The following is a 57,671-nucleotide window of genomic DNA, read 5'->3' on the forward strand; positions in this document are numbered from 1 at the left end:
CACCGAGCCCAACCTGGTAGTCGATCAAAGCTCAACCCGTGTGCCTGAAAAGGTACTGACCTGCGAAAACAAAGAGATACATTGGCAGGAGGATTGATGGCCAACCGGAAAGAACTGGAGCAGGAAAAGGAAACGAACCGGAAGTTAGTCACCGAGATCAATGTTCAGTTGGAAAAATCTAAATTTCAATCCCTTGATGAAGTCAAACAAATTCTGGCGCAGCCAATGGACTTGGAACAAGCGAAGCAAAAGCTGGCCAGATTCAGGGAACAGCTCACATTGATTAAAAGGCAACAGGAACAATTGCTGGAAGAAATTGGCGACCGGAAGTATGACATGGAATTGCACAAAAAATTGCTTGCTGAAATTGCCGCGCTGGCTGAGCTGTCGCAGCAAAAACACCAGGAGTTCGGGAAGCTGACTGAGCTGCTGAAAAAACTTCAGCAAGATTTGGAGAATCAGGCGGCCCTTCGAAAGGAGTTGGAAGCACTGAACCTCCGGGCTGAGAATATTCGCACCATGAAATCCTTGTTTAAGGGAAGCGGTTTTGTTAATTACATTTCGTCGGTCTACCTGCAAAACTTGTGCAACGCAGCCAACGACCGTTTTTTTCAACTGACGCGCCAGAAATTGAGCCTGGAGATTACCCCGGAAAACAACTTCCAAGTGCGCGACTTTATGAATGGCGGCAAGGTTCGCAGTGTGAAAACCCTTTCGGGCGGACAAACGTTTCAGGCAGCGCTGTCGCTGGCTTTAGCTTTGGCTGATAATATTCAGAAGATTACGGAATCGAACCAGAACTTTTTCTTCCTCGACGAAGGTTTTGGCTCCCTGGATAAAGAGTCTTTGTCCATCGTTTTTGATACCTTGAAGTCACTACGAAAAGAAAACCGCATTGTTGGTGTCATTTCTCACGTCGAAGAGATGCAACAGGAAATAGATGTTCACCTTCGGATAGAGAATCAGGACGAAACAGGAAGTTTGATTCACGCCAGTTGGAAGGAGTAATAGTTCGAATGAAGTGAATTCAATGACCATATTTAATTACAAGAACGATTGGGGAATAGACTTTTCTGGTTAAATTCGAAGATCAAAATAAATTACAGAATTTATACTCGACGTACTTATTATTAGCGGACTAACCCTGTTGAATGGCCAAATTTGATAAAATAGAAACCCTGTTTGCAGAACTTTACAAGTACCGAAACTTGTTCTCGGCTTTGTTTGATAAGCGCATGTTCTCCATACAGGAGGAAATGGTCTTGCCTTTGGTGGATCACGATACCGAGAAGCTGGAACGCTTGGCGGCTTTTGATCTTCTCTTCCGCAACCAGGGCCAGATCAGCCTTGATTCGCGATTGCAGGAATTTTTCGAAGAATTTCTCGAAGTGGATGAGACCGTACATGTCCTGTATATCCAGGAGAACCTGAATCAGATTAAGAAAAATCAGTCTTATTATTTAAAAGAGAATCAAGCCAATAAGCGGGATCAATATCTGGTAAAAATCAAAAAGCATTTAAGAGGAATTAATCAGATCACGCTACAAAATGTAAAGACGCTTCGCAGTAATACGGATGAAACCTACAAGACGGAAACAAATTTCGAAATCAAAAAGGAGAAATTAACAGATGTCAGGAACCAACGTGATGCGCTGGAAGGGGTGATTAAAGCGGTGGAGCGGGTACTGCAAGATGATTTGTTTTTTAAAACTGCTGCCGATGCTGAATTACAGCTCATCATTCATCGGCTACGACGCACGCTGAATGACAGTATCCATAACCTTATAGAGATACAACAACAGATTATAGAATATCTCAACCTCATCGAAAAGCGGGTTCAGGTTGTCGAGAAAGTATTGCGGTTGAAAATGCTTCGAGATAAACATTACCTGAAAGAACAGACCAACTTCTATCGAATGGTGGAAACCAACCGGGACCTTCCGTTGAAAAAATCAGAAGGGTTCCGTACCCGGCTTTCGATCCAGGATTTGTTAAATGAGGAAGAAAAGCAGAAACTGATCCTTAAGGTGCGGAACAAACTAAAGAACCAGAAACTTTTAGAGCAAAATATTGCCGGAGAGATTTCTGATGAAGCTTTTAGTAGCCAGGAAAAAATTGAAGATACGATCAACCTACATGCTTTGAAGCGGATTTTTATGGGCAAAAACCAAGATCTTTTTTCTTTTGTTATGAACCATCAATTTCCCAAGGAGATTTCGACCAGCCAACGCATTCGATTGTATTGCCGCCTGGCTTCACTTTTTGAAGCAGAATTTGTTTTTACTGACGAAACCGACAAGTTTGGAAACTTGGAGTACGCACTCATTTATCCTGTATTAACTTCAAAACAAGCCGCCACTCAAAGTAGTCAAAACCTTTAACAGCTCATTCCATGATAGATTCCAGTTATCGAACGGCAGAAATATTCGACATCCTTAGCAAAGGACAATTTATTTGCTCCAATGCTATTGATTCGCAGCGCCGTCACTTGTATGAATACGTCGAAGAGAATTTTGAGGATCTTGAGCCGAAGTTCAGGGAAATCGGCTATCAACTCGAAGACGGGAACAATTATTACTATTTCTCCCGCCCGAATGAAAGCAATCAAAATGTGGAAAATAAAATAGAAAAGGCACTGCGCTGGCTGGATATCCTGGCATTTTTTACAAGCTATCGGAAAGATTTATGCAGGGGTGCGCGTTTCAAGCTTTTTGATATCCTAAATCAGATTGACATCAACCTCGCTTTAAAAGAACAGTTGACGGATTTGCAGAAACGTTCGACTTCCGGGAAAAATTACCAGGAAATGCTCAACGACCTGATCAAAGAAATGCAAAAAGAAGGCTTTGTTGATTTGGAAAACGAAATGGAACAAACATGGAAAATCCTGGATTCGTGGGACTACATGGAAAAGATGGTCATGGCTGTGAATATTCAGGATGGGGAAAATCAATCCAACGAATTAGATTAAAATGAATCATTTAAACCGAATAATACTGATCAACAGTGCAACAGTTGATTTTTACGAACTTCAACTGGATGGCAATATCAACTTTATTGGAACACAAGGAACGGGCAAAAGTACGCTACTCCGGGCAATCCTATTTTTCTATAATGCCGATGCCCGAAAGCTGGGCATTTCGAAGGAAAAAGTCTCGTTCAGCGACTACTATTTTCCCTATGCCGATTCTTATGTAGTTTATGAAGTGAGCCAAGGAAAACGAAACTTTTGCATTTGGCTGTACAAAAAGCAAAACCGCTTATGTTTCCGGTTTATTGATGGGGCTTATCACCGCGAACTGTTCATCGATCACCAGCGGGCTTTACCCGAAAGCGAAGTGATTGAAAAATCGAACCAGCGGGGATACAAGGTTCACCGCCCCATTTACAATTTTACAGAATACCGCGACATTATTTATGGTGCGAATAAAGCCATGAGCCGCTTCCATGTTTTGCAAAATCCCGCATATCAGAACATTCCGCGAACGATATCCAATATCTTCCTTAACTCGTCGCTTGATGGCGGCTTCATTAAAACAACCATCATCAACTCACTGAGTGACGACCCTTTCGAACTGAACCTCGATGCCAACCGACACCATATTGAAACAGCCCGGAATGATTACCGTGATGTTTCAGAATACCTGATCCATGAGAAAAAGGCGGAGAACATCGTTTCCCAGTACAGCAAGCTTCTTCAAATGGAAGAAGGAAAGAAGGAATTGGCCTGGCTAATTGGTGCTTCGCACAATTTGGCCAATGAAAAGGAACGCGAGTTGCAAGATAAGCTCGCGGGCCTGACCACTGAGTCTTCAAATCAACAGGAAAAAATAGATCGGATTGGTGCAGAATTCTCAGTGAATCGGCGCCGAATACAGGATAAGTTATCTATAGTAAGAAGCAATATTAAGAAAGCGAACCAGTTAGCCAAAGATTACGCTGCGAAAAACATCCAGCACGTTCTGGCAGAAAATGAAAAGAAGCCGGAGTATGAAGCCGGGCGATCCCAATTTGAAGCTCAACTAAAGTTGCTTACTTCCAGTATGAAAGATGTGGAAAATCAATATCAGACCGACAAACAGCAGCTAGGAATGCAATGTCAGCAACAGCTACTTGATTTTGAACGCTCCCTATCGAAAGACAAGGAAAAAAGGCAACAAGACTTAGCGAATACAACCGCTTCATTCTATCAGAAAAAGGAACAGATTACGGCAGATCACAACCAGAAGCTAGACGAACAAAAGCAGGAGAGGGTAATTGCTGATACAAAACTCCGGGATATTGGTCACCAAATTGAAGCCATACAAAAGAGCCTGTTTTTAAAGGACGAACAGGAAAAACAGGGTCAGAAGCAGCATGAACTTCTTCAAGCAAGACAAGACCTGCTTGCACAGAAATCGGTTGCTGAGATTAAAAAAGAAAATACGGTGAAAGAGGGTGAACGGGAGCTGGAACTGTTAAATCTCACGAACAGCCAGGAACAGGCTTCGTTGGCCCTGACAAAGGAAACGCTGGAAGGAGAAATTAGTATGTTGAATTCGGAACTGCAAAGCTTATCTGGTTCGTTTTTGGAATTTCTGGAACAAAACAAACCGGATTGGAACCAATCAATCGGGAAAGTTGTCTCCAGAGAAGTGTTATTACAGAACAATTTACAACCCTTCGTTTCCTCGGGCGATAGCCTATATGGTGTGAACCTAAACCTGGAACAACTTCAGTCCATACAAATTTCCAAGTCGGAATTGGAGCTCAAACTCGAGAAGTTTACCACCAAGCTGAAAGAACAAAACAAACTGCTGGAGCAACACCAACAGAAAATTCAGGATCAAAAAGATAAGCATCAAAAGAAATACAACAAAAAAATAGCTGAGTTGAACGCTGAGGTTACAAACTGTACTTATCAGATTGAAAAAACAGCTATCGATCTTGAAAAATGCCAGATCACGCTGAATGAACTGAAAGGAAGAGCCGAACTGCAGAAGCGTCAGGAATTGGAGAAAAAGGAAGATGAAAAGCATCAGCTGAAAGCTGAAAGACAGGAAATTATGGATTTCATCGAAAAGACACAGGAACATTATAAAAACGACATCCGTGAACTGGAATCAAGGAGACGGGCACAAGAGAGTAAGATCAATAGCGAGTTGAAAGAATTGGGCGATAAAGTAACATCAGGTAAAAAATCTATCACTGAAAAATTTGGCATTCAGGTCAAAAAACTGGAAGAACAACGCAATGTCGTTTTGAAGGACAAAGGCGTGGATACAGCGGAAATACGCCGATTGGAAACCGAAATTGAAAGCATCAGAAAAAAATTGAAGGAGATTGAGCGAAATTATCCTATGGTTATTCGGTACCACAAAGATTGTGAGGAATACATCGACCAGCTGGATGAATTCCGTCAAAACCGAAAAGCTTTGGAAAATGAGCTGGAACACCTGCAACAGCTTCATAACAATCGGGTCAGCAAAGAAAAAGCCGAACTGAAGTCATTGAAGGAACAAATAGCTCAAACTTCAAAAATAATTCAGGAGATTCGACATGAGTTAAATGCCTTTGATTTTTTCAAGAAAAGCCAGTTATTTGCCGAACTGCAGAACTTTATCGAACATCACGACAGCGCTGAGCAATCGAACTGTGAGGAAAACATCCGCAAATTGCAGAACCTGGCACTGGAATATGAAAAGGATGACAAATCCTTCTCTGGAAAAATCACAGAATTTTCAGGCTATTTCAATCCGGACAACTGTTTGGGATTTGAAACCAGTTTGTCCGGTAACCTGCAATATCGAGCTTTTGCAGAGAACCTAAAAGAGTTTGTGAGAGAACAAAAGATTGTAGATTTTAAAACTGAAGTGACCCGAAAATATGCCATGGTACTGGCAAATATTGTGAACGAAACGAACGAATTGCTTCAAAAAGAAGAAGATGTTTCGAAGGTCATTCAGCGAATCAATGGTGATTTTAAGAAATCAAACTTCGTTGGTGTTGTCAAAAGTATTGAAATGCGCATACAAGAAAGTTCCAATAAAATCATCCAGCTTTTGCGGAAAATAAGGAAGTTTCAATCTGAGAATAACCTCAATTATGGCGAAATTAATTTATTCAGCCAAGGGAGTCCTGGCGGTAACAACGACGAAGCAGTGAAGTTACTGGAAAGCCTGCTTTCACAGATTGGGCAGGCAAAAACAAAGGTGCTGAAGCTGGAGGATGTCTTTGAGTTGGAATTCCGGATCCGCGAAAACGAAAATGATACCAATTGGGTTAGCCGTTTGGCCAATGTGGGATCAAACGGAACGGACGTTTTGGTCAAGTCGATGATCTACATCAACCTGCTGCATATCTTCAAAAGCAATGGAACCAAACAAAAAACCAACACCATTTTGCATTGCCTGATCGATGAAGTCGGGATTCTGCACGACAGTAATGTTACCGGGTTAATCACTTTTGCAGGTGAACGGAATATCCGCCTGATTAACGGGTCGCCAAATTCGCACAACGAGCAGGATTACAGGCATATCTATATATTCCGGAAAAACCGTGACTCAAATAAAACCGGAATTACCAAACTGATCAGCCATGAGCTCTAAGCCGCTGCCTTTGTCATTTGCCCGCTGCCTGCTTCGCTTACAAAATGGCGAGCAACTGAATCCGAGTGAGATTAAAGCAAAAAGTTTGCTGAAGCAGTTTTGTGAAGACGGCGTTCTACAAAAGCAGCCAGTAGGAAATCGACGATCCGTTTATTTTTGTGCAAACGCCGAGGTTTTGCAGAACTACCTGCGGATACAAAATGACGTTCTTTCGTTGGAAGGTTATATCAACGAGTTTGAAAACATCACCTCCGATGGGGAAAGCTCTCTGATCGCTTCCAAATCGACCAAAACTTTTCGCAGTGGAAGTTTACAAGGATTTTTTATAAAGGAAGTGAATTCAGAAATTAGAATTTCAGGCAAAATAGTTCAACCGCAGCCTCAGGGTATCCAGTTGTTTATTCATCAGCCGGAGGACCTGCAGATTTCGAAAACGGCTTTGGTTGTCGGGGTTGAAAATCCAGAGTGTTTTTTAAAATTTGAAAAGTTAGCCCACCTTTTTCCTCAAAAAGAACTGGTCGTCATCATGCGGTATATGAGTACCAGCCCGAACAGGTGGCTTCAGACTATTTCAAACAATTACCTGCATTTTGGCGATTTTGATCCGGCAGGTTTGAGCATCTATATTCATGAATACCGGAAACAGTTGCCGGGTCACCGCTGTAATTATTTTTTTCCGCCCAATATTGAGCGGCTCATTCATCAATATGGTTTAACCCAACTCTACGACCAGCAAAATTACCTGCTCAAAAATATTGATCCTTGCCAATACCCGGAAACAGAACAGCTGGTTGACGTACTCAACAAATATCGAAAAGGGTTAGAGCAGGAGCGCTTGCTGACATTAGAACGCCAAAAATATTAGTCATAATCCAATTCCTTTAATATTTTGTCAATCTCAGGTTTTGAGTTGATTTGTTGAAGCAACTCATCAAAAACATCCATGGCAAAATCCAGATTTTCATCCAGTGAATCATATTTTCGGATTGAATTATAGGACAACATTAGTAACTTAATCGGATCCTCGACATCATGCCTTCTTTGGGCAATTCTTTTAAAATCAATATCATGTAAAAACTCGATACATTCATTTGGATAATCTTTTGAGCAGTCAAACAAAAAACTATAAAGACTATATAGTCGCTCTTCATTACTGGAAGCAATGAATTGTTTTATAATGTTTTTCACAGACAAAAGGTTATGAGGGGTTAAATGATGGAAGCCGGAAGAATAACTATCCTTAATATCACTTCTTTGATCATTCACATAGTGATTAAGGACATATAAACATTTTTCTTTGTATTTTTCATCATGCAGATATCTAAAAGCTTGATTTATAGATTCTCCTATGGAAGCAGGATGAGTTTCATGCAATTCAAACAAAAGCTCTTTACTTTTTTCATTTCCATAAAACCACCCATATAGCAGATATATTCCCAAAGATTTTGCAGATGAGGGCAAGAAGATTGTTTGTTGTATAAAAGGTAAAATGTCATTGAAACAACAGAAAAACAAATGATTTAACAGGGCAGAGGACACTGTATATACTTCTGAGCTCACTTCTTTTGTGTATCGAATAAATATGTTTTTAAGTTGATCGCTATTAAAACCGCAACCATTGTCAACACTGTGAAGTACGACAAGTCTTAATTGTATTGGAAGGGAATCACAAATGCTCAACAGATAGTTAAGAACATATTCTGTATAAGATTTTAACCCAGATAATCGGACAAGTAACTTAATCGCACGGGCGTTTATTGTACGCCATCCTTCACTAAACAATTTATCGTTACTTTCATTCTTATCCCTGCTGTCCAAAATATACCCACTGTCTTTATTCTCAAATGGTGATTCGATATATTTTTCCCAAAACTCGATAAGCTCCTGATCAATGACAGAGTTCTTTAAAAAGTATTTGGATAAGTCTAGGAATGTATAGCGATAAATTTCGTTAATATCCCGATTCATAAGTAAAGAATAAAGAGCCCGAATTTCTTTCACGTCAAATTCACCTTCAACTAGTCCCTCAAGTCCACTTATTTGGTACCTGATATTTGCATCGTTTTTGAATATCAGTTCGGATATAAAAGTGAAATACTTTTTAGGATCTTTTTTAACTATATCTCTAAATGCATTGGCATGTTCATCAACACTAAAAAATCTTCTATTATAATAGTGGTGTTCTTCAATATCGTATTTTGAAAATGACCGAGTCCATTGATTTAACGTAAATAATTCATACCTGTCTTTCGAAACAAGTCCACCAGATGTACCTGCCATGGTTACGCTGTGGTTCGGTTTAATATTCTTATAACTCCATCCTTTAAACCTTCTGCTCCACATAAGCATGCTGACTTTTAATGAACTATTTATGTCAATTTCTTCGGCTGGAATTGAATTGAGTAAAAGCCATTGATCATATCCCCAGAATGGTAGCGGATAAAACTTATTTTTATATGCCCCGTATTTTGTTCTTTGATTTTTGTATTCCCGATCAGGATCAAAATCCTTTTTTGTAAAATAAGTCAGGATGAATTGATTTAGCTTTTTTCTTTTTGTGTCTGAGAACAACAAATATGAATTTTTGATTAGGGCTCTATACCAGTACTTTAAGTCTTCTATGAGAAGTATGTCTTCAACAAGTTTTATATTCACCAACAATGAAAATATGTCACTTAAGAAAGCTTGTGGATTATGGTTTAAGACCTGAAGCGCGATAAAGATTTGGGTTGACTGTTTGGAACTTAGGTACTCAGCCAATTCATTTCTTACAAAAACATTATTTTCATTTTTATGCAAATAATCGATAATCCAGTTCAGGTATTTGTGGTATTCGTACATGTCAGGATTGTATTCCTGAAAAGCAGAATCTTCGCGTAATACATTGTATTCCAAATATGGATGATCAAAAATGGTTTTGTCAATCAAACAAAGAACAATTTCTTTTAAAAATGAATATGCTTTGATAGGAGCTTCTTTGTAGAGGTTTTCACAAAAATCTACAAATTCCGATTCCTCAGAATGAAATCCCAGTTCTCTCTTTCTTTTCTTTACCCAATCAGGTAGATTGCTTAAAAAGATCTTTTTTGCTTCATCAATGGCAAAGTCCGGATTTGATTTTATAGCGTTACATAGTATATGCAGCCTTTCTCTGTCATTTCTTATGAAATCCTTTTCGATAGAAAAATAAGCATTCGTCACAATTGGCAGTGAGAATTCTTTTGTCCTGTATAGTATCCAACAGATAAGATTCCCTCTGCTATTCTCATCTTTTATTTTATTCAAAAGATGAATCGCATTTTCAATATCATTATCTCCCGAAAATACAATAAACCGGGTAACAGTATCTCTGATTTGATCATCACCATTATTTATAAGATCAAGCAATATTTCTTCTCTTCGGATAAAAAAGGTAAACCATGTTATCCCCGGTATAGAATGAAAAAATGATTGTGCTAAAAAATGATTGTATGGAATTATTGAAGTAATTAGCTGAAACTCTCCAGTTTTTGGATTTTCTTCAAATGATAAAAGTTCAATTATCAAGAGCTTAATATGATACCTTATTTTATCCGAGAAAATAATAGATTTCAATTGCTCAATATATTCTTTGTAATTATAAAGCTTTAAATAAGCAAGAACCTGTTTGGTTACTGACCGGATAAATAATCCTTGGTGTGCTTGATTGATCAGAAATTCAAAAATGTTTCCACTTTCTTTTTCAACAAAATTTCTCGCATAAGTGTAATCATAGAAAGACTGATGAAAAAATTGAAGGCCAGAGTTATTCTCAATAATAAGATTTTCGGATTTTAGATATTTTAATGGTTCGTAAAAGTTATTAAACAGCAAAACAGGGACACTTAAATTTTCCTGGCGCTCATTTATTTCGTTAGCAATATTATACAACACTGATTCAAGAATTTCAGGGGCGATATCTACTTTTTGCCTTACTTCCTTGATCTTCAGATTCCAAAGAGCATTGTACAAGTCTTGCAGGTTTCTAATTTCATTTATTGAGAGTGAATCGCTAAAGATTCTACAGAACACGTCCAGATGTAGTGGAGTTTTTAATAAATCAATAAAATCCTTCGGATACTTTGCACTTTTTTTAGTTAGTTGAAAAAGAACATCCTCTACTTCTTTTTCTGAAAGTAGTGATACTTTGATTATTTTTTTATTTAAATACTGCCTTAGTTCCATATCATGATTCAGGTCGAAAATGCGACATGAAATAATGACACGAATTTTTTCGTTCGATGAAATTTTGTCGATTAAGGAAGTATATGCTCTGATTTGTTCCCTGTTTGCTGAAAGGGATTGAGATAAAGCATCTATCTGGTCAACAAGAAGAACAACATTTTCATGCTTTGAAAGTAGTTGTTCAAACATTGAAAGAATATCTGCATCTGAGTTCAAAACAGATTTTTCGGGATTAATTGCGTTTAATATTTTCTTATCTGCCTTTAGCCCGAGTACGGGAATGTCATCTTTTCCTAATATATCGATTAAGTCTTTTAATATAACCGTTTTACCAGTTCCTGCACTACCTGCAAGTACGGCGATATTGGATTCTTCTTCGATTAGTTCTTTTAAAATCCAATTATAGAGTTCTTCAGTTTCTTTTCTTACAATATGAGAGCCAGGTAGATTTGGGAAATTATTATCGATATTATACAGCTCTCCGGAAGCTGTTCTGAATTGACTATTTATTTCTGAATCAGAGATGTAAAAAGTAGTGGATAATGCTTCTAATCCATTAAAAGCTTTTACAAACTCAGAGCCAAAAATATCCAGGACAATTTTTGGATGTTCTTTCAATATCCTTGATAATTGGATTTTATCCCATTTAATAAGGTCAATACCATCATTTTTAAGTAAGGCCTTTTGTTCTTCAAATGCATCTTGTATTTGGTTACTGTTAAGGGGACAAGCTGTACATATAAAGAATCTCTCGCTTTTAAGGAAGTATTTTCCTTCTCTAAATTTTGAGATTGCACTAGTTAAATCTTTTTTAGTAAAATAATTATACTTTTTGCACTGATATACTGAATATCTTCCATCCTTATGTCGAGCAAAAATATCAATTCCCTGTTGGTTCTGCCCAGTCTTCCCTAGTCTTTCACTATCCCATATTGAGAATTCCGTTTGTACAAGATTCAAACAGAGTTGTTCAAAATCTTCCCATGGCAATTCTTCTGTTGGCAAATATTGAAGATTGGTTCTGATTGGAGGCTTAATATTAGAACCAATCGGACTTATGGCTTCATTCATAAGATTATGTCTATATCATTTATCATTTGCTTGTTAACGATAGAATATTGTCTCATAAAAATAACAAATATCCTTACTCCCATGATCAATTATAAAATTAACTATAAATAGATGCTACACTCTTCACTCAAATTTTAGTCAAAGTTATTGATCGCTTCCCGGAACGGTAAAGGGGCGGTTGCTTTTCGTGGCAACCGTCCTTCGGATGCGTTCAGCTTTTCCCTTTCTAAATCATACATGCTCTCCGCTCGAAAAACCTGACATGCACCTCGTTGACTTCATCCGGGACAGCTCAATGTGGTACGCCAAAAATTTAAGTTTAACGGCGTGCCAGATGCCATAAAAAGTCTGTAAGGCAGCAGCGATCTATTATGAATGATTTCAGAAGTTTAAAACCCATTTCAGTTTACTCTACAAAACAAGCCGTTGATGATGGTTTTTTGATCCAAGTTGATCAGAAGATTTCTCAGGAGGCTGCCATCCGCCATCCGGTTTACCTGACCCGTGCAGTTTGGCACAAATATGTTGAAGTTCCCAAAGGAATGGAAGGCCATCAGGACCAGGAAGGCCGGTTATGGGATGTTTTGTTCATGTTCGCCTTATTCGCCCGGAAGGAATCTTCTTCCCACTTGCTTTTTGAGTTATTGGTCCAACTGCCGGATATCGGTAATTGGGAACCCAACGAAAAAGTAGCGGAAAGATCGAACCGACTGTTGCGGGAAGTTACGCTTAAAGCCTTGATAACAGCCCGTGATTTTGATGATCCATCACCTGCGATTTTCATTATGATACCATTTGAAGATTAATCAATTCTGAGGTTTGTTGTCAGAATAAAACAAATAGGAGGTATTGATGATGAGATACAAAGATGATCCAAGACAAATTGCGGTACGTTATCCAAGTTACTGCGAAAAGTGCCAGGTTCGTTTGCCTCGTGGTACTGTAGCGTATTACTGGCCACGAACCCGCACACTACTGTGTTCTGATTGCGGAGAACCGGAATTCCGAAGTTTTCTTTCGGCTGCGGCCGATGAAGATGTTTATGCCGGAAGGGGAAATCCGTTTTAGGTTGAGACACAGGAGCCGAGTGCTCCTTTTTTGTTCGTTCTATGTTTTTCAATAGCATGTCGAATTTTAGCCTTCAGAATATAATGAGTGAGACTTCATACAGTATTCCAGTTGTCCTTGATTGAAACGTCGGGTAGTCTGGTGAAATATGATCATTCTTGTTGGGAAAAAAAACCGATTTTGGACGTTTGAACAAAGCAAATTCAGACGTTTGAACAAAATGCCGAAGCATGAACCCATCTAAATTTGTTCCAACGAAACATTTAAAATTAATAGACATGGAACAAAGTAATTACCAAGGTGCGTTGCAGAAACCGATAGGTTCTGGATTTAACGCTGTATCAACAACAAACGATGTCATCCAAGGCATCGATCTAACGGGAAAAATAGCGATAGTAACAGGTGGCAACACAGGCATTGGGCTGGAAACTGTAAAGACTCTTGCTGCAGCGGGGGCAACAGTGATTGTCCCGGCCAGGGATACTGAAAAGGCCAAAGTGAATCTACAATCTGTTGAGAAAGTGGAGTTGGAAACGATGGATCTGATGAACCCTGATTCCATTGACGTATTTGCCCAAAGGTTCTTGGCGTCGGGAAGACCCTTACATTTGCTGATCAATAACGCAGGCATTATGTGGGTGCCGCTGCGCCGGGACAGCCGCGGTATCGAATCTCAATTGGCCACGAATTACCTGGCACAGTTTCAACTCACGGCACGGCTGTGGCCCGCCCTGAAAAAAGCACGTGGAGCCCGGATAGTCAATGTATCTTCCCAAGGTCATCAATTCGGAGAATTTAACTTTTATGATCCCAATTTCCTTCACCGGGAATACGAAACTTTGAAGGCCTACGGACAATCAAAAACAGCCAGCAATCTGTTTGCCCTCGAACTGGACAGCCGGGCTAAGGCATTTCAGGTAAGGGCCTATTCACTTCACCCAGGTTCTATCAATGGCACCGAACTGGCAAGGGAGGCCTCGTTGGAATTGTTTCAGCAAATGGGCTTTTGCGATGCCGAAGGGAATCTTTTTCCTGAAGTTGCTGCATCGTTAAAAACAGTTCCTCAAGGGGCGGCAACAACGGTTTGGTGTGCAACCAGCCCGATGCTGAGCGATCTGGGCGGTGTGTATTGCGAAGATGCAGATGTTGCCGAACTGGCTTTGGATGCATCTTCTACAGGCCGTGTAAAACCTTATTCGCTGGATGAAGCCAATGCCAAGCGGCTGTGGAATTTGAGCGAAGAAATGACAGGTTTTCCATTTCATGTTGATTAATGGAAGCTGACAGTAAAAATAAATACGGCGCGATCCATTTTTGTAACTTATTGTTTTTCTTTAAGGGAAGACGTTAAAAAAAGCAAAGCCATGGAGTATAAAGCAAAATATATTACCCCTGATATTAAACTTTCCTGTTATGAGGACAATTTTTTTAAGTCGGACATCATGTTTGACTGCCACATGTTGGTTTGGTTCATTTCGGGTGAAACAAAGATCGTTCAGGCTGATGCCACCTACTTCTTTAGAAAAGGTGATATTTTCTTAATTCCCCGGAACCAGTTGGCTACCATCATTAATTATCCCAAAGATGGACAACCGCATAAAACAGTTGTCATGCATCTTTCGAAAGAAAAGTTGATTGACTATTTAAAGCCAAAAGCGTTGGTGTCGTCGGAAATTCTTCGCTACAGCAATCATCCATTGTTGGAAAGTTGCCTTTCGTCGCTGATTCCTTATTTCGAAATGAAAGACCTCCCTGAGACTATTGCGTCGCTGAAGATTGCTGAAGCGATCAGTATTCTCAGGGCTATTGACCACGGCATTGACAATGTTTTGGCAAACTTTGAAGAGCCGGGAAAAATAGACCTGGCGAGCTATATGGAGAGGAACTTTCGGTTTAATCTGCCTTTGGAAAAGTTCAGTTATCTGACAGGGCGCAGCCTGACGACTTTTAAAAGGGATTTTGGCAAAGTATTCAACACGACACCACAACGATGGCTTACCCGGAAACGGCTGGAACTGGCCCATTACCAGTTTGTCGAAAAAAAAAGTAAGCCTATTGATGTTTGCTACGAAGTAGGCTTTGAAAATCTGTCACATTTTTCATACGCCTTTAAAAAACAGTTTGGCTATTCGCCTACTGAGTTGATCGGAAGACAGTGAATTGACTGCCAGTAAGGGTGGGCCATTGTTGTTGGTTTCGTTAAGCAGCAGGCCTTTTTGTGCCGGAGAAATTATTATCGACGTTTTCTATTTCTGCAAAGAAAAGTTTCTAAAGAATGATGTCATTTTCAGTTTTTCACCCTTATTAAAAAATGGGTATGCTGCGTGAATTTTCAGGAACACTATTCAATTGAAAATGATTGTGGCATGCTGACTTTGGCATTGACTTTGGGAAAAAATGTGGTGTGAAAATCGAAAAAAGAAAAATAGGAGAGCTAAACCGCCAGGAGGTGGAGCTGTATCGGTTGATGAACGATGCCGGGAGTTACGTTGAGCTGACGAATTATGGGGCAACCCTGGTTTCAGTGGTAATACCTGATTTGAACGGACTGCTGGGCAATGTTGTGCTTGGATTTTCTGGCCTTGATGGGTATTTAAAGGACGATTGTTATATGGGGGCAACTATTGGCCGTTTTGCAAACCGAATTTCCAATGCTCGTTTTCGCATTGGAAATGAGGTGTTCAGGCTTGATGAGAATGACGGGACACATTCTAATCACGGGGGTTTCTCAGGATTCAACACTCAAGTGTTTGAGGCAGAAGTGCTGTCTGATGAAATCCGTTTTAACTTGAATAGTCCGGATGGTCAAGGCGGATTTCCCGGGGCATTGAATTTGTCGGTTTATTACCGTTGGAGTGATCGTCAGGAGTTGACTATCCGGTTTCAAGGCATTTCGACAAGGGAAACGATTTTGAACTTAACCAACCATGCCTACTTTAATCTGTCTGCAATGGCGAGAAGCGGACTTCAGCAAAAATTAACAATGGAAGCTTCGCGGATCATCGAATGCACGAATGACTTTATACCTACGGGACGAATTGTTCCTGCCGGTGAGTTGGCTTTCAGCGGTCAACGAATCGCAGAGAAAATGAATTTGGATTCTGCTGGCTTTAAAGGTATAAATAGCTACTATGTGTTCGAAGAAAAAGGGGTTGGTCAGCCTGCATGTTTGCTGGAGGATGAGAAGTCGGGACGCCAGATGAAGGTCTACACAAGTTATCCCGGAATTCAATTCTATACAGGCGATTTTCTTGAAAGCCGTGTTCCGGGTAGCCACGGAGTTAAATACCAACCTTATGATGGAGTATGCATCGAGTGCCAGCTTTATCCCGATAGCCCGAACCATCCGAACTTTCCAAGTACGTTGTTGAAGGTAGGATCAGAGTACAATGAAGAAATCAGTTACCACTTTGACTTAAAATCCAATCATGAATAGAATTGAAATGAAATTAGGTAGTTTTAGCATTGCCATACTTTTGCTTTGTACTTTTGCAATAAGTCGGGCAGAACAATTTTCAGTGAAGTCACCCAATCAGATGTTAACCTTGAGTTTGGAAGTTGGCGAGGGTTTGACGTATAGCGTAGCGTACAATGGACGCGAGATTATCAAGGCGTCATCCATTGCATTGCATCTTGCCAGTGGAACCATTCTGGGGAATGAACCAGTTGTGAAGACTACAGATGTTGTGAATATTGACGAAACACTCTATCCTGTTCTGGGAAAAAACAAGGAGTTAGCAAATTCTTATCAAGAACTAAGCATTGTCTTTGAAGGCAATTATGCTTTGATCCTTAGGGCATACAATGAGGGGGTGGCTTACCGCTTTAAGACTTATTTTGACCATGAAATTTTTATTGAATCAGAAGAAGCGAATTTTGTGTTTGGAGATCCGGTCGGTAGTGTTTTCCCAACAGCAGATCCTACGATGCGCTCATGGGAAAGGGCGTATGATACTTATAGTTCTCTAGCTGAAATAAATCAGGAACAGTTTTGTGTCACGCCAGCTTTATTTCGAAATGAAGAAGTCAATATCGTCATTGCTGAGTCTGATTTGTATAGTTATCCCGGATTGTATTTGCAGCCGATTGGAGAAGGCGCAGTCAAGGGTAAATGGGCGCATTATCCCAAAACCGTATCCGATCCCGATGACGTTTACGCATATCACCGGGTTTTGGAGCGCGAGAATTACCTAGCGAAGACTGAGGGAACGCGTAGTTTCCCCTGGCGAGTGATCATTGTTAATGAAGATGATAAGGATTTGTTGAATAATGAACTGGTTTATAAGCTGGCTACTGCTTCGAAACTGGAGGATACTTCCTGGATAAGACCGGGAAAATCGGTTTGGGAATGGTGGCACGATGCCATTTTGGAAACTGATCAAGTTGAGTCAGGTCTAAATAATTTGAGCTTTGACTTGTACAAATACTATATTGACTTTGCCGCAGAATTTGACATGGAGTACATTACAATGGATGCAGGTTGGAGCACGAATTACGCCGCCCAGGTTTGTAGTTATGCAGCTTCAAAAGACGTTGGAGTTATTGTTTGGGATTTTATCAACCTACCGATCGAAAATCCGGATCGATTGACACAAATTAAAAATTTTGGCGCAGCGGGAGTGAAAATTGATTTGATTGAACGGGACGATCAGGAAGCGATTGATTGGCTGGAGCAACTCGCTGATGAATGTGCGAAACGCGAATTATTACTAATTCTGCATGGGTGTCCAAAACCTACAGGCTTACACCGGACCTATCCGAATATTGTCAACTTCGAAGCGGTGAGGGGAGCCGAATGTGCCAAATGGGACCGGACTCCAAATCCGACTTATCATACAGAATTCCCTTTTATCCGGATGCTGGCCGGACCATTGGACTACACTCCGGGCTCGATGCGGAATGTGCATGATGATGAGTTTGAGCCAGTCCCACACGGCATTCCAATGACGATGGGGACAAAGGCTCATGAGTTAGCGATGTACGTCTTATTTGATCAACCCTTGGGGTACTTATGCGATTCACCGGTTGAATACCGGAAAAACATGGTAGCCATGAACTTTCTCAAGAAAGTACCAACGACATGGGATCAAACAGTGCCGCTGGAAGGGAAGATTGGTGAGTTTGCGGTCGTAGCCCGTAAGAAGGACAACGATTGGTATGTCGGTGCCATGACAAATAATGAGTCGCGCAGCATAACCATAGATTTTTCCTTCTTGCCAACCGATGAAACGTTTGCAGTAGAAGTATACCGGGATAACGTGCAAACAGAACAAGACGCGAAGGCGATTGGTTATGAGACAATTGAAGTTACGAGTCAGGCGGTTTTGGATTTCAATCTGGCGCGCGGTGGAGGACTTGCGATGTATTTAAAGAAGGCTGTACCTACCTCTACCAGTGACTTGGAACAAGAAAGAGAACTCAATTTGTTCTTTAATTTCGACAGAGAGGTTTTGAATATCGAATCGCCGGAGGATATCAGAAAGATTAAGATCTTTGATCTCTTGGGGCGACTTCATTTTTCCAGAGAAATTCCAGCATATCAGAAGTCGTTGCAGGTGAATATAGGCCATTTAAACCACGGAACATATGTTGCTGATGTAGAAATCACCGATGCAAGAATGAGGCAAAAGTTTGTTAAGTAGCTGCACTTTTGAGAAGTATTGTTTCAGATGAAAGTGCTGGTCGATCACCTATCAGTCAGTCTTCCGACTTATATATAATATATAATGCACGCTAAAATGATCTGTTATGAGTAATTTTGGAAAAGGTCAATATTTATCTATATTCGGGAACTTAACCAACCTATATGTCCAAGTTTGGAGGGAACCATAGTTTGAACGCTCTTGGTAAGTCGAAGAGGTTTGGTAATAATAAATCAGAAGTGGTGAATGATAACTTCGACGAACTTTTAAATCAGTCTGACCAAGAGGTCTGGCTGGCCTTTAAAGAAGGTAACGAAGCGGCTTACGTTTTTATGTATCAGAAATATTTTGCCGACTTAATTAATTATGGGCGCCAGTTTGCCAGAAATGAACAGCTGATCGAAGACTGTGTGCAGGATCTTTTTATCGATCTAAAAAAAAGCAAAGAAAATCTCACCAATAAAAACACTTCGATAAAGTTTTACCTGTTTAAATCGCTCAAAAGGAGAATTATAGAATACCGAAAAAAGCTGGATAAAGTTACCCTTGGGCCAGCCGAAGGACAGAGGGACTTTGAGATTGTATTACCAGAGGAAGCGTTGTTGATTGAGAAACAATTCAAAGAAGAGCAGCTTTTAAAACTATCGAGAGCAGTGGAACAACTTACCACTCGGCAGCGAGAAGTCTTATACTATCTTTTTTACGCAGAACTCTCTTATGAAGAAATAAGGGAAATCATGGGGTTTGATCATGTTCGTTCTGTTCGCAATATTTTTTACAAGGCACTGGATCGTTTGAAAACAAACTTTAGGGGCATCTTTTTCTTCAACGTGTTCGCTTAAAGTGATGTTTTAACGCTGTTTGTCCTTCAAAATCAGCTGTGAGATTAATTTCCATTAAAAATCTTGCTTTTTTTGATGTCATTTTAGGGGTTTGCTCCTTATAAAATAAAAGCAGTCAAGAAAAGTATGAAGAAACGAGAATACAGTTTTGAACAGGTTGAAGATTTTTTTGAAGACGATCGGTTTATAAGCTGGGTTAAGAACCCTACACCTGAATTGGATCAATTTTGGAGCAATTGGCGTGCCCAGTTTCCTGAAAAGATAAAATTACTTGAACAAGCCTGTTTGTTAGCAAATTCCATTCATTTTCATTCCATTCCTCCTTCGGCAGAGCGATTTGCTCGTGTTTTTGATAAAATTGAAAAAGGAGACTATTCTCCACGATACAAGCAACCAAAATTCAGAGTGATACCTTCGCCTCGGTACTGGACTAGGATTGCTGCCATCCTGTTACTATTTTTTTCGGTGGGTAGTTTGGTGTGGTACTTTAGTTTAAAGGTGAATGATTCACTCATTCAGCCGCAAGCGGAAATGCTTACTGTTTCAACAAAATATGGAGAAAAACAGACGGTTATTCTACCCGATGGTAGCGAGGTAATAATGAATTCGGGTAGTACGTTGTCTTATCTCTCCCACTTTCATGCCGAACGAGAAGTTTTGCTTGTTGGAGAGGCCTTTTTTGATGTGACGAGGATTCCCGAAAAGCCTTTTGTCGTTAGAAGCGGAGGAATTGCGACCAGAGTGTTGGGAACGTCTTTCAACGTGAAGGCATACGAGGATGAGGATATTGTAGCTGTCGCGTTAAAATCAGGAAAAGTTGAGATTAGAAACGAAGCTTCGGGAGCCTGGTCAGCCGTTACTTTGATTCCCGGTGAGAAATTGATGGCCAAAAGCGATAATGCTATCAAAATGAAAGCCAGCGATAACGATCTGTCCTGGCAAGAAGGTGAGTTAACCTTTGATGGGAGTGATTTTAACGATTTTGTCAAAAAAATTGAGCGTTGGTACGGAGTGAAAATTGAGGTTGAAGGAGATCCGGGAGATGAATGGAGAGTCAACGGGAAATTTAAAAATAAGCCTCTGGCGGTCGTGTTGGAAAGTATCAGTTTTGCTGAGAACATTGACTACAGCCTTCAGGGCACCCAAGTTAAGTTGCGCTTTAAGGAACGTTAACCACAAAAACGGATATGAATACATCCTAACAAAAAACCGGAGTTTAGGACCTCCGGCTTAGAAAAAGGCATGAATAGGTGAAAGCATCATGCCTCAATTTATTAATCAGATTAAAAACCAATTAATTATTCCAAACGTATGAAAAATTATTTAGTAAGACAATTGGTAAATAGACCTCGCTATATTTTTGCGATTCTATTGCTGCAAGTATTCTCATTTTCTGCTTTGTATGCGCAGGCGGAGTCTGCAAAAAAGGTGGATACGATCAGTGAAGTCCGAATAAGTTTGAGTATCAATGGAGCGAAAATCCGGGAAATATTCAATTTAATTGAATCAAAAACGGATTACGTCTTTGTGTACGATGAACGGGCGATCGATAAAAACCAGCGTATTACCATTGATAAAAACAATGCGAGTATTTACGACATCCTCTCAGTGATTTCAACTGAGACGGATCTGAAATTTAAGCAGATTAACGAGATTATCAATGTGGCGAAGAAAAGCTGGCATGAAAAATCAAAGGTTGAAATACAGAATGAACAAAGTGAACAGATTCCGGTAACCGGACAAGTGGTTTCCAGTGATGACAATCAACCTATTCCAGGTGTAAATGTCGTGATTAAAGGAACAACAGTAGGAACTATAACTGATCTTCAAGGAAACTATTCTCTGGAAGCTCCCAGGGACGCGATTTTGGTTTTTAGTTTTATTGGCTTTGAAAGGCAGGAAGTTTCGATTTCTAACCGTCAGAATATTGACGTGCTGCTGTTATCAGATATCACTTCAATTAATGAAGTGATTGTGGTGGGTGCGGCTATTAAGGAGCGTGATCTAACAGGAGCAACAGTCAATGTAAATGAAGAAACGCTGAAGGAACGTCCCGTAACAAGTGTGAATGAGGCACTGCAAGGTCGGGCCGCGGGGGTATATATCAGATCTAATCCTCAGCCGGGAAGTGATGCGTCCATTAAAATCAGGGGAAATAATTCCATGAACTACGGGGCAAGCCCAATCTATGTTGTGGATGGGATTGTTATGGATCGCGACTTCAACATGATCAACTTGAATGATGTGGCATCAATTAATGTATTGAAAGATGCATCGTCAACAGCTCTTTATGGATCAAGAGGGGCCAATGGTGTCGTGATTATCACAACAAAGAAGGGGAAAAGCGGAGAAGGTAAACTAACTTACGACGGATGGTTCGGAGTTCAGCAATTCACCAATGAATCACTCACGTTAGGTGCCAAAGATATGTTTGAACTGAGGATCGATGCCCTTGAAAATGCAGCTTCAGTTGGAGGTGCATATTATACGCTAAATCCCAATGCGAGCCGACAAGATTTTATCGATGACGAATTGTTGGCTGACGGAAAATTGTGGTTTGCTGATTATGAGATTGAAAGCTATAACAATGGTGAAAGTTACAATTGGCTTGATGAAGTTACCAGGGCTGCATTTCAGCAAAATCATAACCTGAGTATGTCCGGCGGGTCTGACAAGGGAAATTACTATTTGAGTTTTGGTTATACCGATCAGGAAGGAATTGTTAAAAGTTCAAACTATAAGAAATATTCTGGTCGGGTGAACCTCGAACAAAATGTAAAAAGTTGGTTGAAAGTTGGGACAAATACGTCATATACACGATCAGTAAATGACTTGGTTGATGGAAAAGTCTTTGGTGTAGCGAGAGGGGCAAACCCGCTGTTGCCCATCAGCGACGAGCACTTGTATTTGGCATGGGGTAATAACTGGGATATCAATAGCGAGAATCCAATCAAGACATTGACGTTGGATAAGGATACTTATAAGAGTCGGATTTTTTCGTCAAATTATCTGAATTTTAATCCAATAGAAGGACTAAATGTCCGGACTTCATTTTCCGTTGACCTGATTGATCAGGAATACTATGAATATACACCGAGTGATATTCAGCAGGCATTGAGAAATTCCTATCGCGGAATTGCCATTCATAACCTGGATCATGCGTTTAACTACCAATGGGATAATTCGGCAACTTATGATATGAAGTTTAATAAGCATTTCTTGACCGCATTGGTTAGTACCAGCCTTAGCAAGAATATGTTTAAGTACACCAATGTTACAGCACAGGATTATCCGGTTGATGACTTTGGTTATTTCAATTTGGGAGCTGCTTTTGGAAAAGAAAACTTCAACTTAGGTTCCAATCAAGTTACGTCAACTCTAATGTCATACTTGGGGCGCTTAAACTATAGTTATGATGGTAGATATTATGCTACCGTAACCGCACGATATGACGGGTCGTCCAAGTTTAACGAAGGTCACAAATGGGGATTATTTCCCTCGGTAGCACTAGCCTGGAATATGGCTAATGAAAATTTCATGAGTGGACAAAGTCTTTTTGACTTGGCAAAGCTACGCTTTGGCTATGGTTCTGTGGGTAATCAAAGTATTCCGGACTACGCATTTTTAAGCCTCTACAACCCATCCTATTCAGATGGTAAGGTATCATTCAATTCTACAGGATTACGAGGAACTTCTGCTCTTACCTGGGAAAAGCAATCGCAAATGAATATCGGGTTGGATCTTGGCGTGCTTGACAACCGGATACAAATGACGGCAGAGTATTTCAATATCGTTAACTCGAACTTGCTAATGCGTCGTACGCTTTCAACCTTGACAGGTTATGGTTCAGCAATTGAAAATATTGGTGAAATGACCAACAAAGGGTTTGAGTTCTCTTTAAATGCAGCCGTAATTGATCAAGATGACTTTAAGTGGGATGTCGCAGCGAATATTTCATTTGACAAAAATGAGGTGACCCAATTGTATGGCGATATTGATGCCATTTATAATTTCGGAGGCTTTACCGGAACTGAAATACAACGAACAGGGAACTTCTTCCTGGGCGAGTCTCTCAACACGATTTATATGTGGGAGTTTGATAGGATTATTCAGGAGGAGGATATGGACTACGTTAATTCTCTAACCCTGCCTGGAAAAACGCTGGAGCCGGGTGACATTCTGCCTAAGGATCAACAACAGGCAGGAGAAGAGGGGCACGGAGTGATTGACGAGGATGACCGTGTGATCGTTGGTAAGAGTGATCCAAAGTTTTATGGGGGATTTTCAACTCGATTAGCTTATAAAAGCTTATCACTTAATGCCGTGTTTAATTACTCTTCGGGTGCTAAAGCGATTGGTAGCTTGTATGAGGGATTGATGAATGGAACCGGTTATAGTTCAGCTCATAAAGACATGTTGGATCGCTGGACTCCCGAGAATACAAATACAAATATTCCTAGAGCAACTTACGACAATTCGATTCGCTTCTCTACAGGAGAAACCTCTTGGGCATTACAAGATGCATCATTCTTAAGGTTATCGACATTGACCTTGGCTTATGACCTGCCCGGAAGCGTTGCTCAAAAGGTTGGAATGAAGGATTTCAGAGTATACACAACCGGAAGTAATTTGTTTTGCCTGACAAAGTATAAAGGATATGATCCAGAAAATGGAGATTGGTATCCAACCGCAAGAATGTTTGTTTTAGGCTTGAATTTTAGCTTCTAGGCTAGTTCTGATTAGTAACATCTAAATACTACAAAATGAAAAAAATATATTATCTAAGCATATTATTGGGAGCTTTATTATTTAGCTCTTGCGAAGACTTTCTGACAGAGGAGCCAAAGACACAACTAACCGAAGAAGAAGTGTATGGCGACGAGGAGAATATCGAACTCTTGATTTCTGGCTTGTACACCCAATGGAGGACAACAAGAAGCGATCGACGAGCACTGTATATGTACACCATGGGTACTGATGAGGGGAAGCAGGGTGGTCAACAGATTCGAGAAAATAACTTCCAGGCGGCCTTAGACAAGTATAACGGAGCCCTCAATGCTTCTAATTCTGTTTTAGCTGAGCAGTGGAATTTGAGATGGCCAATTGTAAGTGCGGCAGCAAAGGCTGCTAAATATGCCACATCCGAAAGGCTAAAAGCCGAGGCATCGTTCATTCGAGGAGTTGTAAACTACGAATTGGCAATGTACTGGGGACCTATTCCAATTATCGACTTGGATGACATGAGAGAATCCAGGCAGCCCCTTACAGATGTCTTTGAGTTTATTATCAGAGATATTGAATATGCGGCTAATAATTTACCAACTACACAGGAGGATAAGAAGCTTCCCACAAAAGCTGCTGCTCAAGCGCTGCTCGGTAAAATTTATATGAGTGCTCCTGAAAGTACTGGATTACGTGATTTTGAAAAAGCGAAGGATTATTTTGACATGCTGATTCCAAATTATTCTCTGTTGAGCAATTATGGGGAGTTATTTAACACGACAACAAACCAAAATAGCTCTGAAATTATTTACGCTTTTCAGTTTACAAACGTATGGCCTGATAACAATATGGTCCAACATCATGCCGGTTCGAGAGCCGTAGCAGACCTTGATGCTAACACCTATTTTGGGGGATATGATCTTTGCATGCCGACCGACTATTATGCAGAAAATGTGTCCGATGGCGGTATATGGGAGCCAGGCGATACTAGGAAGAATGCCTCAATTCGTTATGATTTCACCTTGCCTGATGGGAGAGAACCACAAATTACGTGGACGGGGCAAGCAGACGAATTGGGTCCTCATACCAGGAAATTTGAAGACATTCGTACCCAAGGAGTGCAAAACTTCTGGTATTCAGGGGGGCTGATTTACTTTCTTCGTCTTTCGGATATCTTACTGTCTAAAGCGGAGTGTCTAAATGAACTTGGACAAACATCAGCCGCTGTTGAGCTGGTGAACACTACTGTGAGAGCCAGAGCTTTTGGAGGAACCTTGCCGCCGGAGCATGCATGGTCCACGGGGATGTCTCAAGACCAGTTCCGAACTCAAATTATGGACGAGAGAATGCGGGAGCTTGGATTCGAAGGATGGAGACGCATTGACTTGATTCGTACTGGAAAATTGGTGTCGTTGGTGAAAGAACGTAATCCATGGGCGAAAGAAGAAGGCATGATTTCGGAGTTCCACAACCTATATCCAATCCCTGAATCGGAAATTAAACAGAACGAATTAATAAACGAGGAAGACCAGAATCCTGGATATTAATTATCTTGAAGGGTGTCTTGGTCAAACCAAGGCACCCTTATGTTTTCTTGCTACCGACTAGCAGAGGTAGTTAATTATGAGAAAGACTATCCTGATAGGTTAATCACCTGCTACAGTAAAAACAAACAAATTATTCAATGGTGGATGATTTAGAAAGGTATTATATCACATAAAAATAAACTTCATGTACAGCATTTATCGTTTTATTCCATGGCTTTTTAGAAGCCTGTCAGTTTTCATTTTGCTTCTTTTTATGGTTTCCGGAATTCAGGCTCAGATTATTCCTGTCGAGACAAGCCAGAATGCAATGGTTTTTCAGGTTGACAAAAGCAACGATCTGAAGATGATATATTTCGGAGAAAGGCTTTCTATAGATTCTGAATACACATACATTTCAGAACAGTATAAGCAAGCGACAGACTATACTAACGTTTATAATTCTGCATATACCTCGGCCGGAAGCAGGAATTTGCTTGAGCCAGCTATTCGGTTAACCCATTCCGATGGAAATCAATCGCTTGATTTAGAGTATGTGAATCATCAGACCGAAACGATTGATGCCAACGTTTCTTTGTTAAAGGTGACCATGAAAGATCGGGTTTATCCGGTTCAGGTCGAGTTATATTATCAATCCTATTTTAATGAGGATGTGATTGAACAATGGGCTGTGATCAGCCATCAGGAAAAGAAGCCTGTCGTATTGCATAAGTTTGCATCAGCAAACTTAAGCCTCAAAGGGAAAGAATTTTACTTGACACAATACTATGGGGATTGGGCCAAGGAAATGCAGCCTGAAGAATCAAAGTTAACCCATGGAATAAAAACAATTGATTCAAAACTGGGGACACGGGCTAATTTGTTTCAGCCTTCGGTGTTTATGGTATCATTCGATCAACCGGCGAATGAGGATGAAGGAACAGTTTTGTATGGAGCTTTGGAATGGAGCGGAAATTTCAAGATTGAAATGGAGTTGGATCCACAAGACAACCTGCGGATCATTGCAGGGATGAACGATTATGCTTCGGAGTACAAACTTCCAGCAAAGCAAAAATTTAAAACTCCCGCATTTTTACATGTCCTTTCCCAAAAAGGTAAAGGTGAAGCAAGTCGTAAATTACACACTTGGGCACGTAATTATAAAGTATTGGATGGCAAAGGCGATCGTTTAACCCTGCTTAACAACTGGGAAGCAACTTATTTTGACTTTAATGAGCAGAAGTTATTTTCGTTGTTAAAAGATACCAAGAAGTTGGGGGTTGACTTGTTCCTGCTGGATGACGGCTGGTTTGGAAATGAGTATCCCCGAAACAACGATGATGCTGGACTTGGTGATTGGCAAGCAAATCGTAAGAAATTACCTAATGGCGTTTCCTCTTTGGTTGAAGAGGCGACAAAAAATGGTGTCAAATTTGGGATCTGGGTCGAACCTGAGATGGTAAATCCGGAAAGTAGTTTGTATCATGAACATCCTGATTGGGTCATTAAGCAGCCAAGACGCGATGAACACTATTTTCGAAATCAATTGGTATTGGACTTGAGTAATCCCGAAGTACAGGATTTTGTTTTCAAAGTGGTAGATGATCTTTTTGTAGAGAATCCTGATTTAGCCTACATCAAGTGGGATTGTAACGCTGTAATTTATAACGCCTATTCGAATCACCTGAAGGAACAAACGCACTTGTACATTGATTATGTGAGAGGCCTCTATAATGTATTGGAGCGAATTCGTGATAAATATCCAACCGTACCAATGATGCTGTGCTCGGGGGGTGGCGGACGCGTGGATTACGCAGCTTTGCAATATTTTACTGAGTTTTGGCCGAGCGATAACACCGATCCTTTGGAACGCGTATTTATGCAATGGGAGTACTCCTATTTCTATCCAGCAATCAGTACTTCCAATCACGTCACTGACTGGGGCAAGCAATCTTTAAAATACAAAGTTGACGTAGCCATGATGGGGAAACTTGGATTTGATATCGTCATTGGTGAGCTGCCCGATGAAGAATTGCGCTTCTGTCAGCAGGCAGTTGAAGCTTATGATAAATTAAAAGAAACGGTTTGGCACGGAGATTTATATCGCTTAGCAGATCCAAAAGAGAACGATTTTGCGTCATTGATGTTTGTGAATCTGGAAAAGAGCGAGGGTGTTGTTTTTAATTATTTGGTCAACAACAGATATGACAAAAAAAGTGAGGACCCGATTAGGTTTAAAGGACTTGATACCGCAAAGAACTACCAGATTCAAGAGGTTAATATTTATCCGGGAACCTCATCGCCTTTAAATTCCGATCAGGTCTTCAGTGGAGAATTTTTGATGAAAATTGGATACAATCCACAAGTTCATGCTGGCCGGAAAAGTGTTGTCCTGCTCATTCGCGAAGTAAAATAAAAAGGAGATGAATATTAATCGAATAAAGGTCTTAGCAATCAGTCTGATACTATTAGGTATAGTGTCGTGCGGACAGAAGGTGGAAACTGAATGGCCGATGGTGTCTCCTGAGGGAAAAATCGTTGCCCAGCTACAGATACAAGAAGATGGACGGTTGAGTTATCAGGTGTGGGCTGCGAACGGCTCAAATAGAACTGTTGTGATTGAGAATTCACCGTTGGGAATTGTTCGTAAAGATCAGCAATTTGATACACTGAAGTTTATTGGGAGAGAGAAGGAAAAAACCGTTGGGGAATCCTATACGCTGTCTACCGGGAAAAGACTCGTGAATCGGAATCATTATAACGAATATACATTCAAATTTGCCAATCTGGAGGGTGGCCTTTTAGATTTGGTTTGTCGAGTTTATGAGGAAGGGTTTGCTTTCAAATACGTTTTTCCTGAGAAGGACCAGCAAACTTATATTGTAGAGCATGAGCTAACTGGTTTCAATCTTCCGGAGGGAAATGCATGGATGCAACCTTACGACAAACCGACAGCATATGCTCCGGCATACGAGCGCAATTATGAGGGAGAAATGCCCGTTGGGACACCATCGCCCGGCAGGGAAGGCTGGTGCTTCCCAGCATTGTTCGAAGTGAATGAGCACTGGGTCTTGCTCTCTGAGGCCAATCTGAAAGCTAATTTCTATGGATCTCATTTGGATTCAGTAGCAGATAATGGGTTGTACCATGTTGTGCCACCGTTGGAAGAGGAAGCTTTTGGTTATGGTAATACTTATGCCGAATCAACTTTACCGTGGGATATGCCTTGGCGAATGATTCTGATTGGATCGGAGTTGGGCGATATTCTGGAGTCGAACCTGGTCACCCACTTGAGTGATCCGTCGAGAATAGAGGATCCTTCCTGGATTCAATCTGGTCGGGCCTCGTGGGCTTGGTGGTCCGGGTATCTGGACGGATCAAATGATACACCAGAGAAACTAAAGAAGTATATAGACTTTGCAAAGGAGATGGAATGGGAGTACTCGCTTATCGATGCAGGTTGGGACACCCGAAAAGGATTTAATCTTGCAGAAATGGCTGACTATGCAAAAGCGAAGGGTGTAGACTTGTTGCTTTGGTACAACTCAGGAGGACCGATCAATCGAGTGAACGCTGGGCCAAGAGATAAAATGTTTGATCGAGATATCCGTAAACAGGAGATGGAGCGGATTTCAGAACTGGGAGTCAAGGGAATTAAGGTCGATTTTTTCTCAAGCGACAAACAGGACTTTATGGAGCTTTATCATGGGATAATGGAAGATGCAGCTTCCAATAAGCTGCTTGTAAATTTTCATGGCTGCACCGTTCCCAGGGGATGGTCGCGTACTTATCCCAATTTGATTTCAATGGAAAGTGTCATTGGTGAAGAGGGATACATTTATCATTCGCACTATGAACAGGGCGCGCCGCTTCATTGTACGATTCTGCCCTTCACCCGAAATGTAGTGGGGCCGATGGATTATACACCGGTTGCATTTTCGATTCAACAGGTTCCGCACCGAACTTCTTATGGCTTTGAGCTGGCTCTTGCCGTTGTCTTTGAATCGGGGATTCAGCATTTTGCGGACAAGGTTGAAATGTATCAAGCTCAGCCAAAGGAGGTCATTGATTTTCTAAAGTCTGTCCCTGCAGCATGGGATGACACCAAATTCCTGTCCGGTTATCCGGGAGATGATGTTGTGATTGCGAGACAAAGAGGTGAAGATTGGTTTGTTGGAGGGATTAATGGAGAAGATGTCGGTAAAGTTATTGAGCTTAATTTTGGCTTTTTGGAAGCCGGAGAGAGCTACGAAGCTACTTTCATTACTGATGGCGAAAATAACCAGTCTTTTTCTACAGTATCTAAAAGCATTTCAAACCAATCTAAAGAGCACCTGGAAGTCTTCCCAGTTGGTGGTTTTGTGATTCATTTGGAAAAAATAAATTAGGAAAGCATGAAATTCTTTGGTTGGATCAGAAATAAGATAACGTTATTAAAAAATTGGATTTTTAGAAGAATGGAAAGGAAACTTCAGTTTAATGGAAATTGGACTGCAGTCCTTCTTTTTGTGGTATTGGGTTTTCCCGTTAATCTCGTTGCCCAGGAGTTTGAATTTGAAGCTGAGACTTCTGTTTTGTCAAATGGCGCAGCTGTGCAAAATGCCAGTGAATGCTCGGGAGGTCAGCAGGTTGGAAATTTGGGTGGAACACAGAATGGGTCGGTAACGAAAGTGTTTGAAGTTCCATCGGAAGGAGATTATGACCTTTCCATAAGCTACTGTACCGCTGATCAACGATCATTTTCTGTATGGGTGAACTATGGAATGAGGTTGGAGGTTGTTTGCTCGCCTTCCGGTGGCTGGTCGACACCTTCTACCGTACAAATTCAAATTGCATTGATCGAAGGTCAAAATACGCTGGTTTTTGATAATCCGAACGGGTGGGCTCCTAACCTTGATCAATTCTCGCTGACTCCAAGCCCCACATTCAATATCTCTGGCAACGTGCAACAGGATGAAACGGGTGTACTAGGAGTTACATTATCTCTTTCCGGTGCTAAAAACGGCAATATTGAAACGGATGAAAACGGAACGTACTCATTTACTGGTCTGACGGGAGGTAAAAGCTACACCATTACCCCAATAAAAGAGGGAAGTGTGTTTGATCCTCCGTATCTATCATTTGATCCCCTCCTAAAAGAAGAGAGTCTGCAAGACTTTGAAGTTGTGCCAGTTTGCGTTGAGTGTATTGAATCATTTAAGTTTGGTACGAACGGGGAGTTAAAATACAGTACTCAAACTGGAACCTATTCGATGTACTTCGGAGATCATCAGGTCATCTCCTCGGCCTACAGCATGGTGAAAAATAGTGATGCGTCAATCAGTAGTCTGGACTACGAAGATCGTCAGGTTTCCATTGAAGACATTTCTGATGATTTTGGGGATGGACAGAAAATGATAGTGACGTTAACAGCCCAAGATCTTCCTGATATGCAACAAGTGTTTTACGCTTACGATGGAAGCGATTATTTTCTTGCAGAAGTTTTTTTGAAAGGCGAGTCTGTTGTGTCAAATTATATGGCACCATTAGTTAGCAGTCAGGTTGATATTGCAGAAGCCGGTGATAATCGTTTCCTTTTTGTTCCATTCGATAACGATGGTTTTACTCGCTATCGATCGCACAAATTGGAAAATTACACGACAGCAACTAGTTCGGAGGTAACTGCTTTTTATGATGATATCAGCCGTAAAGGACTGGTGGTTGGTTCGGTTGAACATGCCACCTGGAAAACTGGAATTAAAGGAGCAGGAGAAGGCCGCGAATTGTCTTCGCTTGTTGCTTGGGGAGGTTATACGGATAAAAATGTTACTCGTGACGCAAAGGCACATGGCTCAATTTCCGGGGAAGAGATTAAGTCTCCTAAATTGTTTGTTGGGTATTTCGATGATTGGCGTGTTGGAATGGAAGAATACGGAAGGGCTAATGCAGTGGCAGAACCACGCTATGTTTTTGAGTGGGACCAGCCGACACCATTTGGGTGGAACAGTTGGGGAGCCATTCAAACAGATCTCAGTTTGAATAAAGCGAAAGCAGTAGTCGATTTTTTTGTAGAAAGTTTGCCTGATTTCAGGAATGGAGAGACCGCTTATATTGACTTGGACTCATACTGGGACAATATGGTGAGTGGAGGATTGGAAGGCGATTTTTCAAATCTGGTGGCATTTGCCAATTATTGTAAAAGCAAGGGGCTGAAACCGGGTATTTATTGGGGACCTTTTGTGGATTGGGGTAAGTACGACCGACAAGTCGAAGGAAGTGTCTACAGTTATGCTGCAGCATGGACAAAAGTCAACGGAGCATATCACGATGAAGATGGCGGACGGGCTATGGATCCGACGCATCCGGCAACGCAGGATCGGATAAGTCTTTTGGTTGACAAGTTTATAGCCTGCGGGTTCGAAATGATTAAGATTGATTTTATCGGACATGCGTCGGTGGATGCTGATCATTATTATGATCCTGAAGTGACGACAGGAATGCAGGCATTTCGCAAAGGCATGGAATATTTAGTTGATCAGCTTAATGATAGAATGCTCATCTATGCCGCTATTTCGCCAAACCTTGCAACAGCTCGCTATGTTCATTCGCGACGAATTGCTTGTGATGCATATGCTGATATTGGCGCCACGGAGTATACCCTGAATAGTAACACTTACGGATGGTGGCAGGATCAAATGTATGATTTTATAGATGGTGACCATTTGGTTTTTGGTAACAGCTCCATGGGGGAGAATCGTGCCCGGCTCGCTTCTGGAGTAGTTAATGGAACAATTTTCACTGGAGATGACTTTTCTGTGCCAGGCCAGTGGTCTGAAAGAGCAAGAATCCTATTACAGAACCAAGACGTATTGGAAGTTGCAAAGGATGGAGTTGCTTTTCGCCCGGTTGATGGCCATTCGGAGAGTGGGGCTAGCGAGATTTTTGTAAAGGAATCGGAAGGGATTTACGACGTAATCGTAGTCAATTATGAAGATGCTAAAACGTTCAATGTTGATTTTGACCGCTTGGAAATCCAAGGAACAGATTATGGTGTAAAGGAATTATTTAGCGGAGAAGACATAAACTACGAGGGGAACTCTATATCTATTGATGTGCCAGCCCGCGATGCAGTAATTCTTCGATTCTCGAAAGGTTTTCCGGATGCGGTGGACGATATATCAGAAGGGAGCGGCATTCGGATTTTTCCCAATCCAACCCGGGCAAAGATACATATCGAAGGGAGAAACAGCATTGAAAGCATAAAGTTGTATCATTCTATGGGAGCTCTGGTCGAGTCAATAAACGAAATCAATCAGAATGAAACGGTCATGGATTTGGAAGGCTCTCCAGATGGCGTATACCTGGTGTCTGTAACCGAAAAGGGAGGTAGTAAAACGATCTCAAAAGTTATCAAAACCAACAAATAATCTAAACCCATTTCTATGAAGATAATTTGTAAATGGAGTTACTATATCTCACTGTCATTTGCTTGGGTGATTTTCAGCTCTTCTACAAGAGTAGACGGGAATGGAGAATTGCATCTGTGGTATAATCAACCAGCGTCGCAGTGGGAAGAAACGCTACCCTTGGGTAACGGCCGTTTAGGGATGACTCCAGACAGTAAAATAAGTCAGGAGACGATTGTTTTAAATGACATCACGTTGTGGTCGGGTGCGCCTCAGGATGCTAACAACTATGAGGCGTATAAAAAGTTGCCCGAAATTCGCCAGTTGCTAACTGATGGCAAAAACGACGAGGCCCAGGATTTAGTGAACGAGGAATTTGTCTGCCTGGGTAAAGGAGGGCAGGCTGAGCCTTTCGGCTGTTTTCAAACGTTGGGTAAACTTCAGATCAACTATTTGTATGACGGTGAGAATCCCGGATTCGATTCTGTAGCTGATTACTCACGAAAGTTAGATCTTGATAGTGCAATTGCCAGCTGCTCATTTTCTTACAACGAGGTGAATTATCGACGAGAATATTTTACTGGTTTTGGCAATGACGTGAATGTTGTGAGAATTACTGCCGACAAAAAGCGGATGATCAATTGTGAGATTAGCCTGGACAGGGCTGAACGATTTGAGGTCAGCAATGACGGAACTATTTTGCAGATGAAGGGAGCGTTAGTAAGTGGTACTGACAATCCAGGGATGAAATATCTGGCCTTGGTAAAAGCGCTAACGGAGGATGGAACAGTAACGATAGAATCGGAAAAAATAAAGGTAAAAGACGCTTCAGAATTAATTATCTACATTTCTGTCGGAACTAGTTTTAGGAATGCTGATTTTGAAGGCGATGTTCGTGAACTTTTGACAAAGGCAGTTAATACGGGGTATCATGAGCAGAAAGAAGCGCATATTGAGAACTATCGACAAATGTTTTCCCGGGTTCATTTTGATTTGGGGCGTGGTGAGAACAGTGATCTTCCTACTAATGAAAGACTCTCGAAGTTTTACAATGAACCGGAAAAGGATACTGCTTTACCCGCGTTATTTTACCAATTTGGGCGGTATCTTACGATTTCCAGCACTCGGGTAGGTTTATTGCCTCCGAATCTGCAGGGTCTTTGGGCGCATCAAATCCACACGCCGTGGAATGGGGATTATCATCTGGATGTGAACGTGCAGATGAATCATTGGCCGGTGGAAGTTTCTAATCTTTCGGAATTGAATCTGCCTTTGGCTGATTTAGTTAAACGGATGGTGCCTCACGGTGAGAAAACGGCAAAAGCTTATTATAATGCTGATGGTTGGGTGGCGCACGTAATTACCAATGTGTGGGGATTTACCGAACCCGGTGAAAGTGCATCGTGGGGGATTTCGAATGCCGGATCGGGCTGGGTTTGCAACAATCTCTGGCAGCACTACGACTTTACAGGCGACGAGAATTACCTAAAAGAGATCTATCCGATACTAAAAGGTTCTGCAGAGTTCTACAATAGCATGTTGATGCAAGATACGGAAACAGGTTGGCTGGTTACAGCACCATCGGTTTCGCCTGAAAACTCATTTTATTTGCCCAACGGTAGTCACGCTAATGTTTGCATGGGGCCAACCATCGACAATCAGATTATACGTGAACTTTTCAACAATGTCATTAGAGCATCGGAAGTTCTGGGTAAAGATGCTGAATTTAGGGAAACATTAAAAAGAAAACTGAAAGACATACCTCCAATTGCCCAGATCTCTGATGATGGACGAATTATGGAGTGGCTGAAGGACTATGAGGAGCCGGATCTGCAACATCGGCATATCTCACATTTATACGGTTTGTACCCAGCACACTTAATCTCCCCGGAAAGTACGCCGGAATTTGCCGAAGCAGCAAAAAAAACACTAGAAGTAAGGGGTGATGATGGTCCCAGTTGGGCGATTGCTTACAAACAATTGTTTTGGGCCAGGCTCCACGACGGAAGCCGGGCATTCAAACTTCTTCGCGAAATACTCAAACCTACTTTAGATACCCACATCAATTATGGTGCCGGTGGTGGTGTCTATCCAAATTTATTATCAGCAGGGCCCCCTTTTCAGATTGATGGTAATTTTGGTGCTACCGCAGGAATAGCTGAGATGCTCATTCAGAGTCATGCTGGATTTATCCATTTACTGCCAGCAATTCCTGAACATTGGCAGAAGGAAGGTAAAGTAAGCGGCTTGAAAGCACGTGGAAATTTCACGGTTGATTTTGAATGGCGAAATGGGCGAGTAACTGATTTTACGATTTCGTCGCCCACGTCCCAAAAGGTGAAAGTGAAAGTGAACGAAGAGCTGCGTGATGTCATTTCTAACAAATTATAATTTGATTCCTAATATCCATTGGCTCTCAAAGGCCGGTTTAGGTCGAAATGTTGGATAGTACAAGTTCCGAGTTTTTTATTTGTGGTGATAGGCATTTGTTTGTAGAATAAGACAGAGGTGGTTAGTTTGCCACGATTATATTCCCACCTTTGTCTTATTTGTAGATCCACTATACTTCAAGAGATAGATATTTGATACCTATTAATGCGCCTTGGTGTGTTTGGTCAATTTTCAAAACCTCGTTAAACGCAGCCCAAGCCTTTTCTTTGTTGGCTCTGCCCAAGTTCCCTAATCCGATCAAGTATTGGCAAAGTTGGTAATTGCGCAGTTTTAGGTCATCTTCCCAAATTAGCAGATCAGGAAGCGAAACGGCGAAATAATCAATCTTCACTTCGTCATTTAAATGCTCCATCCCGAAATCTATAAGCATGTCAAAGCACCGGTTAGCATCAGCCTGTTTCCCTAACTTTTGCAGGGCGAGACCTTGATAGAAAATTGTGTCAGGCTGTTGGTCGTTATAGAACATTGCGGCTGACACTTCACTCAATCCTCGCGAAGCTTCCGTAAAAAAGGCTATTGCTGTTGGGGCGTCATTCATTCCTTCGCAGGCTACGCCTAACCAATACAATAATTCATTTTCTTGGGCGCCATAAAGTTTTCCTTCGCCCAGGTTTACGGGATATTTACGAGCATCTAACAGTAACTCCTCAGCTTTTTTAAATTCGGCATTTTCAATTGCTTTTTTAGCCATCTCTGTCAAACTGAAAGCATACTGTCCAGTTACTTTCCCTTCTCCTCCTTCCCATGGGTGAAATTGACGTGACATGATTAATTCAAAAGCTTTTTCATATTCACCCAAGATGTTGTATAGCGTAGCAAGCTCCAAAAAGAGATCATCACGTTCATCACAAAGAGATCGGTACTGTTGAAGTTTTTTCAGTCTTTCTTTGGGCGCATGATTTAGCCGTTTGTATAGTTGATCCAGCTCCATCAAGACTCTGGCGTCATTTTTATCTAGCTCAAAAGCCTTTTCAAGCGAAGCCAATGCTTTTTCTGTATTGCCCTGTTTGTTGAAATATGCCAGCGAAAGATTGCGGTGTGTAGTTGGGAAGTTCGAATTGATAGAGACAGATTTCTCCCAGCATGTGACCGCTTCATCAAAGTTTTTGAAAGCATACCAGAAATTCCCCAGATAGTAAAGCGCTTTGTAATCGTTCGGATTCTGATTGGTAGCCCATTGAAGGGTTACAACAGCCTCAGACTGATTTGGAAAACAATAATCGGGACATAACTCCAAAGCCTCCGCCAAAGTTGCATTTGCTTCGGTTTCTTTTCCTGACTGAGACAAGAACCAGGCTTTATAATACATGGCCATAGGATAAATGTCGCCGCCTTCCTGCTCATCAATACCAAGATTAATCAGTTGAACTGCTTCTTCATATAAGCCGGCGTAAGCATAATCCAGTGCAAATTCAATGTAATTATGAATATTCTTACGGATCAATTTCTTCATTTCAGTCAATGCATCAACATCGTCATTAATTATGTACTTTTCGAAATGCAAACTGAAGTTAAACTGATCCAGTTTCAACGATTCATTGCACAACGCAATGGCCTCTTCCTTTCGATTCAATTTGCGAAGTATGCTCACTTTTAATTGGCGTCCTTTGTGATTGTGCCAGTTGCGTACCAATGATCGATTAATGACTTCAAGGGCAGATTCCCACTTTTTGTTTAGTGTTTCAATCCGGGCAATCTGGAAGTAGCCACTATCCATCCAGGCAGCGTTCCAAACCGATTTGTAGAACGATTGGTAGGCATGATCTGGATCTCCCATGTAACGCTGGGTTAGTCCTAAATTGAAGAATGGTTCTCCATCAATGGGGTTGGGATTTCGGTCAGTGAGTGTTTCGATGGCTGTTTGAAAATACTTTACTGCTTTCTTGAACTGTCCACGACGCAAATACCAAAGTCCAAGCGCATTGTTGCATCGGCTATCGCCTGAATCACGTGATAGAGCTTCCTCATAGTAGGGGCGAGGATCATAAGTGGCGTGGCGATACTGTTCCAGGTGTAAGCCGTTGAGGTACAGCTGTTCATTGCTGTCCACTTCTTTTGGGGCCTTTGCTGGTTTTGCAGCTTCTGGTATTTCTCGCTTTTTTGTCGGTTCGGTCGACCATTTCACAAGGCAGTTCCCATCCGCAGTTAAAACAGAAATCATTAATTTTTCAGGGTTTACTTCTGGTGGAAGCTCCAGTATCTTTTCATAGGATGTTTCCGGATGAAAATCGACTGTTTCGTCCAAAAGTAGTTTTCCTTCGCTGCTAAGCAAGATTTTTCCGGCTGGATACGCGGCAGTCGTGTAAACCTTAATGGTCAATTTCCCATCCCTGATTTCCAGGTTAAGCATTGCGTCTTTTGTCGCATTTTTCACCACTCCTAAATCACGGTATGGCATAAAATACTGGCTAAAAGACTTCTCCTCTCCCGGCATCAGCCATGAAAAGTCGGGCTGGTTGTCGGTATAAACACCACACATTAACTCAATATAAGGACCATCTTCATCGGTCAGATTGCGGTCCCATGCTTGCCCAAAGTCGCTGTGCCCCCAGGTCCATTGCTTTTTTCCGGGCGAAATATGGTGGTTGGCTACATGGAGCAAACCTCCTTTGCTATCATTTTCATATCCGCCAACGAAGTCGTAGTCTGAAGTAATGGCCATATAGGAGGTCGGTACTGGAATGTTTTTGTAACGTGAGATATCCGTTCCCGGAGAATAGTCAACTTTGTAGTAGGTCCCTTTTGCAATTGGGAATTCGGAAACATCCCGTTTCCCGTGGTCAAACACTGCATTTACATCAGGCGGGAATATCGACTGGTAATCATCATTCACTTTAACGGCTGGATTGGCCCACCACAAAAAGGTTTGCGGGTGATTAGTACGGTTGTATAGTTTCACCTTTATTTCAAGATATGCTTTGTCAGGATGTAACGTAAACCCTGCCATTCCACGGGTTCGGAACATACGCTCCAGTTCGTTGCACCAAACCGTTACACTACCATCGGCATAATTTTCAATCCGGTGATCGGTTGGCTCATAGGTCGATGGCCGATGGTGTTGTGGCCAGTTAAATTCGATGCCACCCGATATCCATGGACCCGTTAAACCAACCAGGGCTGGTTTAATTACTTGATTATAATACACAAAATGTCGTTTTTTCATTTTGTCGTAGGCCATTTGAATGCGTCCACCTAATTGTGGTAGGATCATTATTTTCAGATACTGATTTTCTAGAAAAATGGCGTCCCATTCCACGTCTTGCTTTTGATCTTCAATTTTTTCAATCACCGGATGGGGATACACCACACCACTACTCCCTTGATAGACACGTTTCTCCAGAAACATTGGGTTTTTTTCTGGTTTGCCAATTCCGTAGGTTGGAATTACTACTTTTTCATACCAAGCTTTTACTGTCATAATAAGAATGAATAAAATTTTTGAATTGAATTATATCGAGACAGGCCTGTCTGTATCAGTTTTTCGATTGAAAAGCTGCTTCTACTTCTTCCAAAGATTTGCCTTTGGTTTCCGGTAATCTTTTAAAAATGAACATAAAGCCGAGAAAGCAGATCAATGCGTATAACCAAAATGTTCCACTGGCATTCAGAAGACTGTTGAGAATAGGGAACGTGTAAGTAAGCGCAAAGCTCGCCGTCCAAAGTGCTGTTGTGGCGATTGCCATGGCCGCTCCCCGCACGCGATTTGGAAATATCTCGGAAAGGACAACCCAGGTAATTGGAGCCAGTGTCATGGCGTAAGTGGCAATTGCTATCAATACCAATATCAATATAGCCATCCCTTCTAATTCAAAGAAATAACTACTTCCCAGAGCTAAGTATATCAAAGCGAGTCCTGCTGACCCAAAAAGCATCAATTTGCGACGCCCCCAGCTATCAACCATCCGCATGGCAAAAAAGGTAAATATGAGGTTGACAGCTCCTGTGATGACAATATTGAACAGCATGTCCCCAACGGAATAGCCTGCAGAGGTAAAGATTTCTTCGGCATAGTTGAAGATCACGTTGATGCCACACCATTGCTGAAATATTGCCAGTATGATTCCCAAGACGAGTAGGGGGCGCATCTTTTTTGATCGAAGTTGTCTCCAGTCTGCTTTTGAGTTGGATGAATTCAAGGTTTTTGCAATATTTTCTTCTTCGGCTACGGCGTAGTCTCGTCCGCCTATGCGCTCGAGAATTTGTAGGGCCTGCTGTTCTTTCCCCTTTTTCAATAAAAATCGTGGGCTTTCAGGAATAAAGAAAGCTAAAAGAAAGAAGCTTATTGACAGGAATGTTTCCGCCCAAAACATCCATCGCCAGCCCATTTGCCCATTCCATGATTGAATGATTTCAAGATCCGTGGCACCTGGCTTTATCTTGTCGGCAATCAGGTAATTTATTATTTGAGCAGACAGAATGCCAATCACAATGGTCAATTGGTTAATCGAAACCAGCCGGCCACGGATTGATGCCGGTGAAATTTCTGCAATATACATCGGAGAGATTGCCGATGCCAGGCCAATGCCTACACCACCGATTAACCGGTAAATAATAAATGGTGTGAAGTGACTGACCGCACCTGTTCCTATGGCAGAGATGGTGAATAGAGCAGCGGCGAAGATTAAAGGAAGCTTTCTCCCGTAGCGTTCCGAAATATATCCGGAAGCAAGAGCACCAACTAAACAGCCAATCAAAGCGCTGCTCATGGCCCAGCCTTGGAGATATGGCGAAGATATGATGTCAAAATAGCGCTCATAAAATGGCTTGGCTCCGCCAATAACCACCCAGTCGTATCCAAAAAGCAGTCCGCCCATGGCTGATACCATGGTGATTCCAAGAATGAAGCGATTGTTAAGTGTTGATTTGTTCATTTTTTTGACTTTTAATAGCTGTTGTAAAACTAGGAATGTCTGAGGAGGTTGGAAATGCCCCATTTTATCAAAATATGGATGATCTTACTATCTTTAGTTGTCAACTAAGTCTAATGTCAAAGACTAAAATGTCACGTTAGCGCATTGTTTTATTTGTCTTTATAGCCTTTTATGGCATCTCTTTATTTCGTTTATTTGTTGCTGAATATTGACAATATTAATTAATTCTACATTGTGAGGAAACAAGATGGATTTCCGGGACAGTTAAGTTATGTGGTTCCTGAAAAAATTTTGAACATGGTTAAAGACAATCCAATGATTTCGGATCTGTATACAACCGATATTGGTTATTACCCTCACGCTGGGCATCATTTCAGGGAGCGAACGAAAGGAATAGAGCAATTCATTTTGATATACAATACCCAAGGACTTGGTGTAATAAAGACTGAAAAATCAAGTTTTGAATTGGCTCCTGATCACTTCTTTATCATCCCGGCGGGCGTACCACACGCTTATTACGCAGATTCAGGAAATCCCTGGTCTATATATTGGATTCATTTTGCCGGAAACAAGGCCAGACAAATTTCGAAACCGTTGTTGCAGCCAGTTTTTATAGAGCGAAGTAAAACTTCGAGGATCAATGATCGAATAGGGCTTTTTAGCGAGATCTTCCAGAATTTGGAGCGTGGATTCAGTATTGAAACGTTGGAATACGTTAACTTATGTCTACCACGCCTGCTAGCCAGTTTTACTTACCTGGAAAGATATAGGATGGTTAATGAGCAAATTGCGAAGGACCCAGTAGATCTGAGTATTAACTTTATGCTGGAAAATCTGAGTTGTAAATTTAGACTTTCAGAATTAGCTCATGTCGTGAATTTGTCGGCTTCCCATTACTCCCGCCTGTTTTTAAGTCGTACCGGGCATTCTCCTATTAACTACTTCATTCAGCTAAAAATCCAACATTCTTGCAAGCTTTTCGACAGTACCAATCTGTCCGTTGTAGAGGTCGCGCGAGAGGCGGGATTTGATGATCAGTTTTATTTTTCCCGCCAATTTCGAAAAGTAATGGGCATGTCACCCCGCGAGTTCAGGAGGAGGTGATAATTATGTCATTTTCGGTTTATTCTTTTCTAATGCTTCCAGAATATCCAGTTTGATTACTTCCCAATATTTACCTTTCAGGCAAATCGGGTCAAAATCGGTATCTGCTTGTTCGAAGCTTAAAAAATTAGCCAGGATTTCCTTTTTATTGTGTCCATACGGATAGCGTTCCTCATGAAGTTCCAGCATTTGATCTATGCTATAATGTTCCAGAAGTTCATGGATGTCCCAAAAGTCCTTTTTCCGGGCTCTCCGGCTCACGACATCTATTTTCATTGCCACAATGTCATCAATATCAGCAAGACGAATCGCGTCGGTTAACAGTGGTTTCCGGATAAAATGGTCGGTGTAAAATAGATCGAGTTTAATGGACTGATTCTTTGATTCGCCGATATAATAAGATTTTCCAAATCCCACGATTTCTGAATCAATCGTATCGACATATGAAAAATTTGTTCTTATGTATTTGTCAATTGATTCGAAGTCCACTGTGCCATATTCTATGTCAGTAAATAAATCAATATCAACAGACTCCCGATGCCCTAATTGCAGACTCAATGCAGTTCCTCCAACCAACCTGAAGGAACTGAATACTTCTGAAGCCATTAATGATTTTAAAGTGGATAGGAGTATGGGAGTTACTGTATTGTAGTGTAATCTGCGAGGCATAGACAACGGATTCAAGGATAATTTTTTGTATTGAATTTAGGAGGTCAAAAGGTTTTTGTTTTGTTTCAAAACCGCAGAAACATCTTCCTTTCCATAAAACCGGGTAATTTCCTGTTTTTCCTGTTCATTGCCCCGTTCAAAAACCCGTGTGATGATACTTGGCTTGTATTTTATCCAATCGATCTTGTCTATATCCGTATCCCAAAATACGACCGGCCGTATTTTTGATAGATCAGGGTGAAGGTTTTTCCGTTGCTTTCTCTTTTCCTGTTCAATGTCATAATAGGTCTGCAAAATCGAGAAATAGCTTTCGTCTATATCCAGCCTTTCTCCAATCCTTAGAGACAAAGAAGGGTTGATCCGTCGTTTTCCCTTGGTTATTGCTCCCAGGGTTTGGGGAAACTCGTCAATCGATTTTGCGAATTGCTTTTTCGACAACCTCCTTTTTTTAAGTTCCCGGTCCAGGATTAATCCAGGATGTATTCCTTTGATAATTGAAATATTAGTATTCATTGCGATATTTTCCTTCCGATACAAAAATAAACAAATTTGTTTACTTTTACAAGTTGAATTAAAATGTGAGGTGGCGGTAGAAGTTTGGATATTGCTGAAAGTAATAACGTGAAAGTTATGTCCAATTTCTTTTTATTTTTAAAAATATTTGCTTTAACTTCGTCATATTGAATGCGTTCTAATGCATGTGAACTATAAGGTGACCTGGTTTTTTAGCGGTCTTGTAACCTTTTGATATTCAGTTCGAAATAAAGGTGTATTCGAATCCTGGTATCCCGACAAATTGGGAAATCAAAGAGCATCAAAAGCCTGTAAATTGTATGATTTACTGGCTTTTTTGTTTTTAGCCATATCAATTCATATCAGAAAATATCACAATTCAGGTGAGTTAAACGGTGAGTCTTTTTTTTATTTAACTTCGAACTCACCAGGAAGGATTAATCGTTTGTTTTTCAGTTGTTAATAAAGGTCAATTTTGTGATTATAGACCATGATTTTTGACCGGTTTTGATGAATTCCGGTGAGTCTTTTGACCTTGTTTTTCAACTGAAGCAACTAAAACGGATTAAACCGATAAAAATTAAATGATATGAAAACAACCCACACCTTTGGTATTCAGTTCATTATCCGGACTGGCAAAAAGGACAGAGACAAGGGACTAGTTTACGCCCGGATTACCGTGGAGACCCGCAGGATCGAGATTTCCCTGAAGAAAACCATTGCAGTCGAAGAATGGAATAAAGCCCGCGGAATGGCAAAGGGCTTTAGTCCGGAATCCAAAAAGTTTAACAGTTATCTGGAGCATGTCCGTTCGCAACTGACCGATGCTTACCGCGAGTTGCAGATCAACAAAGAGAAGATTACCCCGGAAAATATTAAAGCGCTTTTCCTGGGTGATTCTGACGAACACACACTGATCGAACTGGTGGATTATCACAATACCACGCAAGCCAGTGTCCTTTCCCCTGGAACGATGAAAAATTACCGGACCACAAAAAAGTATCTGGAAAGGTTCCTGAAAAAGAAATTCAAGGCTTCGGATATTTATCTGGTACAGGTCAACTACAAGTTTATCACTGATTTTGAATATTTCCTGAGAAATTACCAGCCATTGGATCACCAGAAGCCTATCGGGAACAACGGGGTGATGAAACACCAGGAAAGGTTTCGCAAAATGATTAACCTCGGGTTTCGCCTGGGATGGATCACCCAGAAGCCGTTTGATTCCTATAAACTTAGCTTTCGTAAGGTTGATCGCGGGTTTCTAACGGAAAAAGAACTCCATGCCATTGAAAACAAGAAGCTCAAAGTCGAACGGTTACAAATTGTGAGGGATGTTTTTATTTTCAGTTGCTATACCGGCTTGTCCTATATTGACGCAATTAACCTGAGCCCGGATGAAATCAATTTGGGAATAGATGGCCAATATTGGATCTTTTCAAAACGGCAAAAGACAGATACGAAGCTGAGAATTCCGCTCCTACCCAAAGCACTGGAAATAGCTAACAAGTGTCAGAAACATCCCAGATCAATCAGTAGAGATAGAGTATTCCCGTTAATCTCAAACCAGAAGTTGAACAGCTATTTAAAAGAAATTGCCGACTTATGCGCGATAAGAAAGAACCTGACTTTTCATTTGGCCCGTCACACTTTTGCGACCACAGTTACCTTGAGCAATGGTGTCCCAATTGAAACAGTTAGCCAGGTGCTGGGGCACAAAAGCATTTCAACGACTCAAATCTATGCGAAAGTTTTGGAGAAGAAGATCAGTGAGGATATGAGAAAACTAAAATTGACATTGTGCAAGAGTATCGATAAATAGGAGATAGAAATTTTCAAAGCAGAAGGATGGATAACAAACCTGTTTATTTTTATATTGAGTATTAAACTATATTTCTAAATTTGTAATCATGCAAATCATTCAAGGTATACTGGAAAAAGATTTAATCGTTCGTTTAAAGAGTGGGGATCAAACTGCTTTTGAATTGTTATTTCACTTTTACTACCCAGGCTTGGTGATGTATGCCTCACAATATACTGCCAATACCGAAGATGCAGAAGAGATTGTTCAGGATTTTTTTGTTCGTTTCTGGGAGAAACATAAGCAACTGGTTCCACGCGATTCGTTAAAAAGCTATTTCTTTTTATCAGTAAAAAACGGCAGCCTCGATTTCCTAAAACATCAGAAAATTGAAAAGAAGTATATTAATGAGATGATGGCATTGTCGAAGCATCATTTGGCTTATGATACTGATATATTCATCAGCTCTGATCTTCAGGAAAAGTTGAAACATGGAATAGGCCTGTTGCCTGAGAAATGCCGGGAAGTTTTTATAATGAGCCGGATTCAGGGTCTGAAGAATGAGGAAATCGCGGCAAAGCTAAATATTTCAAAACGGACAGTTGAAACCCAAATCAGCAAAGCGCTGAAAGTGCTTCGTGTGGAATTGAAAGACTATGTAGGTTTGTTGTTCTTGTTAGGAATTTAGCAGAATTTCTTGTTTTCGAAAAATCATTTTTATTTTTTTTCAGAATGCGTACGTGCATTTATCCTTTCAGTCGTATTTATATCGATTCTCAGAAAATAAAGGAATGGCAAAGGATTCTCAAATAGCAAATCATTTTAGAAGTTTTCTTACAACAAGGCAAGGACAAAATGTGGAGGCACAAATTGCGGAGGCTGAACAGATTGTTCATTCAATTGATAAAATCGATAGCCGAAAAGCATTTAAACAAGTACAAAGCCAGATTCAAAAAACGGAGTACCGTGTTCGGGTATTGAATATATTTACCCGGGTGGCAGCGATTCTTTTTGTTCCATTACTTATAGCTTCTACCTTGTTTTTTTATAATCTGAGGGTTCAACCAGATATCGGGCAATTTACCACCCAGGAAATTTCCAATCCTTCAGGAATACGGTCGGAAATTGTATTGCCTGACGGATCTAAAGTCTGGTTAAATGCTCAAAGTACAATTATTTACGACATGCCATTTGGTTTGAAAGAGAGGGGCGTTAAACTAGTCGGGGAGGCATTTTTTGAAATAAAGACAGATCAACAAAAACCGTTCCAGGTGGAATCAGGAAAAGTTAATGTAACTGTTCTGGGCACCCGCTTCAATTATAAAGCATTTCCTGAGGATAAAGATGTCGAAGTTGTCTTGGCAGAAGGGAAAGTAAGATTGAGTTCGGTTGGATCCAGAACTGGAAAAGAAATAATCCTAAAGCCAGGAGAACGAGCCACGGTCAATAAAACCACCCATCAAACCAAGGTCTCCTCTGAAAATGTAGAAAAATACATTGGATGGCATGAGGGTAAAATGATTTTTGATGAATGCCCTTTATCTGAAGTGGCCCTTCGGCTTGAACGTTGGTTTGGGATTGAAGTAAAACTAGCTGATCCAAAAATCTTAAATTATGAGATATCTACGACTTTTGAAAATGAATCGTTGCACCAGATTCTGGCATTGCTAGAATTAGCTTCACCTATTAAAGCCGAATTAATTCCGGCTACAATTGATAGAACCACCCAAACTAAAAATAGGGAAAAGGTAATTATAACCGGTAAAAATTAAATTGTATATGCCTATGAGAGATTAAAAATCATTAACAAAGAAAGGAAGTGCTCCCACACCTCCTTTCAAATTGCCCAAATGAGCAGATTAAATTTTAGTAATTTAAACACCCAAATTTATGAAAAAAAAGATGAATTTGTTATGCCTGGCTTTCGCTGGGTGTAGAAAAATTTTTAGAACTATGAGAATTTCTCTATTTCTTATTTTAATCAGTACATTGCAAATACTAGCAGGAAACGGCTACTCGCAATCTACACGACTAACCTTGGACATGAAAAATGTCACAATAAAGGATGTACTTTCTCAGATTGAAGATCAGAGTGACTTCTACTTCCTTTATGACAATAAATTGATCGATGTTCACAAAAAGGTTGATATTTTTGCCCAAAATGAGCAAATTGATGTGATCCTGAGAAGGCTGTTTGGTGAAGCCGAAGTGAATGCAGCTATTCGGGACCGACATATCATTCTTACACCTGGAGGAGCTTCTGTCTCTCAACAGATCCTTAAAGTTTCTGTTTCTGGAAAAGTAACTGAAGTTTCTGGTGTCCCACTGCCCGGTGTAACTATTATTATTAAAGGAACAACCAAAGGTACAATAACAGACTCTGAAGGAGACTATTCACTTACAGATGTTCCGGGAAACGCTACCTTATTATTCTCTTTTGTAGGGATGAAGACGCAAGAGATTGATGTTTTGGGCAAGTCAACTATTGACATTACCATGACCGAAGATGCAATAGGCTTAGAAGAAGTTGTAGCTGTTGGTTACGGAACTCAAAAACGTGGTAATTTGACAGGGGCTATTTCATCTGTTCGGTCTGAAGAAATCCAAATAGCCACGCATTCAAGTTTAGCCCAAAAATTGCAGGGGAAAGTAGCTGGGCTGAATATCCGTCAAAACTCTGGACAGCCTGGCCAGTTCGACAATAATATACAGATTAGGGGATTTGGAAGTCCTATGTATGTTATTGACGGAATTATTAGGAATGATGCGGGAGCATTTCAGCGATTGAATCCTGAAGATATTGAAAGCGTGAGCGTCCTTAAAGATGCATCTGCTGCTATTTATGGTATCGGAGCCGCAAATGGGGTAATTATTGTGACTACCAACCAAGGAAGCAAAGAGAAGACAACATTCAATTATAAAATGGTTACAGGTCTATCAACTGTGACTGACCGTGTAAGACAAGCTACTGCCGCTGAATACACGACGATGTTGAACGAATCAGCATTATATTCCAACCCTGGAAGGGTTTCTTCACCAGCTTATACCAAGGAGGAACTCCAGAAATGGCAGGACGGAACACTTCCCGGATATGCAGGAACTGATTGGTGGAATTTGACGATGAAAGATTATTCCACTCAAACGCAACACAATTTATCGGCCAGCGGAGGTAACGAAAAGGTGACTTATTATATAGGGTTGGAATATGTGAATGATAATGGAATGCTAAAAAGTGGAGATATCGGGTATGATCGGGCGAATGTTAGAAGCAATATCACTGCTGATCTTACTAAAAGTCTCAGGGTGAGGGTTAACATTGCGGGTCTGTACGATAAAGCGTACTCTCCAGGAGAAAGTTTTCCACAGATCAGCCGCAATACTGTTGTAACTCTCCCTACCGAGTATCCTTACGCCAACAATAATCCGCTATATCCTGCCACAACCAATTTAGGTGTAACGCCGCTGGCTGCCTCTCAAAAAGATTTGACCGGTTTTAACGAAAGTGAAAACAGAAATTTGCAATCAAGCTTTGAACTGAGATATACTGTGCCGTTTATTAAAAACTTAATATTGACCGGTACTGGATCATATGACCAAGGAAACTATTTGAACAAGAACCTTTACAAAGGCTTTTATACATATACCTACAATGCTGAAAATAACACATACAACGGTTTGTTCAGAAGGCCGGATCAAAACTTATATAACCAATCTAGTACAGGCAACAATTATATGTTGCGTGCGAAAATTGATTATAATATCATAATTGGAGCAAAACATGATATAGCTGCCATGGTCGTTGCTGAAGAGTTCAAGGGGTGGAGCCGCGGGTTGGAAGGCAGAAGATATTATGGAGATTTTTTTACAAATGATCAACTTCGGTTTGCAAGTGATGCCAATCAAACCACCAATGGTTGGGAAGACAGAAATTCAAGAATAAGTTATATTGGCCGAGTGAATTATACGTTTAGCCAAAAATATCTGCTCGAGTTTGCATTTAATTATAATGGGTCATACCGTTATCACCCTGACAATAGGTTTGGTTTTTTTCCTGTCGTTTCCGGAGCATGGAGAATGTCCGAAGAAAATTTTATAAAAAACAAAGTGCCTGCAATCACTAATTTAAAACTCCGTGCATCATATGGGGTATTGGGAACAGATGCCGGCAACCCATTTCAGTATATACCCGGGTTTACCTTTGGAGGGAGCAGCTTTTGGGAGTTTACTAATGGAACACAGCTAAATGGACTTCAATCGCCGGCACTCACCAATAATTTGTTATCATGGATGACAAACGAGACAACCGACATTGGCTTTGATCTTAATTTATGGAATGGAAAGCTTGATATAACCGCCGATGTGTACAACAGGGAGCAAAAGGGACTGCTTTCTACGCGGGCAGTGTCATTGCCTAATACTTTTGGAACAACTTTACCACAGGAAAACCTGAACAAGAGCCGCCAGACGGGTTTTGACCTTGTTATTGGACACAGGAATACCATCAGGGAGTTTACCTATGCGATCAGTGGAAATATGAACTGGGCCAGGAATATGGTTCGTTATAACGAACGGGCTCCATTTCTAAGCCAGCGTGATCGGTGGTTGAGCGAAGATGCCCCGGACAGATGGACAAATTTCGTGCGTGGGTATCAGACAGAAAAACAATTTGAAAGTTTTGAAGAAATAAATAACTCACCTTTACAAGAATTCAGCAGTATCAGAGAGTTGCCTGGTGACTACAAGTTTAAGGATATCAATAATGACGGTATTATCAATGGAGAAGATGCCTTAATGCCTTATAAGTTTGGCACTACACCACTATTGAACTTTGGGTTTATGATCAACTTGGAGTGGAAAGGTTTTGATGCTGCGATGTTATTTCAGGGCGCAGGCGGATATACCGTGAGATATACCGAAACGCTTGCTGAATGGTTTTGGTTTTCAGGCAGTTTGCCTGCATATTTTATGGATAGATGGCATCAGGCAGATCCCTATGATATCAATAGTGAGTGGATTCGGGGTGAGTGGCCTGCACCGAGGCCCAATGGAACACAAACCATGCAAAAAGGGGTAGAGAGCGATTTATGGAGGAGAGATGCAACTTATGTAAGGCTAAAAAATTTGGAGTTAGGGTATACATTTAAACCTTTGTGGCTTAAATCGGCAGGGATACAGCGATTGAGGGTGTATACGAATGGTTTCAATCTTTTTACCTGGACCAAAGATCCATTGGCCAAAATACTGGATCCTGAAAAGACTGCCGGTCCCGGGACTGCAACCTATGGGCACAACTACCCATTAACCAAAAACTACAACATTGGTCTTAACCTAACTTTTTAGTTACCAATATAAACATAAAACTATGAAGACTTTAAAGAAATATGTCGCAATACTTGTATTGACACTTTTTGCTTCCACTGGCTGTAATGATATTTTAGATCTTCAGCCGCAGGACAAGCTGCCTATAGAAGATGTATTTAGTGATCCAAATGGGTTGAAATTGTATTTGGCCAATCTGTATTATCAAATGCCGGTCGAAGATTTCCGTTATGGCGAAGAAGGGTGGCATTCCAACACAAATGGTGGACGCAACAGGGCAATGTATACCGACGAAGCTATACATACCGAGTGGTTAGGCAATTACGGAGTGGCCAATGGCTATATGGCTCCCCATTATTGGGAACAGGGATACCGTCTTATCCGGGACGTAAATTTACTTTTGGAAGCAGTTCCCACGCTGGATGTTACAGACCAGACTAAAACATACATAACCGGTGAGGCTCTTTTTATAAGGGCTTACGCTTATTTTGGATTAGCGATGCGTTACGGGGGGGTACCATTAATTACCGAATCTCAAAAATATGATCCCAATGATTTAGAATCTTTGAAAGTTCCCCGCAGTACAGAGAAAGCTACCTATGAATTTATCTTGTCAGAATTGGATGCTGCGGCTACCAATTTACCCGACTCATGGGGAAATGAAGACGGACGAAGGGCTACAAAATGGGTTGCTCAGGCTCTAAAATCAAGGGTTGGCCTTTATGCCGGATCACTTGCTAAATACTGGCATTTGGCCCCACTGGAAGGTGAAGCTGTCGATAAAAAGTTAGTGGGGATGGAAGCTTCCGATGCAAACGCATTTTTTGCAGCTTCCATTGCTGCATCTGAAGCTGTCATGAATTCTGGAAAATTTTCTTTATACGCACCAACTCCTTCAACCCCGGGAGAAGCGACGGAGAACTATATAAAAATGTTTCAGGATCCGAATGTGGCTCCTATGGAGGCTATTTTTTTAAGAGGATTTAACGTTGTTGGAAGGGGCCATAACTACAACTTCTGGTTCAGTCCTGCACAGGTAAGGGCTGGGGCCCCATACCCTGGGCGTATGAATCCATTGGTTGAGACGGTTGATCTTTTTGAGGAGTATTCACATCCTGGAGAGAGCGCACCAATTATAACGACGACAGATCCTAATGATGTAAATGACTATAACGGTTACAATCCATCAAAAACTTATTTGCATTTTGATGAACCCTTGGATCCGTTCAAAGACAAGGATGCACGATTGCACGCATATACAGTTCTTCCTGGCAGTATGATGCGAGGAGTTAAGATAGTGATACAGGCCGGCTTAATTATGCCAGATGGCACTCCGCAAATCAGGACAGGAGTCCCTTCTGAGGGAATTTCGGTGAATGGCGTTACCTATTGGCCTTGGGGAGCACAAAACCCTGATGATTATTCAGGATTTAATTCGAACTCTAGTGTAGCAAGCCGAAACACAAAAACCGGGTACTCAATGCGCAAATTTCTTCCTGAAGCCGGAACTGCTCAGTGGAACGCAGGCACAAATGACTGGATAGACATGAGATATGCTGAGGTTTTATTAAATTATGCTGAAGCAGTGGTTGAGAGTGGCTTGGGAGATGCAGCAAAAGCCTCCAAAGCATTAAATGATATCAGAAGGCGTGCGGCTTTTATGACTCCAATCCCTTTAACCAAGGAAAATGTTTTTCGTGAAAGAAGGGTTGAACTGCTATTTGAAAACAAAAGGGATGCGGATATGAAAAGGAGAAGGGAGCATCATCAATACTTTAATAATAGACTGGCCTGGGCTATGTTGCCTGTACTCGATTTAAGTGTTAGTCCTCCAAAATATATATTTATCCGTGATTTATTTCATGCGACAGTTGACAGGCCATTCCCCATTGATTGGTATTATTATCCGATTGTTAATGTTGCCGGTAATGGTCTAGTCCAAAATCCAACAGGATGATTAACCCTTCTATTTGAGACAAAAACATTCTGTAAAAATTTAATTCAATTGTTATGAATAATATTAGATATATCTTGTTTTTGATGGTATTGATTTTTGTATCATCATGTGAAATTGATAATTATGATGCTCCAAACGGAGAATTATATGGCACCTTTATCGATGTTGAGACTAATGAACCAGTTCAGAGTGAGATTGTTCAGGGAACTGTAATCCAGCTAATTGAACTTGGATGGGCGGAAAACCCAACAAACATAACACAGACGTTGTTGGTTCAAAATGACGGCACCTATAGAAACAGTATGATTTTTGAAGGCGAGTATCGCATCAGTGCTGTTCAGGGAAATTTTCAGCCAGTCGCTCCAATAGAAACCTTTGAAATCAAGGGAAGTACAAAACTGGATTTTTCTGTAACACCCTTTTTAAGAATAAAGGATGCGTCTGTTGTCAAGAATGGTAATATGGTGACAGCTACTTTCAAAATTGAGAAGACTACTGCCGATAATGTTGCCCGAATAGGTCTTTATGCTCATCCGAACGTAGCAGTCGGTGTAAATACAAGCCTGGTAAGAGCAGAGAGTTCAACAGATCTGAATAGTGATCCTAATATAACATACACTCTCCAGATCAATTTGAATAATCAAAATTTTATTGCTGGAAGATCATACTATTTCCGTATAGGAGCGCTCAGCAGCGTCGCTGGCGCAAGATTTAATTATGCACCCGCGATAAAAATAACCATTTAGGTACTTTCAACGAGGCTGCTTTCTCAGATTAAAAAAGTCACGATATGATACATTTCATTTTTGACAAAATGATATCTGGAGTGAAGTATTCAAGCAAGGGGGCAGCCTCGTTAGCCACCAAACCGTAAAGGTCAATTATTGGGCACGATTGCATACATCATGCTGCTCTTTATCGGACAAGGATAAACTCAGATATTCATCTGGGATAAAGTTTTAATGACTCATTGTCGGTTTATGCTTGCTGTGATTTTATTTGTGCAAGATATTATCTGACTCTATTTTATATCCAAAGTTTTTGTAGCCCGAAAGAAATCGGGGCGAATTTTTAATTACTAATCATACAACACCGAATGAAAAGCAATAAAATTCTATTTTTCACACTGATTTCACTCCTTTCAAATGTAGCAGCTTACTCTCAAAAGCTAGTGGTAAAACCGCAGTCTGCAATTATCGAAACCAGCGAAGGAAAACCATTTTTGTGGATTGGCGATACCGCATGGGACCTATTCAGTGATCTGAACAAGGAGGAGTCAGTTTTTTATCTGGAGAACCGGAAAGAAAAAGGATTTACAGTCATTCAGGCTACTTTAATCATGGGAGGTTTTAATCAGTCAAATGCTTACGGAGACGCCGTTTTTCTGGATAAGGATCCGTCAAAACCAAACGAAAAATTCTTTGAATACGTTGATTATATTGTAAATGAGACTGCAAAAAGAGGAATGTTCATGGGGCTCCTCCCTACCTGGGCCAATAACGTTGTTGCCAGGGATGACGGAAAAGCCAATTTCAGCACTGAAAGTGCATTTACCTACGGCCGTTTTCTTGGAAACAGATACAAAAACAAACCTGTGATCTGGATACTGGGGGGCGACCGAAATGTGCATACTGATGATGAATATTTGATTTGGGAAGCAATGGCAAAAGGCCTTCAGGAAGGAAGCAGTGGAAATAACCTGATCTCCTATCACCCAACCGCTCCCATATCCTCCCATTTCTGGTTTCACAATGAACCCTGGCTTTCGTTTAACACCATCCAAAGCGGCCATTTCAAAAAGTTTCAAACCGAAATTTATGAATTTGGGATGGTGTTTCAGCAACTTGATCCCATAAAACCGTGGGTAAACTCCGAGCCTGCGTATGAAGATATTCCGGTGCTATTCTGGCATTATTTTGATTATGAAAAATTTGGTAAAAAGAAAGAAGATGTCATCGGTGAAGATGGACTGATAAAAGACAAAAGTTTCTTTCCGGACGGTTTCTTTGATGATTATGATGTGCGCATGGAAGCTTACTGGACTTTTTTCTCCGGCGGAGTTGGATATACCTACGGAAATAATGCTATTTGGCAAATGTATAAACCGGGAACAAGATATCACGTCCCTTGCCTGACATTCTGGGACGGGGCATTGGACCGTCCCGGGGCTGATGATATGAAGCATGTCAGTAAACTTTTCACCCGCTACCCAATGGGAAGTTTTCATATCGACCAGTCTGTCATCTACGGCACTAATTTTCTCAACGAAAGCAATATCAGGGCAGTCGTTGGCAATGACCAATCGTACATCTTGTTGTACTTAAACAAAGGGCAGGAAGTGCGTGTCAATTTGAGCAAATTAATTCGTAATGGGACAGCTTCCTGGTTTGATCCACGTGAAGGTTCTATAGAAAAAATTGGCACGGTTGAGAACAAGGGCTTTCAACTGTTTGATCCTCCGGGCGAAGCAGGGGAGCACGGGAACGACTGGGTTTTGATTTTAGAAGCTGCCCAAATGTAAATCATTTAAAGTTCAGCCCACATAAAAACATATCCATATGCTATGATGAAAAGACATATTTTTTGGACTATTTTTATATTTTTATCCATATGCTGCGCCGACTTTTGCTTGGCCGGTACTTTTCAACCCGAACAAATAAGCGACACTGCGACGGTTTATAACGTCAAAGAGTTTGGTGCTGTTGGAGATGGTGTTACAATTAATACCGAACCTATCAACCGCGCAATTGAAGCTTGTGCTTCCAGCGGAGGAGGGGTAGTCCTGGTACCCGAGGGAAAATTTGTTACCGGCACCATTTTGCTTCAAAGCAATGTCACGCTGTACCTTGAAAACAAAGCAATCATACTTGGCACCAACGATACCAGGCTATACAAAAGTTTTAACATCAGGCGGGAGAACCCTGACCGGCCTATTCATTTGCCTGTCAAAGGTAATTCAGTATGGTCCCGTTCGTTGATCCTGCTTGACAATGTGCAGCATGTTACCATCACTGGTACCGGGACAATTGACGGAGGCACTGTTATTGACAAGCAGGGTGAAGAAGGATTTCGGGGACCGCATGGAATTTTGATTGGCGAATCGTCAAATGTGAAAATATCTGATGTGAGGATTTCGAGATCAGGAAATTACAATATTCTTGGAGCTAATGTCGAAGATGTTGAATTGAGCAACCTGACGATAACAGAAGGATCAGACGGCATTCATATCAGGGGTGGCAAAAATATACAGGTCGAAAATTGTAAAATTTATACCAGTGATGATGCTATTGCAGGAGGATATTGGGAAAATACACTAATTTCAGACTGTCTGATCAACAGTTCATGCAATGGTGTGCGGTTAATTTTGCCGGCAACAGGGCTTGAAATTAAAGATTGCGAAATATCGGGTCCCGGGGTTTTTGGACACAGGCGGGGCTCATTAAACAATCCGCTGGTTACCAATTCGCTGACGGGGATCATCATGCAACCGGGAGCCTGGGGGATCGGTTCCGGAAACCTGGAGCAGATATTTATTCACGACACTCGGATCAGAGATGTTCAAACGGCTTTGACCATCGTGCTAAACGAAGGTAACAATGGAAATGATATCCGGGTGGAAAATGTGACAGCGACCGGGATTTACCGGAATGCCTGTTCGGTAGAGGCCTGGCCTGAAGGAAGCCGGTTTAAAAATGTCTCGTTCAAAAATGTGTCGATAACCTATCATGTTAATGAAGAAGCTATCTTCAGTACAAGCGGTTTCGAAAGACCCCGCACTGAATCAAGACCGCTTCCGTTTTGGGGATTTTATATGCGCAACGTTGATAATATTACGTTTGAAAATGTTCGTTTAGATTACACCGGTAATGAGGTGCGGCCTATGATGGGGTTTGATAGGGTGGATAACATATTTTCAAACGGGCTGTCGTACCGCATTGTGCCAGGGGTGGATGCGATTAAAAATGCAGGAAAAGCAAAAATCAGGAACATAGCACCAAAACCATTTAAGTAGCATAAAGCAATGAGAAAAAGTAAAAAGGCAATAAAAATAGCGGTTACAGTGATTTTGAGCTGTATGATGTGTTCCTTTAGTGCGCAGGAAGAGTGGACCCGTTTGCTTGACAAAGATTTGACAGCATGGGCAACCTACCTCAGCTACAGACATCAAACCGGCTATAACGGGAAGGTTCCTCAAGATGAAGATGGGAAACCTGTAAAGCCAATCGGTTATAATAAGAAAGGACAAAATGTTTTTTCGGTAATTGAACAAAACGGTGTGTCGGTTCTAAGGATATCGGGGGAAATCTACGGATGCGTTTTTACAAAACAGGATTTTGAAAATTACCACCTGAAAATGAAGGTAAAATGGGGAACCAAAAAATGGGATCCGAGGTTGAATGAACCGATGGACTCGGGGATACTATACCATTCGCGGGGAGAGGCCGGAGTGGATTACTGGCGGTCATGGATGTTGGCCCAGGAATTTCAGATAATGGAAGGCGGTTTTGGTGATTACTGGGCTATTGCCAATAGTGGCTGCCACATAAAAATGAAAGATCCCGGTAGCAGAAGCGATATGGGCATCTTTGATCCTGACGGAACTGATACTGCGATGGGGGCAGGCGGAAACAGGAGTGGGTTTGTTCAGCACAGCGCCGATTACGAAAAACCAGGGGAATGGAACGAGGTGGAGCTGATCTGTTTTGAAGATAAAAGTATCCATATCATTAACGGCCATGCAGTGATGGCCCTTTCACAATCGGTTTACCGGGATGGGGAAACACTCAAACCGCTGGTAAAAGGTAAGATCCAGCTACAAAGCGAGGCTGCAGAGGTCTTCTATAAGGATATTGAAATCAGGAAGATCAAAGGAATACCACATCAATTCAAAACACTATTTCAGTCACTATCTAACCTGTAATTTATGAAAAGCAGTACCTGTATACGCAACATGTTGTTTATGCTCCTTCTTCTGAGCGGGCAAGTTTATGCTGGCGGGAAATCCTACCTGATTTACCCTGCCCCGGCAGGTGAAGTACTGAATGAGGACTATCGGGTGACAATTGAAGGTGAAAGTGTTCCGGTATATTCGGTTAAAGTGGCGCCAAAAGATCAGCAATTGCGATGGAAAGCAATGGATGACAAAAAAAATTCAGCCGATTATTTCGAAGTGGCGGCATTCGCCTATTTTGATTTGAAAGATGAGGTCACCATTGAAGTAACTAACCATGAACATATCCACTCAGTTAAAATACTGCCTTCGTCTGCCGGGATTGTCCCTCATGTTGAAGGCAAAACCGTTTCATTTAAAGTGGCTTCACCAGTTAATCTCACGATCGAAATTAATGGCGAATGGGTTCGCTCACTGCACCTGTTTGCCAATGCTTTTGAGGAGAATGTCCCAGAAGCGGATGATCCGGATGTCATTTATTTCGGACCCGGAATCCACCACGTCAGCAATATGGTTGTTGGCGATAACAAAACAGTTTATGTTGCGGGCGGAGCCATTGTCCGCGGAGTCATTAAACCGGAAGAACCATATACTATCAGCGGCTATAGCGGGCTCCGGCTTTATACGCCTACCTTCCACCTTCAGGGCAAAAATATTACTTTCAGGGGACGTGGAATTATTGATGGCAGCCTTTGCACCACCCACTCACGGTTCATGATTTTTGTGGAAGGTGCTGATATAAACCTAGAAGGCGTTATTTTGAGGGATGCCAGTCACTGGACCATCCCGGTGAGAAGATCAGACCGGGTACACATCGATAATTTAAAGCTTCTTGGTTATCGGGCAAATTCTGATGGTATTGATATCTGCAACAGTCGCGAAGTGTTGGTTGAGAACTGTTTCATCCGGACACTGGATGATCTGGTAGTCGTCAAATCGGATGGAGGAGAAGGTGAAACGAAAAATATTGTAACCCGAAAATGTGTTTTATG

Annotated in this window: 35 protein-coding genes (1 of these 35 running past the window's edge); 30 read left to right on the top strand and 5 right to left on the bottom strand. The window is 41.2% G+C overall.

The features are described 5' to 3' along the window. Positions 1-81: 81 nt before the first annotated feature. From NC99_RS10435 to NC99_RS10455, 5 genes are all read left to right on the top strand, one after another. Complete coding sequence (locus NC99_RS10435) at positions 82-1,008, top strand: SbcC/MukB-like Walker B domain-containing protein (RefSeq protein WP_204374964.1); 927 nt, start codon at positions 82-84, stop codon at positions 1,006-1,008. A gap of 143 nt (positions 1,009-1,151) precedes the next feature. After that, complete coding sequence (locus NC99_RS10440; RefSeq protein ID WP_053183392.1) at positions 1,152-2,381, top strand: hypothetical protein; 1,230 nt, start codon at positions 1,152-1,154, stop codon at positions 2,379-2,381. Positions 2,382-2,392: 11 nt separating this feature from the next. Further along, the gene (locus tag NC99_RS10445) at positions 2,393-2,971 is read left to right on the top strand and encodes a condensin complex protein MksE (protein ID WP_053183394.1); all 579 of its coding nucleotides are present in this window, start codon (positions 2,393-2,395) and stop codon (positions 2,969-2,971) included. A 1-nt stretch (position 2,972) separates the two neighbouring features. After that, complete coding sequence (locus NC99_RS10450) at positions 2,973-6,587, top strand: ATP-binding protein (RefSeq protein WP_053183396.1); 3,615 nt, start codon at positions 2,973-2,975, stop codon at positions 6,585-6,587. Then, positions 6,577-7,452 (top strand): DUF7281 domain-containing protein, encoded by an 876-nt coding sequence (locus NC99_RS10455; RefSeq protein ID WP_053183397.1) that lies wholly within the window; start codon positions 6,577-6,579, stop codon positions 7,450-7,452. Before NC99_RS10450 ends, NC99_RS10455 begins: the two co-directional genes overlap by 11 nt. Here the strand turns inward: NC99_RS10455 and NC99_RS10460 are convergent. Continuing rightward, positions 7,449-11,861: an AAA family ATPase gene (locus NC99_RS10460; protein WP_053183399.1), complete on the bottom strand. Its 4,413-nt coding sequence runs from the start codon at positions 11,859-11,861 to the stop codon at positions 7,449-7,451. The genes NC99_RS10455 and NC99_RS10460 overlap by 4 nt on opposite strands. 371 nt (positions 11,862-12,232) lie before the next feature. On the opposite strand from NC99_RS10460, the gene NC99_RS10465 reads away from it, so the two are divergent. The 14 genes from NC99_RS10465 to NC99_RS10525 all read left to right on the top strand — a co-directional run bounded on the left by NC99_RS10465 (position 12,233) and on the right by NC99_RS10525 (position 35,434). Beyond that, entirely contained in the window at positions 12,233-12,667 is a 435-nt protein-coding gene (locus NC99_RS10465) for a DUF6573 family protein (RefSeq protein ID WP_053183401.1), read from the top strand. 46 nt (positions 12,668-12,713) lie between these two features. Next, positions 12,714-12,929 (top strand): hypothetical protein, encoded by a 216-nt coding sequence (locus tag NC99_RS21885; RefSeq protein WP_157624769.1) that lies wholly within the window; start codon positions 12,714-12,716, stop codon positions 12,927-12,929. A 278-nt stretch (positions 12,930-13,207) separates the two neighbouring features. Beyond that, positions 13,208-14,203 carry an SDR family NAD(P)-dependent oxidoreductase gene (locus tag NC99_RS10470; protein WP_053183403.1) on the top strand — a complete coding sequence of 332 codons (996 nt, stop codon included), beginning with the start codon at positions 13,208-13,210 and terminating at the stop codon, positions 14,201-14,203. A 90-nt stretch (positions 14,204-14,293) separates the two neighbouring features. Continuing rightward, positions 14,294-15,088 carry an AraC family transcriptional regulator gene (locus NC99_RS10475; protein WP_053183405.1) on the top strand — a complete coding sequence of 265 codons (795 nt, stop codon included), beginning with the start codon at positions 14,294-14,296 and terminating at the stop codon, positions 15,086-15,088. A 245-nt stretch (positions 15,089-15,333) separates the two neighbouring features. Further along, positions 15,334-16,365, top strand: a complete 1,032-nt coding sequence (locus NC99_RS10480; protein WP_157624771.1) for an aldose epimerase family protein — start codon at positions 15,334-15,336, stop codon at positions 16,363-16,365. Next, positions 16,358-18,571, top strand: a complete 2,214-nt coding sequence (locus tag NC99_RS10485; RefSeq protein ID WP_053183409.1) for a glycoside hydrolase family 97 catalytic domain-containing protein — start codon at positions 16,358-16,360, stop codon at positions 18,569-18,571. Before NC99_RS10480 ends, NC99_RS10485 begins: the two co-directional genes overlap by 8 nt. Before the next feature lie 164 nt (positions 18,572-18,735). After that, on the top strand, positions 18,736-19,413 hold the full coding sequence (locus NC99_RS10490; protein ID WP_053183411.1) for an RNA polymerase sigma factor: 678 nt from the start codon (positions 18,736-18,738) through the stop codon (positions 19,411-19,413). Between the two features lie 126 nt (positions 19,414-19,539). Further along, positions 19,540-20,586 carry a FecR family protein gene (locus NC99_RS10495; protein WP_053183413.1) on the top strand — a complete coding sequence of 349 codons (1,047 nt, stop codon included), beginning with the start codon at positions 19,540-19,542 and terminating at the stop codon, positions 20,584-20,586. A 138-nt stretch (positions 20,587-20,724) separates the two neighbouring features. Then, a complete protein-coding gene (locus NC99_RS10500) occupies positions 20,725-24,141 on the top strand; it encodes a TonB-dependent receptor (RefSeq protein WP_053183415.1) in 3,417 nt (1,138 codons plus the stop codon). A gap of 35 nt (positions 24,142-24,176) precedes the next feature. After that, the gene (locus NC99_RS10505) at positions 24,177-25,682 is read left to right on the top strand and encodes a RagB/SusD family nutrient uptake outer membrane protein (RefSeq protein WP_053183417.1); all 1,506 of its coding nucleotides are present in this window, start codon (positions 24,177-24,179) and stop codon (positions 25,680-25,682) included. A gap of 184 nt (positions 25,683-25,866) precedes the next feature. Next, positions 25,867-28,074 carry an alpha-galactosidase gene (locus NC99_RS10510; protein ID WP_053183420.1) on the top strand — a complete coding sequence of 736 codons (2,208 nt, stop codon included), beginning with the start codon at positions 25,867-25,869 and terminating at the stop codon, positions 28,072-28,074. A gap of 7 nt (positions 28,075-28,081) precedes the next feature. Continuing rightward, positions 28,082-30,046 carry a glycoside hydrolase family 97 protein gene (locus tag NC99_RS10515; RefSeq protein WP_053183423.1) on the top strand — a complete coding sequence of 655 codons (1,965 nt, stop codon included), beginning with the start codon at positions 28,082-28,084 and terminating at the stop codon, positions 30,044-30,046. A 6-nt stretch (positions 30,047-30,052) separates the two neighbouring features. After that, entirely contained in the window at positions 30,053-33,064 is a 3,012-nt protein-coding gene (locus tag NC99_RS10520) for a T9SS type A sorting domain-containing protein (protein WP_082326425.1), read from the top strand. A 15-nt stretch (positions 33,065-33,079) separates the two neighbouring features. Next, positions 33,080-35,434 carry a glycoside hydrolase family 95 protein gene (locus NC99_RS10525; RefSeq protein ID WP_053183427.1) on the top strand — a complete coding sequence of 785 codons (2,355 nt, stop codon included), beginning with the start codon at positions 33,080-33,082 and terminating at the stop codon, positions 35,432-35,434. Positions 35,435-35,603: 169 nt separating this feature from the next. Here NC99_RS10525 and NC99_RS10530 read toward each other — a convergent pair whose 3' ends face one another. Both NC99_RS10530 and NC99_RS10535 read right to left on the bottom strand, forming a co-directional pair. Then, complete coding sequence (locus NC99_RS10530; RefSeq protein ID WP_053183429.1) at positions 35,604-38,912, bottom strand: DUF5107 domain-containing protein; 3,309 nt, start codon at positions 38,910-38,912, stop codon at positions 35,604-35,606. A gap of 55 nt (positions 38,913-38,967) precedes the next feature. Beyond that, positions 38,968-40,365 (bottom strand): sugar porter family MFS transporter, encoded by a 1,398-nt coding sequence (locus tag NC99_RS10535; protein ID WP_053183493.1) that lies wholly within the window; start codon positions 40,363-40,365, stop codon positions 38,968-38,970. A gap of 234 nt (positions 40,366-40,599) precedes the next feature. Between NC99_RS10535 and NC99_RS10540 the strand changes: the two genes are divergently transcribed. Continuing rightward, positions 40,600-41,469 (top strand): helix-turn-helix domain-containing protein, encoded by an 870-nt coding sequence (locus NC99_RS10540; protein WP_157624773.1) that lies wholly within the window; start codon positions 40,600-40,602, stop codon positions 41,467-41,469. 3 nt (positions 41,470-41,472) lie between these two features. Here the strand turns inward: NC99_RS10540 and NC99_RS10545 are convergent, their stop codons facing one another. Continuing rightward, entirely contained in the window at positions 41,473-42,153 is a 681-nt protein-coding gene (locus NC99_RS10545; RefSeq protein ID WP_204374965.1) for a nucleotidyl transferase AbiEii/AbiGii toxin family protein, read from the bottom strand. 21 nt (positions 42,154-42,174) lie between these two features. Continuing rightward, entirely contained in the window at positions 42,175-42,576 is a 402-nt protein-coding gene (locus NC99_RS10550) for a helix-turn-helix transcriptional regulator (RefSeq protein ID WP_204374966.1), read from the bottom strand. 664 nt (positions 42,577-43,240) lie between these two features. On the opposite strand from NC99_RS10550, the gene NC99_RS10555 reads away from it, so the two are divergent. The 10 genes from NC99_RS10555 to NC99_RS10600 all read left to right on the top strand — a co-directional run. Further along, positions 43,241-44,473, top strand: a complete 1,233-nt coding sequence (locus tag NC99_RS10555) for a site-specific integrase (protein ID WP_053183436.1) — start codon at positions 43,241-43,243, stop codon at positions 44,471-44,473. An 88-nt stretch (positions 44,474-44,561) separates the two neighbouring features. Continuing rightward, positions 44,562-45,140, top strand: a complete 579-nt coding sequence (locus NC99_RS10560; RefSeq protein ID WP_053183438.1) for an RNA polymerase sigma-70 factor — start codon at positions 44,562-44,564, stop codon at positions 45,138-45,140. A 103-nt stretch (positions 45,141-45,243) separates the two neighbouring features. Next, positions 45,244-46,224 (top strand): FecR family protein, encoded by a 981-nt coding sequence (locus tag NC99_RS10565; protein WP_053183440.1) that lies wholly within the window; start codon positions 45,244-45,246, stop codon positions 46,222-46,224. 118 nt (positions 46,225-46,342) lie between these two features. Further along, positions 46,343-49,792 carry a TonB-dependent receptor gene (locus NC99_RS10570; RefSeq protein WP_053183443.1) on the top strand — a complete coding sequence of 1,150 codons (3,450 nt, stop codon included), beginning with the start codon at positions 46,343-46,345 and terminating at the stop codon, positions 49,790-49,792. A 22-nt stretch (positions 49,793-49,814) separates the two neighbouring features. After that, on the top strand, positions 49,815-51,728 hold the full coding sequence (locus NC99_RS10575) for a RagB/SusD family nutrient uptake outer membrane protein (protein WP_053183444.1): 1,914 nt from the start codon (positions 49,815-49,817) through the stop codon (positions 51,726-51,728). A 53-nt stretch (positions 51,729-51,781) separates the two neighbouring features. Next, positions 51,782-52,474, top strand: coding sequence for a DUF3823 domain-containing protein (locus tag NC99_RS10580; RefSeq protein ID WP_082326427.1), 693 nt, complete (start codon positions 51,782-51,784; stop codon positions 52,472-52,474). A 350-nt stretch (positions 52,475-52,824) separates the two neighbouring features. Beyond that, positions 52,825-54,249, top strand: a complete 1,425-nt coding sequence (locus NC99_RS10585) for a glycoside hydrolase family 140 protein (protein WP_082326428.1) — start codon at positions 52,825-52,827, stop codon at positions 54,247-54,249. 42 nt (positions 54,250-54,291) lie between these two features. Further along, a complete protein-coding gene (locus tag NC99_RS10590) occupies positions 54,292-55,740 on the top strand; it encodes a glycoside hydrolase family 28 protein (RefSeq protein ID WP_082326429.1) in 1,449 nt (482 codons plus the stop codon). 9 nt (positions 55,741-55,749) lie between these two features. Continuing rightward, a complete protein-coding gene (locus tag NC99_RS10595) occupies positions 55,750-56,649 on the top strand; it encodes a 3-keto-disaccharide hydrolase (protein ID WP_053183450.1) in 900 nt (299 codons plus the stop codon). Positions 56,650-56,652: 3 nt separating this feature from the next. Continuing rightward, positions 56,653-57,671, top strand: the 5' portion of a protein-coding gene (locus NC99_RS10600) for a glycosyl hydrolase family 28 protein (protein ID WP_053183452.1). The gene runs 460 nt beyond the window's last position; only the first 1,019 of its 1,479 coding nucleotides appear in the window; it begins with the start codon at positions 56,653-56,655; the stop codon falls past the right edge of the window.

The organism is Sunxiuqinia dokdonensis (genome assembly GCF_001270965.1).
GTDB classification, from domain to species: domain Bacteria; phylum Bacteroidota; class Bacteroidia; order Bacteroidales; family Prolixibacteraceae; genus Sunxiuqinia; species Sunxiuqinia dokdonensis.

Excerpts from the sequence above, each read along its gene's own strand:
- NC99_RS10440 (WP_053183392.1), top strand. The coding sequence starts at position 1,152 with ATGGCCAAATTTGATAAAATAGAAACCCTGTTTGCAGAACTTTACAAG.
- NC99_RS10445 (WP_053183394.1), top strand. The coding sequence starts at position 2,393 with ATGATAGATTCCAGTTATCGAACGGCAGAAATATTCGACATCCTTAGC.
- NC99_RS10450 (WP_053183396.1), top strand. The coding sequence starts at position 2,973 with ATGAATCATTTAAACCGAATAATACTGATCAACAGTGCAACAGTTGAT.
- NC99_RS10455 (WP_053183397.1), top strand. The coding sequence starts at position 6,577 with ATGAGCTCTAAGCCGCTGCCTTTGTCATTTGCCCGCTGCCTGCTTCGC.
- NC99_RS10460 (WP_053183399.1), bottom strand. The coding sequence starts at position 11,861 with ATGAATGAAGCCATAAGTCCGATTGGTTCTAATATTAAGCCTCCAATC.
- NC99_RS10465 (WP_053183401.1), top strand. The coding sequence starts at position 12,233 with ATGAATGATTTCAGAAGTTTAAAACCCATTTCAGTTTACTCTACAAAA.
- NC99_RS21885 (WP_157624769.1), top strand. The coding sequence starts at position 12,714 with ATGATGAGATACAAAGATGATCCAAGACAAATTGCGGTACGTTATCCA.
- NC99_RS10470 (WP_053183403.1), top strand. The coding sequence starts at position 13,208 with ATGGAACAAAGTAATTACCAAGGTGCGTTGCAGAAACCGATAGGTTCT.
- NC99_RS10475 (WP_053183405.1), top strand. The coding sequence starts at position 14,294 with ATGGAGTATAAAGCAAAATATATTACCCCTGATATTAAACTTTCCTGT.
- NC99_RS10485 (WP_053183409.1), top strand. The coding sequence starts at position 16,358 with ATGAATAGAATTGAAATGAAATTAGGTAGTTTTAGCATTGCCATACTT.
- NC99_RS10490 (WP_053183411.1), top strand. The coding sequence starts at position 18,736 with ATGTCCAAGTTTGGAGGGAACCATAGTTTGAACGCTCTTGGTAAGTCG.
- NC99_RS10495 (WP_053183413.1), top strand. The coding sequence starts at position 19,540 with ATGAAGAAACGAGAATACAGTTTTGAACAGGTTGAAGATTTTTTTGAA.
- NC99_RS10500 (WP_053183415.1), top strand. The coding sequence starts at position 20,725 with ATGAAAAATTATTTAGTAAGACAATTGGTAAATAGACCTCGCTATATT.
- NC99_RS10505 (WP_053183417.1), top strand. The coding sequence starts at position 24,177 with ATGAAAAAAATATATTATCTAAGCATATTATTGGGAGCTTTATTATTT.
- NC99_RS10510 (WP_053183420.1), top strand. The coding sequence starts at position 25,867 with ATGTACAGCATTTATCGTTTTATTCCATGGCTTTTTAGAAGCCTGTCA.
- NC99_RS10515 (WP_053183423.1), top strand. The coding sequence starts at position 28,082 with ATGAATATTAATCGAATAAAGGTCTTAGCAATCAGTCTGATACTATTA.
- NC99_RS10520 (WP_082326425.1), top strand. The coding sequence starts at position 30,053 with ATGAAATTCTTTGGTTGGATCAGAAATAAGATAACGTTATTAAAAAAT.
- NC99_RS10525 (WP_053183427.1), top strand. The coding sequence starts at position 33,080 with ATGAAGATAATTTGTAAATGGAGTTACTATATCTCACTGTCATTTGCT.
- NC99_RS10530 (WP_053183429.1), bottom strand. The coding sequence starts at position 38,912 with ATGACAGTAAAAGCTTGGTATGAAAAAGTAGTAATTCCAACCTACGGA.
- NC99_RS10535 (WP_053183493.1), bottom strand. The coding sequence starts at position 40,365 with ATGAACAAATCAACACTTAACAATCGCTTCATTCTTGGAATCACCATG.
- NC99_RS10555 (WP_053183436.1), top strand. The coding sequence starts at position 43,241 with ATGAAAACAACCCACACCTTTGGTATTCAGTTCATTATCCGGACTGGC.
- NC99_RS10560 (WP_053183438.1), top strand. The coding sequence starts at position 44,562 with ATGCAAATCATTCAAGGTATACTGGAAAAAGATTTAATCGTTCGTTTA.
- NC99_RS10565 (WP_053183440.1), top strand. The coding sequence starts at position 45,244 with ATGGCAAAGGATTCTCAAATAGCAAATCATTTTAGAAGTTTTCTTACA.
- NC99_RS10570 (WP_053183443.1), top strand. The coding sequence starts at position 46,343 with ATGAAAAAAAAGATGAATTTGTTATGCCTGGCTTTCGCTGGGTGTAGA.
- NC99_RS10575 (WP_053183444.1), top strand. The coding sequence starts at position 49,815 with ATGAAGACTTTAAAGAAATATGTCGCAATACTTGTATTGACACTTTTT.
- NC99_RS10580 (WP_082326427.1), top strand. The coding sequence starts at position 51,782 with ATGAATAATATTAGATATATCTTGTTTTTGATGGTATTGATTTTTGTA.
- NC99_RS10585 (WP_082326428.1), top strand. The coding sequence starts at position 52,825 with ATGAAAAGCAATAAAATTCTATTTTTCACACTGATTTCACTCCTTTCA.
- NC99_RS10590 (WP_082326429.1), top strand. The coding sequence starts at position 54,292 with ATGATGAAAAGACATATTTTTTGGACTATTTTTATATTTTTATCCATA.
- NC99_RS10595 (WP_053183450.1), top strand. The coding sequence starts at position 55,750 with ATGAGAAAAAGTAAAAAGGCAATAAAAATAGCGGTTACAGTGATTTTG.